Annotated in this window: 54 protein-coding genes, 1 tRNA gene and 2 pseudogenes (1 of these 57 only partly in view); 20 read left to right on the forward strand and 37 right to left on the reverse strand. The window is 55.6% G+C overall.

The genetic code is table 11. The annotated features are described in order from the left end of the window. The 3 genes and pseudogenes from ACOYQJ_RS21845 to ACOYQJ_RS21855 all read right to left on the reverse strand — a co-directional run. Positions 1-82: pseudogene (locus ACOYQJ_RS21845) on the reverse strand (IS5/IS1182 family transposase); the annotation flags it as partial. A 580-nt stretch (positions 83-662) separates the two neighbouring features. After that, positions 663-1,628 carry a tyrosine-type recombinase/integrase gene (locus ACOYQJ_RS21850; protein ID WP_422908087.1) on the reverse strand — a complete coding sequence of 322 codons (966 nt, stop codon included), beginning with the start codon at positions 1,626-1,628 and terminating at the stop codon, positions 663-665. After that, positions 1,510-1,866 carry an Arm DNA-binding domain-containing protein gene (locus ACOYQJ_RS21855; RefSeq protein ID WP_422908088.1) on the reverse strand — a complete coding sequence of 119 codons (357 nt, stop codon included), beginning with the start codon at positions 1,864-1,866 and terminating at the stop codon, positions 1,510-1,512. Before ACOYQJ_RS21855 ends, ACOYQJ_RS21850 begins: the two co-directional genes overlap by 119 nt. 376 nt (positions 1,867-2,242) lie before the next feature. Here ACOYQJ_RS21855 and ACOYQJ_RS21860 point away from each other — a divergent pair, with 376 nt between their 5' ends. The 11 genes from ACOYQJ_RS21860 (at position 2,243) to ACOYQJ_RS21910 (ending at position 11,348) form a co-directional block, all read left to right on the forward strand. Further along, positions 2,243-3,403, forward strand: a complete 1,161-nt coding sequence (locus ACOYQJ_RS21860) for a tyrosine-type recombinase/integrase (protein WP_422908089.1) — start codon at positions 2,243-2,245, stop codon at positions 3,401-3,403. A gap of 187 nt (positions 3,404-3,590) precedes the next feature. After that, positions 3,591-3,836, forward strand: a complete 246-nt coding sequence (locus tag ACOYQJ_RS21865) for a helix-turn-helix transcriptional regulator (protein ID WP_422908090.1) — start codon at positions 3,591-3,593, stop codon at positions 3,834-3,836. Between the two features lie 119 nt (positions 3,837-3,955). Beyond that, the gene (locus ACOYQJ_RS21870; RefSeq protein WP_422908091.1) at positions 3,956-6,334 is read left to right on the forward strand and encodes a DUF5906 domain-containing protein; all 2,379 of its coding nucleotides are present in this window, start codon (positions 3,956-3,958) and stop codon (positions 6,332-6,334) included. 867 nt (positions 6,335-7,201) lie between these two features. Beyond that, complete coding sequence (locus tag ACOYQJ_RS21875; protein WP_422908092.1) at positions 7,202-7,471, forward strand: hypothetical protein; 270 nt, start codon at positions 7,202-7,204, stop codon at positions 7,469-7,471. Beyond that, on the forward strand, positions 7,429-7,857 hold the full coding sequence (locus ACOYQJ_RS21880; protein WP_422908093.1) for a hypothetical protein: 429 nt from the start codon (positions 7,429-7,431) through the stop codon (positions 7,855-7,857). The genes ACOYQJ_RS21875 and ACOYQJ_RS21880 overlap by 43 nt, the downstream gene beginning before the upstream one ends. A gap of 183 nt (positions 7,858-8,040) precedes the next feature. Continuing rightward, positions 8,041-8,679, forward strand: coding sequence for a hypothetical protein (locus ACOYQJ_RS21885; protein ID WP_422908094.1), 639 nt, complete (start codon positions 8,041-8,043; stop codon positions 8,677-8,679). Then, positions 8,663-9,058 carry a hypothetical protein gene (locus ACOYQJ_RS21890; RefSeq protein ID WP_422908095.1) on the forward strand — a complete coding sequence of 132 codons (396 nt, stop codon included), beginning with the start codon at positions 8,663-8,665 and terminating at the stop codon, positions 9,056-9,058. The genes ACOYQJ_RS21885 and ACOYQJ_RS21890 overlap by 17 nt, the downstream gene beginning before the upstream one ends. Beyond that, a complete protein-coding gene (locus ACOYQJ_RS21895) occupies positions 9,058-9,633 on the forward strand; it encodes a hypothetical protein (RefSeq protein WP_422908096.1) in 576 nt (191 codons plus the stop codon). The genes ACOYQJ_RS21890 and ACOYQJ_RS21895 overlap by 1 nt, the downstream gene beginning before the upstream one ends. Further along, positions 9,630-9,872: a hypothetical protein gene (locus ACOYQJ_RS21900; RefSeq protein WP_422908097.1), complete on the forward strand. Its 243-nt coding sequence runs from the start codon at positions 9,630-9,632 to the stop codon at positions 9,870-9,872. Before ACOYQJ_RS21895 ends, ACOYQJ_RS21900 begins: the two co-directional genes overlap by 4 nt. After that, complete coding sequence (locus ACOYQJ_RS21905; RefSeq protein WP_422908098.1) at positions 9,862-10,647, forward strand: terminase large subunit domain-containing protein; 786 nt, start codon at positions 9,862-9,864, stop codon at positions 10,645-10,647. The genes ACOYQJ_RS21900 and ACOYQJ_RS21905 overlap by 11 nt, the downstream gene beginning before the upstream one ends. After that, on the forward strand, positions 10,632-11,348 hold the full coding sequence (locus ACOYQJ_RS21910; protein ID WP_422908099.1) for a hypothetical protein: 717 nt from the start codon (positions 10,632-10,634) through the stop codon (positions 11,346-11,348). Before ACOYQJ_RS21905 ends, ACOYQJ_RS21910 begins: the two co-directional genes overlap by 16 nt. On the opposite strand, the gene ACOYQJ_RS21915 is transcribed toward ACOYQJ_RS21910, so the two are convergent. The 5 genes from ACOYQJ_RS21915 to ACOYQJ_RS21935 form a co-directional block, all read right to left on the reverse strand. Then, positions 11,345-11,773, reverse strand: coding sequence for a hypothetical protein (locus tag ACOYQJ_RS21915; protein ID WP_422908100.1), 429 nt, complete (start codon positions 11,771-11,773; stop codon positions 11,345-11,347). The two genes, ACOYQJ_RS21910 and ACOYQJ_RS21915, sit on opposite strands and share 4 nt — an antisense overlap. 216 nt (positions 11,774-11,989) lie before the next feature. Next, on the reverse strand, positions 11,990-12,706 hold the full coding sequence (locus ACOYQJ_RS21920; protein ID WP_422908101.1) for a hypothetical protein: 717 nt from the start codon (positions 12,704-12,706) through the stop codon (positions 11,990-11,992). A gap of 8 nt (positions 12,707-12,714) precedes the next feature. Next, positions 12,715-14,637 (reverse strand): AAA family ATPase, encoded by a 1,923-nt coding sequence (locus ACOYQJ_RS21925; protein ID WP_422908102.1) that lies wholly within the window; start codon positions 14,635-14,637, stop codon positions 12,715-12,717. After that, a complete protein-coding gene (locus ACOYQJ_RS21930) occupies positions 14,624-15,151 on the reverse strand; it encodes an ABC-three component system middle component 5 (RefSeq protein WP_422908103.1) in 528 nt (175 codons plus the stop codon). Before ACOYQJ_RS21930 ends, ACOYQJ_RS21925 begins: the two co-directional genes overlap by 14 nt. After that, positions 15,151-15,624 carry an ABC-three component system protein gene (locus ACOYQJ_RS21935; protein WP_422908104.1) on the reverse strand — a complete coding sequence of 158 codons (474 nt, stop codon included), beginning with the start codon at positions 15,622-15,624 and terminating at the stop codon, positions 15,151-15,153. The genes ACOYQJ_RS21930 and ACOYQJ_RS21935 overlap by 1 nt, the downstream gene beginning before the upstream one ends. Before the next feature lie 482 nt (positions 15,625-16,106). Between ACOYQJ_RS21935 and ACOYQJ_RS21940 the strand changes: the two genes are divergently transcribed. Next, positions 16,107-17,237 carry a tyrosine-type recombinase/integrase gene (locus tag ACOYQJ_RS21940; protein ID WP_422908105.1) on the forward strand — a complete coding sequence of 377 codons (1,131 nt, stop codon included), beginning with the start codon at positions 16,107-16,109 and terminating at the stop codon, positions 17,235-17,237. Between the two features lie 280 nt (positions 17,238-17,517). Here ACOYQJ_RS21940 and ACOYQJ_RS21945 read toward each other — a convergent pair whose 3' ends face one another. The 8 genes from ACOYQJ_RS21945 to ACOYQJ_RS21980 all read right to left on the reverse strand — a co-directional run bounded on the left by ACOYQJ_RS21945 (position 17,518) and on the right by ACOYQJ_RS21980 (position 23,651). Beyond that, positions 17,518-18,414, reverse strand: coding sequence for a replication-relaxation family protein (locus tag ACOYQJ_RS21945; RefSeq protein ID WP_422908106.1), 897 nt, complete (start codon positions 18,412-18,414; stop codon positions 17,518-17,520). Beyond that, the gene (locus ACOYQJ_RS21950; RefSeq protein ID WP_422908107.1) at positions 18,414-20,489 is read right to left on the reverse strand and encodes a type IV secretory system conjugative DNA transfer family protein; all 2,076 of its coding nucleotides are present in this window, start codon (positions 20,487-20,489) and stop codon (positions 18,414-18,416) included. Before ACOYQJ_RS21950 ends, ACOYQJ_RS21945 begins: the two co-directional genes overlap by 1 nt. Further along, positions 20,489-20,848, reverse strand: coding sequence for a hypothetical protein (locus tag ACOYQJ_RS21955; RefSeq protein WP_422908108.1), 360 nt, complete (start codon positions 20,846-20,848; stop codon positions 20,489-20,491). The genes ACOYQJ_RS21950 and ACOYQJ_RS21955 overlap by 1 nt, the downstream gene beginning before the upstream one ends. A 165-nt stretch (positions 20,849-21,013) precedes the next feature. Next, positions 21,014-21,676, reverse strand: coding sequence for a hypothetical protein (locus tag ACOYQJ_RS21960; protein ID WP_422908109.1), 663 nt, complete (start codon positions 21,674-21,676; stop codon positions 21,014-21,016). 81 nt (positions 21,677-21,757) lie between these two features. After that, positions 21,758-22,243, reverse strand: coding sequence for a hypothetical protein (locus ACOYQJ_RS21965; protein ID WP_422908110.1), 486 nt, complete (start codon positions 22,241-22,243; stop codon positions 21,758-21,760). After that, on the reverse strand, positions 22,233-22,580 hold the full coding sequence (locus ACOYQJ_RS21970; protein ID WP_422908111.1) for a helix-turn-helix transcriptional regulator: 348 nt from the start codon (positions 22,578-22,580) through the stop codon (positions 22,233-22,235). Before ACOYQJ_RS21970 ends, ACOYQJ_RS21965 begins: the two co-directional genes overlap by 11 nt. Positions 22,581-22,881: 301 nt before the next feature. Further along, positions 22,882-23,226, reverse strand: a complete 345-nt coding sequence (locus tag ACOYQJ_RS21975) for a hypothetical protein (RefSeq protein WP_422908112.1) — start codon at positions 23,224-23,226, stop codon at positions 22,882-22,884. Further along, on the reverse strand, positions 23,226-23,651 hold the full coding sequence (locus ACOYQJ_RS21980; RefSeq protein WP_422908113.1) for a DUF3768 domain-containing protein: 426 nt from the start codon (positions 23,649-23,651) through the stop codon (positions 23,226-23,228). The genes ACOYQJ_RS21975 and ACOYQJ_RS21980 overlap by 1 nt, the downstream gene beginning before the upstream one ends. Positions 23,652-23,854: 203 nt before the next feature. Between ACOYQJ_RS21980 and ACOYQJ_RS21985 the strand changes: the two genes are divergently transcribed. Next, a complete protein-coding gene (locus tag ACOYQJ_RS21985; RefSeq protein WP_422908114.1) occupies positions 23,855-25,105 on the forward strand; it encodes a type IV secretory system conjugative DNA transfer family protein in 1,251 nt (416 codons plus the stop codon). Between the two features lie 191 nt (positions 25,106-25,296). Beyond that, the gene (locus ACOYQJ_RS21990; RefSeq protein ID WP_422908115.1) at positions 25,297-26,793 is read left to right on the forward strand and encodes a recombinase family protein; all 1,497 of its coding nucleotides are present in this window, start codon (positions 25,297-25,299) and stop codon (positions 26,791-26,793) included. Between the two features lie 291 nt (positions 26,794-27,084). On the opposite strand, the gene ACOYQJ_RS21995 is transcribed toward ACOYQJ_RS21990, so the two are convergent. The 5 genes from ACOYQJ_RS21995 to ACOYQJ_RS22015 all read right to left on the reverse strand — a co-directional run bounded on the left by ACOYQJ_RS21995 (position 27,085) and on the right by ACOYQJ_RS22015 (position 32,773). Next, positions 27,085-27,842 (reverse strand): IS5 family transposase gene (locus ACOYQJ_RS21995; RefSeq protein ID WP_422908116.1). Its coding sequence is split into 2 segments (ribosomal slippage): positions 27,085-27,506 and positions 27,506-27,842, totalling 759 coding nucleotides; the frame shifts between segments, so codons are not numbered across the junction. A 76-nt stretch (positions 27,843-27,918) separates the two neighbouring features. Next, positions 27,919-28,416 (reverse strand): hypothetical protein, encoded by a 498-nt coding sequence (locus ACOYQJ_RS22000; RefSeq protein WP_422908117.1) that lies wholly within the window; start codon positions 28,414-28,416, stop codon positions 27,919-27,921. Further along, on the reverse strand, positions 28,404-29,201 hold the full coding sequence (locus tag ACOYQJ_RS22005) for a response regulator transcription factor (RefSeq protein ID WP_422908118.1): 798 nt from the start codon (positions 29,199-29,201) through the stop codon (positions 28,404-28,406). The genes ACOYQJ_RS22000 and ACOYQJ_RS22005 overlap by 13 nt, the downstream gene beginning before the upstream one ends. Positions 29,202-29,218: 17 nt before the next feature. Then, positions 29,219-31,057, reverse strand: coding sequence for a sensor histidine kinase (locus ACOYQJ_RS22010; protein ID WP_422908119.1), 1,839 nt, complete (start codon positions 31,055-31,057; stop codon positions 29,219-29,221). 525 nt (positions 31,058-31,582) lie between these two features. Then, positions 31,583-32,773 carry a tyrosine-type recombinase/integrase gene (locus ACOYQJ_RS22015; RefSeq protein WP_422908120.1) on the reverse strand — a complete coding sequence of 397 codons (1,191 nt, stop codon included), beginning with the start codon at positions 32,771-32,773 and terminating at the stop codon, positions 31,583-31,585. Positions 32,774-32,968: 195 nt separating this feature from the next. Here ACOYQJ_RS22015 and ACOYQJ_RS22020 point away from each other — a divergent pair, with 195 nt between their 5' ends. From ACOYQJ_RS22020 to ACOYQJ_RS22030, 3 genes are all read left to right on the forward strand, one after another. Next, the gene (locus ACOYQJ_RS22020) at positions 32,969-33,154 is read left to right on the forward strand and encodes a helix-turn-helix transcriptional regulator (RefSeq protein WP_422908142.1); all 186 of its coding nucleotides are present in this window, start codon (positions 32,969-32,971) and stop codon (positions 33,152-33,154) included. 219 nt (positions 33,155-33,373) lie between these two features. Beyond that, positions 33,374-34,330, forward strand: coding sequence for a DNA cytosine methyltransferase (locus ACOYQJ_RS22025; protein ID WP_422908121.1), 957 nt, complete (start codon positions 33,374-33,376; stop codon positions 34,328-34,330). A 69-nt stretch (positions 34,331-34,399) separates the two neighbouring features. Continuing rightward, positions 34,400-35,284 carry a NaeI family type II restriction endonuclease gene (locus ACOYQJ_RS22030; protein WP_422908122.1) on the forward strand — a complete coding sequence of 295 codons (885 nt, stop codon included), beginning with the start codon at positions 34,400-34,402 and terminating at the stop codon, positions 35,282-35,284. A gap of 125 nt (positions 35,285-35,409) precedes the next feature. On the opposite strand, the gene ACOYQJ_RS22035 is transcribed toward ACOYQJ_RS22030, so the two are convergent. From ACOYQJ_RS22035 to tnpA, 6 genes and pseudogenes are all read right to left on the reverse strand, one after another. Then, on the reverse strand, positions 35,410-37,476 hold the full coding sequence (locus tag ACOYQJ_RS22035) for a UvrD-helicase domain-containing protein (protein WP_422908123.1): 2,067 nt from the start codon (positions 37,474-37,476) through the stop codon (positions 35,410-35,412). Then, a complete protein-coding gene (locus tag ACOYQJ_RS22040; RefSeq protein ID WP_422908124.1) occupies positions 37,461-39,485 on the reverse strand; it encodes an ATP-dependent nuclease in 2,025 nt (674 codons plus the stop codon). Before ACOYQJ_RS22040 ends, ACOYQJ_RS22035 begins: the two co-directional genes overlap by 16 nt. A gap of 71 nt (positions 39,486-39,556) precedes the next feature. Further along, positions 39,557-40,516, reverse strand: a complete 960-nt coding sequence (locus ACOYQJ_RS22045; RefSeq protein ID WP_422908125.1) for an IS481 family transposase — start codon at positions 40,514-40,516, stop codon at positions 39,557-39,559. 53 nt (positions 40,517-40,569) lie between these two features. After that, a pseudogene (gene tnpC / locus ACOYQJ_RS22050) lies at positions 40,570-41,622 on the reverse strand (IS66 family transposase); the annotation flags it as partial. A gap of 68 nt (positions 41,623-41,690) precedes the next feature. Beyond that, a complete protein-coding gene (gene tnpB / locus ACOYQJ_RS22055; RefSeq protein WP_168577563.1) occupies positions 41,691-42,044 on the reverse strand; it encodes an IS66 family insertion sequence element accessory protein TnpB in 354 nt (117 codons plus the stop codon). Then, a complete protein-coding gene (gene tnpA, locus ACOYQJ_RS22060) occupies positions 42,041-42,472 on the reverse strand; it encodes an IS66-like element accessory protein TnpA (protein ID WP_422908126.1) in 432 nt (143 codons plus the stop codon). Before tnpA ends, tnpB begins: the two co-directional genes overlap by 4 nt. Here tnpA and ACOYQJ_RS22065 point away from each other — a divergent pair. Next, on the forward strand, positions 42,362-42,682 hold the full coding sequence (locus tag ACOYQJ_RS22065) for a transposase (RefSeq protein ID WP_422908127.1): 321 nt from the start codon (positions 42,362-42,364) through the stop codon (positions 42,680-42,682). The two genes, tnpA and ACOYQJ_RS22065, sit on opposite strands and share 111 nt — an antisense overlap. Positions 42,683-43,108: 426 nt before the next feature. After that, positions 43,109-44,521, forward strand: a complete 1,413-nt coding sequence (locus ACOYQJ_RS22070; RefSeq protein ID WP_422908128.1) for a Hint domain-containing protein — start codon at positions 43,109-43,111, stop codon at positions 44,519-44,521. Positions 44,522-44,721: 200 nt separating this feature from the next. Here the strand turns inward: ACOYQJ_RS22070 and ACOYQJ_RS22075 are convergent. After that, a protein-coding gene (locus ACOYQJ_RS22075) for an IS5 family transposase (RefSeq protein WP_422908143.1) occupies positions 44,722-45,479 on the reverse strand; the annotation gives its coding sequence in 2 pieces (ribosomal slippage) (positions 44,722-45,143 and positions 45,143-45,479; 759 coding nt in all). A gap of 198 nt (positions 45,480-45,677) precedes the next feature. Between ACOYQJ_RS22075 and ACOYQJ_RS22080 the strand changes: the two genes are divergently transcribed. Next, the gene (locus ACOYQJ_RS22080) at positions 45,678-46,094 is read left to right on the forward strand and encodes a hypothetical protein (RefSeq protein ID WP_422908129.1); all 417 of its coding nucleotides are present in this window, start codon (positions 45,678-45,680) and stop codon (positions 46,092-46,094) included. A gap of 293 nt (positions 46,095-46,387) precedes the next feature. Here the strand turns inward: ACOYQJ_RS22080 and ACOYQJ_RS22085 are convergent. The 9 genes from ACOYQJ_RS22085 to ACOYQJ_RS22125 form a co-directional block, all read right to left on the reverse strand. Then, positions 46,388-46,463: transfer RNA gene (locus ACOYQJ_RS22085), tRNA-Thr, on the reverse strand. Positions 46,464-46,589: 126 nt separating this feature from the next. After that, positions 46,590-48,752: a DEAD/DEAH box helicase gene (locus tag ACOYQJ_RS22090; protein ID WP_422908130.1), complete on the reverse strand. Its 2,163-nt coding sequence runs from the start codon at positions 48,750-48,752 to the stop codon at positions 46,590-46,592. Positions 48,753-48,959: 207 nt separating this feature from the next. Next, positions 48,960-50,204, reverse strand: a complete 1,245-nt coding sequence (locus ACOYQJ_RS22095) for a saccharopine dehydrogenase family protein (protein WP_422908131.1) — start codon at positions 50,202-50,204, stop codon at positions 48,960-48,962. A 52-nt stretch (positions 50,205-50,256) separates the two neighbouring features. Then, on the reverse strand, positions 50,257-51,348 hold the full coding sequence (locus tag ACOYQJ_RS22100) for a carboxynorspermidine decarboxylase (protein WP_422908144.1): 1,092 nt from the start codon (positions 51,346-51,348) through the stop codon (positions 50,257-50,259). Between the two features lie 319 nt (positions 51,349-51,667). Next, complete coding sequence (locus tag ACOYQJ_RS22105; protein WP_422908132.1) at positions 51,668-52,963, reverse strand: TRAP transporter large permease; 1,296 nt, start codon at positions 52,961-52,963, stop codon at positions 51,668-51,670. Beyond that, positions 52,960-53,448, reverse strand: a complete 489-nt coding sequence (locus ACOYQJ_RS22110) for a TRAP transporter small permease subunit (RefSeq protein WP_422908133.1) — start codon at positions 53,446-53,448, stop codon at positions 52,960-52,962. The genes ACOYQJ_RS22105 and ACOYQJ_RS22110 overlap by 4 nt, the downstream gene beginning before the upstream one ends. Before the next feature lie 51 nt (positions 53,449-53,499). Beyond that, positions 53,500-54,495 (reverse strand): TRAP transporter substrate-binding protein, encoded by a 996-nt coding sequence (locus ACOYQJ_RS22115; protein ID WP_422908134.1) that lies wholly within the window; start codon positions 54,493-54,495, stop codon positions 53,500-53,502. A gap of 20 nt (positions 54,496-54,515) precedes the next feature. After that, positions 54,516-55,703, reverse strand: a complete 1,188-nt coding sequence (locus ACOYQJ_RS22120; protein ID WP_422908135.1) for a CaiB/BaiF CoA transferase family protein — start codon at positions 55,701-55,703, stop codon at positions 54,516-54,518. Further along, positions 55,700-56,640, reverse strand: the 3' portion of a protein-coding gene (locus ACOYQJ_RS22125) for a CoA transferase (protein ID WP_422908136.1). The gene runs 46 nt beyond the window's last position; only the last 941 of its 987 coding nucleotides appear in the window; its start codon lies off the right edge, out of view; its stop codon occupies positions 55,700-55,702. The genes ACOYQJ_RS22120 and ACOYQJ_RS22125 overlap by 4 nt, the downstream gene beginning before the upstream one ends.

Below are 56,640 nucleotides of genomic sequence, written 5' to 3' on the forward strand. Positions count from 1 at the left end.
AAATGGCGTGCAGCTTCGTGTTCATGCCGCCCTTGGTGCGACCGATCAGGCGACCACGCCCCCCTTTTTGGCGGCCAAGCGAAATGCTTCCGTAGCCATCCCATCCAGTCGGAAAATGACCTTGAAGCATTCTGACCCGGCGACCTAAAAAGAACATCGCGTCGTTTGTTTTTGTCGGATCGCTCAACGCCGCCGCTCTGGACTGAAGCGCCTCAGGCAAATGATGTGGTTCCATTCCCAACGATATGCTTACTGCCTCTGGAAGGCTGTATTCGCTGACAGTTACCCAATAGGAGTAGTCTGCCGCGACTGAACTGCAACCAAACCCTTGCGACAGCCAGACGGGCATTCTTCGCCTCAGTTGTGCAATTTTGGCCTCGATAGTCTTGGAAACCTCGCCCAAGTTAAAGGTTCCCTCGCGATTGGCCGCTTCGAGCTGAGCAACGCTCAAGGCTTCAAGCATTTCTCGTATAGTGTTTCTGGTCGAGACCAAATGCTTCTCGAACGGCTCGAAAACTCTTGGGCTGGTGGGGCCGATTTCATGCTTCAGGTAAGGAGCTTTCCAATCGTACAAGTCGCCCAAGAAACTGACGAGCAACTTGTCGATCATGATGTTGCGGGTGTCTGCTGTGGCCAAAGGGCGGTCTCCGAAGAATCGACACTTAGCCTGCCTTGAGTTCTTCCAGATATCCAGCCCACCAATCGGCCATCCTCACACGTTCATCCCAATGAAGGCCTCGCGCATAGGCTCGCCGCACCGCGTTGCCCTCAACATGCGCCAACTGCCGTTCAATCGCGTCCGGGTGCCAAAGGCCGCTCTCATTGGCCAGCGTCGAGAACGTTGCACGGAAACCGTGGGCGGTCATTTCCTCACCGGTGTAACCGATCCGGCGTAGCGCCGCGTTCAGGGTGTTTTCGCTCATTGGGCGTTGATACGAGCGCAGGCTTGGGAATAGAAACTCACCTGCGCCGGTGATGTCCCGTAATTCCGCAATTAGTGCCAAAGCCTGTGCGGCTAGGGGCACGTCGTGCGCACGTCGCATTTTCATCTGTTCCGCTGGTATTGACCAGATTGCCTTCAAGGTGTCGATGTCGGTCCATTTTGCGTGGCGCGACTCTCCGGGGCGCTGGGCCAACAGCGCCAAGAGTTGAAGGCCGATCCTCGTTGTTCGTTGACCGCGAAAACCGTCGATGGCGCGCAATAAGGCTCCGAAACCCTTTGGGTCGGTAATCGCCGCGCGCGCCTTCACCTTGGGTCGGATCAGCGCATCTTGCAGAGCGTATGTTGGATCACTCTCCGCCGCGCCGTTCGCGCCTGCATACCGAAAGACACCGCCGATCTTGGACCGCAAGCGTTTTGCGGTTTCATAGTTTCCCTTCGCCTCGACCTTTCGCAGCGCGACGAGGATATCGGGGGCGGTGATTTCCGCAATCGAGCGAGACCCAAACTCCGCCTTCGCCTTGTCCAAAAGCCATTCCGTCTTTGCCATAGTAGCCGGTGCGCGCCCCTCACGCCTTGCCTTGTCGATGAACCGATCTGCAAAATTGGCAAAGGTCTGCTCGGTCGTTTTCAGCGTCTCGCGTTTCTCTTCCTGTTTCGCTGCGCTTGGGTCGCGTCCCGAAGCCAAAATGGTGCGAGCGGCGTCCTTGGCCTTCCGCGCGTCCGCGCGTCCGCGCGTCCGCGAGGCCTACAGCCGGATAAGCGCCCAGCGCCAGCAATTTCTCCTTCCCGCCGAAGCGATACTTCAACCTCCAGAGCTTCGAGCCGCTTGGCCGGATGTCGAGATAAAGGCCTTCGAAGTCGGAAACCTTGTAGGGCTTCTCCTTTGACTTCAGGCCGCGAATCTGCGCGTCGCTCAGGGGCATTGTGGGGGTATCCTATCCAGCGCTTCTCACGCGATACCCCCGGAACTACCCCCAATGGGGGTAGATGATACCGGACCAAGCCGCACGGCTTTGGACCAACGGGTACCGCAATCCCCTTATAAAACTGGAAATTCAGGATGTCTTGGGATGTCTTCGGATTGAAGAGTGGTGCCCCCACACGGACTCGAACCGCGGACCTACTGATTACAAATCACAAACTGATATTTATACAGTTGGCGCACGTTGGTGCGCTTAATCAGTAAAAACATGTAGTTATCTATTTTTGCAACGATAATCAGTCGGTTGACACTGCGCCAGAATGCGTCTTAGTGAACTCGTCTGTTGCAAAAAACGTTGCAAAAACGGAGATGGATAGATGACTGCTGCAATCGACTTCACGAAGAACGCGAAATTACTGAAAGCGCCACCGGGCATGTATCGTCATGATGGCGACCGCTTTCCGGGCCTATATCTGAACGTCGGCAAACGGCGTTCGACTTGGTATCTGAAAAAGCGGGTCGGTGGCAAAGTGAAGTCGATTAAGGTCGGCGCGTTCCCCGATATGGATGCCACGCAGGCGAGCAAGCAAGGCGACACCAAGACTAAGCAGGTGCGCACCAGCCCGGACATCACAACGGTGCGTGACGGCTGGGAGAAGCACTGTGACACGTCACAGGCAATGGGGTCGATGTCCGACAAGCACCGCGCCGACATGACGGCCAAGCTGGAACGACATGCCCCCGACATTCTGAAACTGCACGTTGCCGATGTGACCTCCGCACGCGTGCAAGATGTGGTGAACGGCCTTGCGAAGGACGGCATGAAGGCAACGGCCCGACATGTGCGCACGGCGCTCGGCTCTGCCTTTAACTACGCCAACGTCCCGAACCCTGTTTCTGGCAAGAAAGTGCGTGCGCCGAGTTCCGGCGAAACAGAAACGAAGTGGACGGTCGCGTGCGCGGCACACGGTCTCGACGAGGACGACTGGTCGCCCATGTGGGATGCGATCATGAAGGTCGACAACGCGCTGCGCCGCACAGCTTGGATCGTGATGCTGTTCACGGGCATCCGTGCGGGCAACGTCCGCTCGCTTCGCTGGGATCAGGTCGACCTACAGATGCGGACGATCCACCTCCCGAAGATGAAGAACAAGCTCGCCCGCACGCTTCCCATCTGCGACACCGTTGCCCGCGCGTTGACTGCAATCCGTGGCGGTGGTTCCGACTTCGTATTCCCCGCACATTCGAAGACGGGGCATATCGACCAGCTTGACGTGCTGTCCGCGACCATCGACGATACGCGCGTTCTGATCCTAAGCCAGCACGACACCCGGCGACATTTCATGCAGGCAGGCGCTGAGGCGTTCCTGCCCGACTATGTGATCCACTACCTGCGCGGCGACGTGTCGGGCGGCAAGGGCAACGACATGCTGATGAAATACATGAAGCGCATGGGCAATCACCGCGCGCCCGAAGACATCGAAAAGATCATCTTGCAGCGAATTAAGGTAGAACCTGCTTTCGACATTGTTTCTTAACTATTCCGACACTATGTTTCGGATGCGCCAATGCAACGTCGTGAGACGTCGCGCACCATAGTGGTGGGCCGCAGCATATCGTTCAGGGGATCGGCGCCTGAATGTGAGGGTTAAGCCGAAATATCAACGGGCGCGAAGAGCGCAACATGGCCCGCCTGTTCACGTTTGGACAGAAAGAACCGTTGATATGTCTAAGGACCAAATCTGCGCGCTCGAGTCGCGCATTGAAGAACTCGAAACCCGCTTGAACCATCCCCGCGTTATGACGCCGCTGCAAGTTTGCGACTTCCTGCAAATTTGCGAGCGGTCGTTCTATGAAATGAAGAAGCGCGGCGACTCTCCGCCTGCGATGTATTTCAGCCAGCGGACTGTGCGCTATGACCTGTTGCAGGTCATGGAATGGGCGAAGCAAAAAGAAGTGGGGCAGGTTTAAGGCCCGCCCCACTGGTTCACGTTTGGACAACACTGACAAAAGCGACTTGCGCTATAACTCGTTTATGGACGGACGCCGTTCGACGATGAACCATTGATGCGGGTCCAACCTGAATTGGTATGGACAAGATTGAGAAAGAAAACGCCGAACTGTTTCTGCGCCTTTGGGACGGAAATGCGGAACGGCATATTATCACAGACGCCCGTGGTGCGAAAAAGAACGACTCGGGCAAAATTGGCGCGGCGACCCAGAAACGCGATGGGCCTCTAACGCCAGAACTTGCGCAAGCGCACCTTTCCGGCGGTGGCGTTTCCATCGGCGTTTCGCCCGTGCGCGACGATAGCACCTGCACGTTCGGCGTGCTGGACATCGACTGGTATGACATGCCGGAAGTCGAGGTTCAGAAACTGCCCGCACAGTTGCGCGCAATCTGTGCATGTTTCAGAACCAAGTCGATGGGCATCCATGTCTATGTGTTCACGACGGAGCCTGTTCGGGCGCGCGTCATGCACGACTATCTGGTATCGCTGCGCAAGCGGCTTCCCAAGAAGGTGCGCGACAAGACAGAGGTGTTCCCGAAGGAGTCGCAGACGGTCGTAAATCCGGGCGATGATCCGACTAGCGTCAATCTGCCTTTGCACGGCACGCAGCGGCACTGCGTGTTCCAGTTGGGCACTGACGGGCGGCTCGTCACTTATACCGACGACACGGTCCACAGCGAGGCGCTCACGCACATAGACGCCCATTGCCGTATCGACGCCGATACGATGGCGCAGATGTCCACGGAGACGCCCACGCTCGATCCGTCAGACATCGGCTATAAGGTGCCTGACAATCCTGCGGGACGGAATGATCTGCTGATGCGCCTCGCGGCATCCATGCAGACGCGAGGCTGGCCCGATAGCGAGTTAGAGGCTGAACTTCGACGGCTGAACGGCGATGCGAATTTTCATCACCTGTTTGCCGATGGACCGTCACCAGAATCCGAGATCAAGAACATCTTGAAACGGACGAAGAAGCTGGAAAAAGGCACGCCGACGCCGCTGCACTATCGGCGGGTCGAAAAGTTCAATCGTCGATGGTCGAAAATCACGATCAACGGCACCGTGGAGTATATCGACAAGGAAGCAGCTGAGTTCACCACGTTCGTAAAGCAGATGCTGTTCGACGAAACGTCTGACCAAGTGGTGCGGCTCGGCAAGGCTTCGTTTCCTTTGGCGCAACTATGGCTGCGCGATCCCGATCATGCGCGGTTCAAAGGGGTGGTGTGCGAGCCTGTCGACTATGACGGGCCTGCATACAACGTCTGGCGCGGCTTCGCCGTCGCACCGAAGGATGGCGACGTGTCAGTGTTCGAGTCATATGTGCGGGACGTGCTTTGCTCGGGCGACGAAGGCCTCACTCACTGGGTGACAATGTGGCTTGCGGATGCCGTGCAGAATCCAACAGACCCGTCGCCACCAACGGCACTCGCGTTGCGCGGGCGGCAGGGCGGCGGCAAGTCGTTCCTGCAAGAACGTATCCTGACGCCGATCTTTGGCGAGCGATATGTCCAGAAGGTGCAAGAGTCGGAGCGGCTGTTCTCGCGCTTTAACCGTTCAATCTTCGGCGCGACGTTCATCGCAGCCGAGGAGTCGATCTTCCACGGTTCACAGGCGACGGCGGCGAAACTCAAGTCGTTCATCTCGTCGCCATCATGGACCTATGAGGAGAAGTTCAAAGCTACCGTGCAGGCCAAGAATGTTCACCGTCTAATCGCCAGCACGAACGAGTCCCAAGCCGTGCATATCGACTTCGACGATAGGCGGTGGACAGTGGTCGAAGTCGCGCAACCCTTCGACATGACGACCCGCGACGGACAGCAGGCCGCATATGCCTTCTGGGAGCCTTATCATGCCTTCATGCGGTCAGACGACGGCCCAGGTATCGTGCTGCGCTACTTGCTCGACTACGCAGTGGACAGGCAGGCTCTGACGTTCGGTTATGGCACGGAGGCAAAGGCGCGCGATAAGGTGGCGTCGGATCCTGTCGTCGCTGTGCTGCATGAGATCGCAGAACGCGGTGTAATTCCCCATGACCGGAAAGCAGCGGGCGTAATATCGAACAAGACCTTGGCTCAACAGGTGCATCAGGTGGGTGGTCGCAACATGTCGCCAGAGGAGATCGCCAACAAACTGCTCGACTTGATCCCGCAAGCAAAGAAGTCTCGCAAGGCTATGTTCTGCGAAAGGACTCATACCTACACGGATATGAATGGCGACGCGTCGGCGACACCTATGATGGAAAAGCAGCAGCGCGGCTATGAACTTGGCGCACTCGTCGAGTTTCGGGCTGCGGTGTCGCGGATCACGATGCGCACTTACGGCGAGGACGACGAGCCAATCGACTTTGGCGACGTGGACCCTGCGGAGTTTGGTGTTGATGTTGATAGCCGGAATGGATGGCGTGTTTGGGAGCCAGCACAGACCGAGAAGTTCAACGGCGATCCGTCGTTCTGATCAAAGACGTGCTGAATAAGGATCGAGATAGGCGGCACTTCGGTGTCGCCTTTTTCGTTTTATGTCACGGGGGTCGAAAGTTATGTCGGGGGGTGACATGGTTTTTTTGTAATTATGCTAATCGGTTACGCGGTTTATGTCACCTATGTCACGGATGACGGGGGTAAATCGTTGATCTGTGACGCGTGCTTATTTGCCAACGGCTGCGCGTCAAACAGGGCGTTTTGCTGCTACTATTATTATACTGACATAACTGACATACTGACAGACGACGTTGAAAACTAAGCGTTTTCCGTATGTCACCGTCGATCTTGGGTGACATGGGGTGACATGCCTCGGGCGTCGCGTCGATCATGGGCCTGCCGATCTCCCCTCGAAATCTCCACCTTCTTGTTGCGACTGGCTCGCAGCTAACGCGGTCAATCCAGCCCTACTGATAAGTAATCAGTAGTTCTGCACTTATTCCTCAAGCGGTTAGCCAGTTTTTGCAACGCGCTTTGCAACATAGGCAAATAACCCACCGAAAAGGTCACTAGAATATCGGCACAATGACCATGCCGTCGCACATGCAATCGACGCCTTCACCCGCTGGTGTATCAGCGACGCGATCTGCTGGGGCGCACGCGGGCGTCTTGGTCGAAACCGACCATTATGCCTGCCACGCGCAACTGCCCGTCTGTGACGCGCTTAGACGCACTAACCCGCACAGCACCTCATTCTTCCGAGGCTCCACCTCGTTCTGTCCACATCCGCCCCAAAGCAAGGCGATACACATCAACTGTCGGACCCTGTGATGAAACCGCGCGCCCAAGGGAGGTTCGACATTCCTGCTCCCCTTGGGTGCGCACATCGCAGAAGGATCACACATTGACCTACCAAGCAGCCACCAGCGGCTCGACCGCGACCATCACCGTCACCACAACGGCCAACTCGACGACCCTGAAAGTCGTAAACGCAGCCTCCTTGGGTGACCAGCTCACAACCCTCGTCACTAACCCGAGCGCCGCCCCGGTCGATCAGTCGCCCGACTACATGGTCTATCCGACAGACAACGGCGTGCGCGTCACGTCTGGGCCGGGGCAGGTCGATATTCCGTGGCGCTGGATCATGCCCATCGCGAGCCAGTTGAACGCCTGACGCTGATGCTGCCCGACCAGTCACAACCGCCGGAAGCAGCCTTGGTGACGACGATCTTGATGCAGGCCTACCGAGACCTGTTCGTCACCGTCCGAAATGAAAGCAACGCGTCCTTCACGACGCAATCGGATCAGGATCGGGCAATCGAGTTTCTGACCGACCTGTCCGGCGGCAATGCACGACACCGGAACGCCCTCTGCGCCCTGATCGGTTGGGATGGCGATGTGCTGGCCGCGCGCGTGCGGGCGATGATGGAGGGCGACGACTTTGCCCCACCCACGCCCGACGCGACCCCTGCGACCCTCGAACGGAACGCGGCAGCCGTTGTGCGTTTGCGGGAACGTTGGCGGCACCTGCAAACGCCCCGGCAGCAGCGCGCCGCCTAACGGCCCAGCGAGACCTTAAATACAGCGTCAGCACCTTGTTCTGGCGGTCTACAACGCGGGCAAGCACCCATAAATTCATCTCATGAGAGCAGCGTTGCGTCGCTCCTAATCTGTCCAAACCAGATTGAGCGCGGCGTCCCGATCACGTCGCGCTCATTTTGGATAGACATATAGGAGCATCACATGCCCGACGACCAGACAGCCGCCCTGCAAGCCCTCTTGCAGCAGGTCACGAAACTCACCGAAACCGTCACCGATCAGCAGAAACGCATGGATGACCTCCATAAGCACAACAGCAGGTTGCTCGACAAGGTGATGGACACAAAGCGCGAGAATACCGCGCAAACCCCGGCCAAGAAAACCATCGTGGACATTGCGAACGAAGAAATCCACGAACGGAAGATGCGCGCGGCGAACCTCGAAAAAGGCCCGGACGGGAACTGGTATCCCCAAGGCGTGCGTCCTGCCCACAGTCTGAACCGCGAGGACGCCCGCAACCCGGCCAAGTATCGCGCGGCGAAGGAAGCAGCGCAGAAGGCAGGTGTGACACTGACCGTGATCGACGAAGGCAATGGTGATCCGACGCGTCAGCCCCGTGCGCAGGTCGCAAACACCCGCACGACGGTCATCAAGGACGACGACACGAAGCGCGCCTATATCCGAAAGGACATTTTCGGGACGCCTGAGTTCCAAGAGCAATACAAGCAACTGCGCGCAAACGGCTACACGCCCGTTTCATGGGCGCAGACCGACGACCTGCCCCCGCACATGCAGACCAAGCACCGGATGATGGAGAACGCAGCCAATGCAAGCGACTCCTGAGGACCGTGCCTGCCTCGAATGGGCGTGCCGTGTCGTCTACGGCATCGACCCCGAGACGGAGATTTACGCCCGACGTGACCTGTCGCTGGTCTGGGACGACCTGTTCAAGATAGACCCAGCCGACAATGGCAGCGATGCCTCAATCGCCGCGCTTGCGCAGATGATGAAACTCCACCTTGGAGGTGCCAGCTTTGGTGAGTTGAGCCGCGACCTGATCGGGTCGGGCGTCGGGGAACAGTTCGCAAATCGCGTTCATGATCATCTGGTGGATGTCCTTGTTTCTGAATGGGCGGCACTGCGTGGCCGCATCCGTTGGTATCGCGACGATATTGCCTGCACCGCCGCAGCCTCAACCGATGTTCAAGGAGAAACCCGATAATGGCACAGGGCGGGAACAAGCACTCCGGGCGCAAAGCCATCATCGACATGCGTGCGGACAAGAACGAGATCATCAAAGACATCGTTCTCGAACGCCGTTCAATGGCCGAGATCGCCCGCCGCCTTGGCGTCGATTACACGACGGTGCAGCGTTATCGGGACGAGAAAATCACCGAAGAAATGCGCCGTTCGATCCTCGCGGAAACGCGCGTCGCATCCATCGAAGCGGACACCGAAGTGATCAATCAGGACCGCATGGACGTTGCCATGACCTACGAGTCCTTGGCGAAGCGGGTCGCACGCCTGATCACCAAGGCAGAGCAGAGCGAGGACGATCACTTTGCATTGGCAGCGATGGAAGGACTTCGCCGCACCTTGAGGGACATTGCACAGCTTCAAGGCAAGCTGGCGACCAATCTGACGGTCAACGTGTCCCTCGCGGAATCGAAAGAGTGGGTCACGCTCCGGCGCATCCTGAATGAGGTCTGCGACGAGGTGCCGGAAGCACGCGAACCGCTGTTGCGCCGGATGCGCCACCATGTGTTGTCGGTCACGAAGGAGGACTCGGTCCTATGACCCATCGTGTTTTCGAGGGGTGGCACTCATATGGTCGCCGGGTCGCCGTCGCGACGAAAGTGGGCAATGCCGATTGGGCGCGTCTGCCGCATTGTCGGAGCGTGATGCTGGCCGAAGGTGGCAAGCTGTTTTTCACGGGCAAGGCGTGTAAACGCGGACACGTCTCGCCGCGCAATGAGCATGGCGATTGCACGCAGTGCCACCTGATGCGCCTCGCGGAGCGTCGCGATGCCTTTTGATGGTCTCCACGACTTTTGCAGCCTGATCGAACGCGACCTCGATCCCGGCGCAGAAATGTTGCACTTCCTGCGTCAGGAGGTGCCGTCCGCCACCCATGTCGATCCTTGGCAGGTTGAGGCGATCACGTCGAACGCGCAGACCGTGGCGCTGCTCGTGTGCCGTCAGGCTGGAAAGTCCTGCGTCCTCGCGACACGCGGCGTCCGCGAATTGAAGCGCGGCGGCACGATCATCTGCGTTGCTCCTGCGGAACGCCAAACGCGCGAGATCACCCGCAAGGTTCAGGCATATCTGCGCGCGACGGACCTCGTGGTCGAACGCGCGACGCAGACGGAAATTGAATGTAGCAACGGCGGGCGGTTCATTGCTGTGCCTGCCTCCGGGGCAACGATCCGGGGTTACACGGCTGACCTGCTGCTGGTGGACGAGATGGCCTATCTGCCGGGAGCAAACGGCGGCGAGGATGTCGTCGTGTCAATCCTGCCAATGCTGCGCGACAACGGCCAAACTTTCTATGCCAGCACGCCCGCTGGAAAGAACAACCTATTCGCATCGCTGTTCCTTGAACCGAAGGACAACGTTCGCAGGATCAAGGTTCCCGGCACTTCAATCCCGCGCCTTGCATCCCGCGTCGAACGCTTGCGGTCGCAACTTTCGGCAACCCGCTTTCGACAAGAGGTCACCTGCGAGTTTCTGTCGGACGGGCTGTCTTACTTCGACCTTTCCACCATTGAGAACGCCACATCACAGGAGGCCGCGATATGCCCGAGATTCTGAACCTAGTCCACATGCCCGATGGGCGCGTGATCAACGAAACCAACATGGACCCTGCTATCGAGAGAGTGACAGGATTTGTCAGATACTTCGTCGGCGCGGACCTTGGGCAAGCCAACGACTTCTCGTCTGCCGTGGTCGTCAAGGATCAGCAGTTGCCGATTGCCGATGGGAGCCGGGTCAAACTCGGCCCGCGCGAGCGCACAGTCGTCTTCGCGGACAAATTTCGCGGGGTGTCCTATGTCGATGTGGTTGACTACCTGATCCGCTTGCGGAACGCGCCGCCGTTCGGGGGTAAATCGGAACTAGTGATCGACGGCACTAGCATCGGGCGCGTCGTGTCGGACATGCTGCACGAACAGTCAGTCGATCATACGGCGATCACCATGACGGGCGGTCAGGAGTGGCGACGTGCGGGTCGGTACTGCAATGTGTCGAAAACCCTTATGATTGAGAACCTTGCCGTGCTGTTCGCATCGGGCGACCTAAAATTCGCCCACGACCTAGCGATGCGAAAGGAGATCGAAGAAGACCTGGCCTCGTTTACGACGCAGACGACGGCAGCCGGAAATCAGATCATAACGCAGTCGCGGAACGTCTCAGGTCACGGCGACACGGGCATTGCCTTGATCGTCGCGGCCTTCGCGTCGCAATACCTGACACCGCAGAACATTCGGGTAAGCAAGCTGGTCGGAATGTATTAGAAGGGAATATCCTCGTCAGGCACTATGAGGGGTTCAGCGGTATAAAGATTGTCGCTGCGTTTTCTGTTGTGCCGTGCCAAAATAATGCGCAGGTTTTTTGGAATATGGAGGCCGCAGATGTAGTGAATGTCGGCACCTCTAATGTTGTCGGTGTGGCGTCCATGGATCGGGACTATGTGATCGACCTGAAATTTTTCGCCTCGTATTTCGCCTAGCTTTTGGGCGGCGAAATACATCAAAAGCATTTCTTTCTTTTGGGCGACGGACAACCATTTAGGCATCGCGGGACCAGCGCGCTTGCAGGCCATGCGCATGGCATCGCGCGCGCGTTTGAGGTGAGCAGCGTTTGTCTTCGCAATCTGCTGATCTTCTAAGTCCACCTCGCGCAGTTCGTCCGGGTCTAAATTCTTCCGCCAATCATCCATGACAGACAGTTATGCAGACAATTACTTAAAAAGGAAGAACAGCCGCGCGTCCCGTCGATCCGATCGACAGCGAGCGTGCCATCGCCCGACGACTTCAACGAGACGCGGGCAAACACCCCCGAAAAATCGCGCGCTGATGGGCGTCTGTGCCCTTTGCTGGGCTACGTAACCACGCAACAGACGCGTTGCCTCTACAGACAAATCTTGCAGCGTGTTCTACTCTGGAAGCGACCCAAGGATGCCTACATCGTGTCCAATGGTGCAAAGAATGCGAAGCGAAAACGCGACTCCAGGAATTGAAAGCAATCCAAAGCCAACAAAGAATAGGAAGGCTACCGAGCCCACCGCCCAGCGAGCTGAATGACGATCTAGAGCGTTATAGTAGCTCCTAAGAACGTCTATCTTGATGTGATTACTTTCATCCTGCTTCAAGGCGTCGGAAGCCGTCTTCAAGCTCTTGTCCCGTGACAACCACGGGGCGCGACCAAGAAGCCCATCTACCGCTTCAGGCCTGCGTGATTTAATGGTCACAAACATTGATCGGAGATTACGTGCAGTCACGATATCGACATTCTGAACAACGTAGTCAGAGCCCGTTCGCGCACTTTTGACCTCCTCTGGGGCAAATATCCTGTAAACAATGGTCCCTATCCCCAAGATGAAAATCCCGCAGTAGAGGAGATTAAGTCTCATCGAAAACGAAATCATTTGCTGACAAGTTTGCGGCGAACCTTTCTCGTCGAGAAAACCCCCAAGCCCACCAAGCCAGTTTCCAATTTCCACGTGATACAAGATGGCGTAACCAATGAATGGCGCTGACATAGAAAGTGTCGCTGGAGCGCTCTGCCCAAAGCCGCGAACAAGACGCCAGTTAAATGTCTTCTGCAACCAACTTTCGGGCAACCACTTTCTCTCTTTTCCAGCTGAAGCCATTTCGTCTGTTACCGAGTATTCAGTTTCAATGTTCGATTTGTATGCGTGTAGTATTCCCCAACTGTAATCTCGGGAACGTCAAGTTCACTTGCTATCATCGAAGTCGCAATGATGACTTGCATTTCAGAAGCGGCGCTCAAGCATTTGCTATGCAGTTGCTTCTGAAAGTTTTGGCTTCGCTTAGGCTCCAGACCCTTATCCTCAACAGTATCCATCAAAAGAAATCTTGGGTGAAAGAAGGACTTGTCATTGGCAGCTGCAAGAGCAAAACTTGCTAGAAAACTGTTTCTTAAATAGACCATCGAACTTGCAGAGAAATAGGACTCATCATTCACACTGATGCGATCTCCACCAAATTCGAAATTCACTCGATCCGCGTTCAGAAACGTTGATTGTCGTTCAAGATCTTCATGGAGAAAATCTAGACATTCGCTTTCTACTCTTTGCCTGGCCCGTGAAACTTGCTCCCTGCTCTTGCGCTCCGAGACATCAATGAGAGTTTTGAGTTCTCCAATCTCTGAGTTCAATGCGTCTCTTAGACGCCGTGCTTCTTGGAGTTCGGAAATAATCGCCTTTTTTGAAGCTAACTCTTCTATTTCTCGCTGCAAATAGCCTGCATCTCGGTTTAACTTTCTAAGCTTAGACCTGAGTTCTGTTGTCGGACTACGTAGAGAAACGCTGTAGTGCCGACCAGCATGTTCCCAAAGCTCGTTGGTTTTGACAATTTCAGCGTTTAAACGGGTTAAGTCAGCTCTTCTAGTATCTTGAAGGTCAATTGAATTTTGCTTTTGACGGGCATACTCATTGATTAGGCGAAGTGCCCTCTCCTTAGTACGTTCGTGATCAGACGCTTGCTTGCAAAGAGAGCAGGCCCCCTCGACCTCGATCTCCGCAATGGGGGCAAAGCACGATGGGCAAAAATCAAAGGCCAAAGCATTTAGTTCATCGACTACAGCCTTTGACTGCTGTAACGCATCAAGTTTCCGCTCAATAGAAACGATAAAAGCAGCCGAGTCAGCTATTTGCAACTCCAACTGATCCCGTGCTTCGGTTAGCGCTCCTAATTTCTCCTGTAGTTCCGTAACGCGGGCATAGGTCTCGTTTTGATCATTCAGAGTTAGCCGGTCTTCGAACTGTGTGTTAAAGATACTCTCTTCAAGTCTCAATATCTCTTCGTTAATCGCCTCTAATTTGGCCACCAGATTTTTCTCTTCTTGGGCAAGCCAGTCATCGGTGAGCGGATGCCCATCACGGGCATGGGTGCGGGTGAGAAAAGTAATACGGGAGTTCACCTCCTTGATTTCCACATCTGCCGCTCGAAGTCGCAACCGAGCCTCATAGTACTTGTCGTCAAAGGCACCTAACAATAAATTGCCGACGGTTTCCCTCGTGATCGCATCGTCAAAGGGTTGCTGCCGCATTATTTTTTCAACTGAGCTTAGTTGGTCAGAATAGAGAAGTCGGAGGACTTGGTTAATAGTGATCTTCGCATTAGCTTCACCGTATTGAACTTCGGGTAGACCTAAAAGCCTGAACATAACTTGAGAAAAACTATCTGCTTTTCCTCGTCTAAAAGAATAGCTTTCCCACCCGTCCTCTGACTTCTCCAAAGCCTCTTCAATAGGGCCAAAGTAAATCTGCATCGGTCGCGAACCTTTCGGTTCAATGCTGCGGCGGAGCGTAATATCCGATCCGTTCAACTTCACGCCAGCAACGACGGTATCGCAGAGTAATGCAGTCTCACGCCACTGGTGTTCCAGCAGATCACCACCCAATGCATAAAATAGAAAATCCATGATGGTGGATTTACCTGAGCTGTTTTCACCTCGGATAATGTTAAGCCCAGAATGGAACTGTTCATCAAATACCCTTGCCCCTCGGGCGAAAACGGTGAGCTGGTCGATCTGGATATTTGGGTTAAACAACGTCATACTTATACTCCCCGAGGCCAGACCGCGAAAAAATCCCATCATCACCGAAAACACTTATTTGGGTTAGGTTTCCTGTCAGAAATCTGAGCAATTCACCATGTTCTGAAAGGAAGTCATCGGCAGCCTTCGTCATCCCTTCACTGATACGGTCCTCTTGAAGGCAGGTGTTTTCGGCTCCACCCTCGTCTCTAGTGATCAGTCTCGCGCCCAGCATTGCGCTCACTGCTGTGATTTGCATCGGCTCCATTCTCTCAAAGACGACCCTCGGGTCAGGAAGAGAATCGTATGCTGACGGTTGATACTTTTTCAAAAGAGCATTTCGGTTCTTCGCGAAGCCGATGATACTTCTCGGTGCACGAAGCTCTTTGATTACCCACGGGAAACAGACAAAGAAGTCAGCTACACGGAGTGTGCGCGCTGCCATGCATCTATCATTAGCCGCCTTCAAAATGGCAATATGACGGAATACAGCGTGATATGGATCGTATGCAGGCGTGTAGGTAAGCGAATACATCAATGCCACCTTACAAAGCAACGATCAGCTAACCAGTAGATCATACCCCGAATATGTGCATGAGTTAGCGTGAAATGCTCGAATCCGTTGCCCATATCAGCAATGGTAGGCAACACTATTTTTTCTTCAATGATCTTATCCACTTGCTGTCGATCAAGCTGATGCGCGTAAGGACAGATATGGTTCTCAAATACATCGTTAATTCTAGCCAAAAAATATGCGAACAGTTTTTGAGCAGACGGGTAGTGCTGAAGCCGAGTGAGCATTTTTTGAAATAACTCCCATTTTGCTTTAGCGTCTTGAATTTGGTCTTCTCTTTCAGCTTTTTTGAGCTTCTCTTCTAAGCCCACCACCTCTTCGTCAGTGCGGCGATCATGAAACATTTGAAGGTCATCTATGAAGCCCTCCATCGCATGATTTCCGTTCGAAATCTCTGCGCCCAAACTCTCTAACAATCCTGAAATTTGGGACATGCGTTATCATCAATCTCCATGTAACCGTTGTAATGGCTTCTTGATCTGCCACTAAATATAGTTATTTGTTCCAGTTTTCGCGTTCAGACACAAGACCAAACGCAACTACAAAGTGCGCCCGTTATAGCGCCTCGAGCGTAGAACGGGGGCAAAACCGATTTGGAGCATAGGATGGAAACGGAGCCTGACTTAGATCAGGTTGCAAAAGATGTTGCCGTTCACGCCCATGTTGCAAAAATGTTGCAAAACCCAAGCCCGCCCAAAGGCAGAACGTTCGTTTTATTGTTCATTTTCAAGAGTTTAAATGGTGCCCCCACACGGACTCGAACCGCGGACCTACTGATTACAAATCTGAAATCCTAGATTTTCATAGCTTCTCATGGCTGTATTTAATTGCTAGAAAATCAGTGCATTAAGTGCAATACTCTGAACATTGCAGCACACTGAAAACCACCCATATGGGCGCGATTTGAGAGCCTAAGATGAGCCTAACGGACCTACAGATTAAACGTCTGAAGGCCCCGGAGCGGGGGCAAAAGACATACTATGACCCCGGCTTGCCGGGGTTTGGCGTGCGTGTCTCGCAGGGCGGTGCAAAGACGTTTGTCGTCGTCTACGGCAAAGGTCGACGTCGCCAAAGTCTGGGGCGGTATCCCGACGTGTCTCTGTCAGAAGCCCGCATTCTTGCCAAACGTGCGCAGGCAGACATTGCGCTTGATGACCTGACGCCTTCGCAAGATTTGCCGGAGGTTTCTTTTGAGACAGCCCGCGACAAATTTCTTGCCGATACCGAAGCCCGGACCAAAACGCGCACGATTGACGAATACCGCCGCCTTCTCCACCGTCATTTCCATTTCTCCGGCAGCCTGCAAGAGCTAACGCGTGACCAAATTGCCCGTCCCATTGAAACGCTTCGAGCAACACCTTCTGAGCAACAACATGCGTTTGTCGCCATCCGCACGATGATGAATTGGTGCGTTCGGAGAGGGTACTTGCATGTCTCCCCTGCTCCAGCGCTAACCTTCAAGTCCAAACCAAGGGAGCGGGTGCTAAACGATATTGAATTGGCTGCCGTCTGGCATCGCGCTGAGGGGTATGGATGGCCGTATGGCCCGATCGTTCAGCTTCTCATTTTGACCGGGCAACGACGCGGTGAAATCGTTGGTTTGCGCAGCAGCTGGATCGAGGATCAAATGATCCGGTATCCAAGTGAATTCGTGAAAAACCAGCGTCCACACAGTATTCCTCTTGGAGACTGGGCGATGTCCATCATTGAAGACTTGCCAGAAGGAATTGACCTCTTGTTCCCTTCCCGGTTGGATGATGAGAAACCTTTCATTGGTTTCTCCAAGGCCAAGGTCGCATTCGACCGAGAGCTTGCTATCGCGCCGTACACGCTCCACGACTTACGCCGGACATTCAGTAGCACGATGGCAAAGCTGGGAACGCCAATTCATGTGACCGAGAAGATGCTGAACCACGTCTCGGGAACAATCAGTGGCGTCGCTGCCGTCTATAATCGCCATGCCTACATCGAGGAAATGAAGGAAGCCTACGCGTCCCACGAGGCTCATATTCGCTCCCTGATAGAGATGCATAGACCAGAGAGCTAGTACCACCTAAGCTGAGTGGACCTAGGCTAAGTCGTAACCTGGGCATCGCGATGCTCTTCGATCATGGAGACATCGTGATGAGGATACTTTCAAAGCGCCAACTCAAGGAGTTGGTCCTCTATTCGCCATATGAATGGGCGGCGCTTGAAGCGGAACGCGGCGCGGCAATGCCCAACGATAATCGCGCTAAACAATGCGGCGACGGGTTTTGGAACATGATGCGGCTGTCACAAAAAAGGTATAGTCGAAGTAGACAACTGGGCCGCCACCATTGGTGCGGTCATTCCACCACCAAGGATACGTCCTCCCCCGCCGCTCGCATCCACGCCCCAAGATTAACCAAGCTGCCTGGCGCTGCGCTCACACTCCCGCCATGAATTGTCAAAATGCTTGATTGAGCAGTCGATGATAATCCACCGCACAGGTCCAAAAAACTGTCTTGATCTCGTCTGCACGCAAACACCCACAACACCAACAGGTTCGCCTTAAGGCCATAGTGATTACGGTGCAGCCCGCGCTCAATGATCTCAGCATACTGCGCAATTGACCGCGCGTATGATTTCCGCGCCGCAGTCGACGTTTTTGGCTCGGTGCCGCGATCAACTTCAAGCGCAAAGGCTCGGAAGCTGCCGCCATAGTCGAGGGCGAATAGCTGGTCGGGGATTACCGTGCCCATCGAGGTAGGGATACCAAGCGGAGCATCTTTCTTGGCGAGGATATGGTGCCCCGGAATATACCGCACGCCGACCTTGGCGGCTGCGATGTCAATCGAACTTGTGACACAGGCCGTTGCATAGGCGTGCCACCAATGCCCGGTCGGGCGGATGGTGGGTTCGGCGAGATCATGGTCGACAAGGAAATCACGGGACCGTTTGGTGAAGTCATAGATGTACGGATTGAACTCGGCCCGTTCGGTAACGCGTTGCTGGCGCGGCAAGGTCAGAAAGCCACCGGCGCGCAGTTTTTGCATCGCCCGTAGCGCCGTGTCCTTGCAACGATGCGTATCGCGCGTCAGCTCGTAGAGGTAGACGGAAGATTGGGGGCCGTGGCGTTCGATGTGTTTCAGCCAGCGGATCTCGCGCTCAGTCGGGCGCACCCCGGTCTCGTGCGGTATGTAGTGGAAGGTGGCGCGGCCTATGCTGTCGGTCTGGGGCATGGGGGCAAGGATAATGTACATCAGAGCTCCGGCGAAGGGTCGGTTGGGTCTCTGTCGTCGAATTTTTCTTCTGGATCAGGCCCTTTCCCCTCCGGTGTGTCGGTATGTTCCGCAGCGGCTCGCAGTGGTTCGGCGTAGCGATCGCGGCTATGTTGCCGGATCGCATCAACCTCTGCTTTTGTCGCTCGCGGCAGGCCTTCAAGCACGAAGAATGGGAAGCTGATTGGTGCCGCGCGGTCTGTAAGACCACGGACAAAGGTGGCGAACGTGCCCTTGGGCTGGCGCTGGATAAGATCGGGATCACATGACATTTGCCCGGCCAGTGCCCGGGCATCTCGCGCCGAAACACCCCCCGCCAGTTTGATCGAGGTATTGGCCTCAAATGCCTCCTGCAGACCGCTTGTGAGCTGTCCCAGGTACTGATGAGCCATCACCATGCCGACGTTGTATTTGCGCGCCTGAGAGAGGATGACGCCGATATTCTGGTCAAAGTAGTCTTGCGCCTCGTCGATATAGACAAGGGCAGGCAGTCGATCGCGTGCCTGAAGCGTCGCGCGTTCCTGCGCCGCCTGGGCAATCAGCGCAATGAAGAAACGGCCAAAGATCTCTGTTCCCTGTTCCTTGAGGAGCGACTTGCTGGTGTTGATGAGGATCAGCTTGCCCGCATTCATCTCTGCAAACATGTCGAACTTCGACTGCGGGTGGGAAAACATCCGCTCAAAGGTCTGGTTCTCAAGGACGCCATAAAGGCGGCGCAGTACCTGTGTCTTTGTGTTTGCAAATTCCTTGCTGTCGAACTCGGTTTCAAAGAAGCGGCGCGGCGTGCCCTCCAGCTTGTCGATCTGGTCGCGGTATTTTTCTGTCCCGCCCGGTTCCATCAGTTCCCGAAGTGTGTGGATGGTCGCGTTCGGAATATGGAACATGAGGCGCGTCACATAACGAAAGACCACGCTTTGCTTGGCCGTCATGCCCGCCGACAAGAGCGAGCCCAAAACGAAGTCGTATAATTCGATGATGGAATTTGTCAGGCGCTCGCGTTCCAGCGGATCGTAGTCGGCCAATCGGTCCTGACCGACTGAAAACAGGTTCAGGGAAACCGGGAAGCCGATATCTTCAGGATCAATCAGCACCACCCGCTCCGGTGGCAGCGTTCGTGCTGCCAAGAGGTTTTGAATCAGGTCGCCCTGACTATCGATGACGATGACCGATTTCTGCCCTTTGGCCACATCCTTGAGATCTTCGGATATGAAATATTGCAGCGTCTGGGTTTTGCCGTGCCCGGAGCCAGCCACCATGTGCGTATGCTCGAAGCGACGGGCTTCAGGGATTTCAAATGGCGTCCGCAGGCCAAAGAGTGTCTTGAGGCGCGTGCCCTTCAGATACACGTCGACAACATCGTCGTGTTTGTAGTCGCGCGGGAATACCGGATTTGTCCGATGCGTTGCTGCAAGGTTGCCATCCAGCTGTTGTCGGAGGCGCTTGAAATGCCGGTAGTCATTCTCGGCAAAGAAGGGTGCGATCACCGCCTCAACCGCGCTGCCAATCGGGTGCAGAAATTGCGAGACCTCGACCAAGACGCCACCTTCAATTGGTGGAACTGAATTCGCCACCACCGAAAGGCTGCGAGAAATCGCATCAAGTGCCGAAAGCACCATGACCCGGTCATTGCGGGCCTGCCCGAGGCGAGCGAGCTGGTCGCGGTACCGCGCGCCCTCAACCGTATTGCAAAGTGCCGGGGGCGGCGGAATATCAGGCACCAAGCCCTCGTCGTCGAGTAGGGCCCGTCCCAATTGCAGAAGCTGGATGCGCAGTGCGTCCGGGGTGTCCGGGGGCCAGTGTTTTGACAGCGCCGCTTCGATTTCCGCGTCGGTCAACTCCGCCTGTCCTGAGCAGGCGTGGTGATACAACACGTCCGTTTCTTCGCGTGCCAGCCGTTCAAGGCGCGCCGGACTGTCGCGATAGAGGCGGAATCCGATATAGGACGGAACGGCGATCAGCATGACGGGGGTGAGGATCATCGCGAGAAGCAGCACAAGTGCCAGCGCAATAGAAAGGAACAACAGGCTGTCCGCCACCGTTTCATTCCCGCGCGCCATCAGAGCTCAACCACTGTACGCGCACCGGTCTCGGCGTTGTCGTCGAGCCAGAGTTTCATCTGCCCGAGCATGGCAAGCAGATTGTCTTCGTAGATCTTGGCTCTTGACGGCGTCGCACACAGGAAGCGATCAGTTCGTCCGGTCAGAACGTGTTCGACGCGGAGCTCGAACTTCTCGTCGCGGGCATCGTTTTTTGCGTCGGCGGGCCTGCGGTCAAGCAGCTTGGTTTTTTGAAGGTTGCGTTGCCGTATGATCTGTTTTTCTTCGTGGGTCAGGGCCACCGAAAGAGAGACCTCGTAATACGTGGTTTTGAAAAGCCAGCCCCGTTGCACCGTGTCATGGCTGATCGAAATACGCACCGGTTCACCCTGCAAAAAGACGAAGGGTGGGAGCGGTGGGTTTAGATGCGTAAGCAGATAAAGTCATGGTCCGTGTCGATTGGTTTTTGTGCCGGTATGTGACGGCAAGTTCCGCGATGTTTCCCCATACATGACCCCCATAGAGGTTGGGGGGCACTATGGGGATCAACTGCGTTTCAAGGTGTCGGCAATCACTTTCGGATCTATTGGAAGATGACCACTTGGCACCCGTAGCGTCGAGGAGATTTTGGGGCTTGTGCTTTGTTCATCGATCTTGGCTTTTGCCTCATCGAGCGTGGGATAGATGGCATCTCCAAAAACATATCCGTCTTTGGTCACTTTGATTCTCTTTGATCCGTATTCGATTGTGGTGCCGATGACATGTTCCAGCTTGAGTGCTTTTGTGGATACTGGCAGATCGTCACGGTAGCTGGGTGCATTAGTCGGGGTTTCGATTTGCTCGGCGTCAGCATTGGACTGAAGCGCGGCGAAGCTTTTTTGGATGGTTTCGCCCTGCCGCAACGCGTCCCGCGAAACCTCCAATTGGTCACGGGCGATCTTTAGCATCTGCTGCGTGTACTCGGCGGTATCGACGGCGGCCCGTCCAGTTTGCACCAATGCCAGACTGAGAAAGCCGGAAATCGCCATAGCCAGTCCCGGTATAGTTGCCATCATGACGGCCATTCCGTTCGGGGCACCTCCAAAACTGCGCATTTGGCCCATGGCCGAAGCGGCACTGATAGCCACCAAAACACCAACAACAATTGCACACCAAGCGACAAATCCGAGGAACCCAAACAAGCCTCGGGCTGCTTCATAAGATCTCATATCAAAAACTCCCAGAACAATGCAAAACACGCTGCAACCATGAGGTGCAACGTGTCAATAAAGAACTGAATGGTTTAGACTCTACAATTCGAAATCAGCAGGGCGATGTCGAAGAAGGCCAGCGTCTCGAATAAGGGCGAGAGCTTCGAAATAAATTAGGCCATAAGGCTCTTTCCCCCAGATTGGCGGCTTCATTGGCAAGAGTGGCGCAATATCTGGGAATGTCTCTGCGAAATCCGCTGCTTCGTCATAGGCGTTGTCGAACTTTCGTTCGCGGCGAATGACAAGGTTGAGGATGTCCTGCTCCTGGCCCGCGGCCTGAAACGCGCGCAAGATCCGCAGTTGCCTCCCCAGTTTGCGACCTGCGGAATCCGGGTTTTCGGTGACCAGGATGTCAGGTCGAAACTCTTCGATCCAGCCATGCAGCGTTTCGAGTGCTGATGGCACCGAGCTCGCCCCTTTGCCCGACGTGTCCCAAATGATCAGGTCGCCGTCATCGACGAGAACAGCTCCAAGCCGACCGCACCGCACGGCGACGGCAAGGGCCCTCTGGCCACTACGCGTCATGGTCCGACGAGCTATCTTTCAATCGGACTTCAAGGCGTTTGAGAAAGGCATTGCGAGCACCGATAAAGGCTCCGTCATCTTGAGGCTCGGGCAAAGTGCGCAGATTGTCAGCCAGCGTTACACGGGCTTTGCCGAGGCACTCGCCGTAGAGGCTGTCAAAGCTTCTGGCAAACAAGAGCTGCAAGGCGCAGATTTCTTCCACGGTTGGCTTGCGCTCACCGCGTTCAATCCGACCAATAATGTTATGGGTTGACCCGATCAGATGTCCGCAATCCTCCTGGCTGAGGCCTGATTTTTTGCGCATCGATTTGAGGTCAAGAATGAACTCTTCAAACATGATGTAAATGAACTAGCGAATAACGCGGTGATGATAGCCGAACCCGACAAATGCCGGTACCACCGGTCAGCTGCCGATTATGAAAACGGGTGGTGCCTGTGCGCCGGGCTCTGAAGCGCGTGGTATGGCGGAAAGCGAAAGGGTAACCCCTTTCGCGCCACCCGCTCCAATACCCGCAGAGGCACCACCCGTTTTCAATTCCAGAGTACCTCTATTCTCGCGAATTTGGCGGCATCGCGCCAGACCCCATACTGTTCACTACTCGCAGACAGAAATGGCCCGCCACAGAGGCGGGCCATGCTCAGAACAGAGACATTTGCGCTTTGTCCGGATCATCAATTCCATAGAGGTAGCGGGCCATGGCCACTGTCTGCTTGCCTTTGAACAGCGGGGCCTCGGTTACGTGATTGACGATATGCCAACCGGCCCAGATCTTGAGACCGGAGCCTTGAAACCTCACGTCAAGGCGATCAGGCCCACAACTGCCGCCCCAGATGCCTAGAACGCGTTCCAGGGCTGCTGAGAGCTCGCTGTCGGTCATGCCACGGCCAATCTCTTCACCATACCACTTGGGCAGAGCCTTGGTGGCGGTTCGGAAAGCTTCCTCCTTGTCCGTTTGCGAGAGCGGGCGTGGTTGCCGGGCCATCAGTATTCGCTGGCCAGCATGATGGTCAGGACCCGATGCGTCACGTTAGGATCGGCGGCATCATCACTGTGCCGCTCCAGTGCCGGATCGAAATAATCGATTTTGAAGAACAGCTTTTCCTGGCCGATCTCAAAGGCCCCAAAATCGTGTTCGTGATGCGGATCGTTGTCTTCTGAGAAGTCATCGAACTCCGACATCGCTTTGACGGCGGATGTCGCAAAGTCGTCGCCTGCGGCTTGCACACCGGCGGTGAGCAGAATTGTTGCCTGATCTGCCTGACCCCGGCGCAATAGGTCATTCAGCCGCCGGATACGTTGGGTTCGGTACACCTCGTCAAGCAGCCAGTCGGGTGTGTTCTCTTTCCCGCAAACATCACACACAAAGTGATCGAAAATGGACTTCAGCTGCCAGTCTTGGGTGGCCATGCTCCATTCCGCCCAAGCATCCCGGACGACTTGTTTGGATCCGCAATCGGGACAAATCGGATATGCTCCAACCATGTCCCAGATTTGCCGTTTCTTGGTTCCCATGTCGGTCTCCTTCCGTGGGGTGGCCGTCCGACACCGCGTCAGACGTACCCCTCGAAAGAAGACAAAGAACGTTCCATATTCAGTTTTGCGTGCTGGCCATGATCGCGCAACTCCCGACCGTCTGCCAAATCCGCAGATTGGCCGCTCTACTCATATCGGCTGGTATGCGGGACAATCGCGGGATGTTTCCAATCAGTCCGACGATTTCCATTCTCGGTCACGCTTATAGCCGCCACGGCGATCGGCTTTTTGGAATCCGCCAACCTGACCGGCTTTTGCACACGTATGTCGTTGGTCAGACTGGCACCGGCAAATCGACCCTTATCCAAAACCTGGCAATGCAGGATTATCGCGCCGGACGTGGATGGTGTGTCATTGATCCACACGGTGATCTGGCCGAAGCGCTCGCCGCGACGTGCCACAAGGCAATCTATTGGAATGTCGCCGATCCCGCGTCTGAGTATGGCTACAACCCATTGACCAGGACATCACCGCGCCTGCGTCCACTGGTCACTTCAGGGCTTATCGAGGCGCTCAAAAAACAATGGGCGGATGCCTGGGGCGTTCGAATGGAACATCTCCTACGGCATGCAGTGCTCGCACTGTTGGATGTCCCTGCAACTGATCTGCGCGACATTCCGCGAATGTTCCTCGATCGCGCGTTTCGCTTGGAAATCCTGTCGTATGTGACGGACCCGCAGGTGCGCCAGTTTTGGACCGAAGAATATCCAAATATGAACTACAAGAATGCCAGCGATGGGTTTGCGCCGATTGCCAATAAGCTGGGAGCCTTCCTGTCACATCCTGTCGTTCGCACCGCTTTGTGTGAGCCAGCGCAGCCATTGCGGTTTCGGCACCTGATGGACACTGGACAGGGGCTTGTCATCAACCTTGCCAAAGGTCGCCTGGGCGCGGACATCGCCAACGTGCTGGGCGGTCTGTTGGTCTCCAACATCACCCACGCGGCGTTTTCCAGACATGACATCGCAGAAGCAAGGCGCCGTCCGTTCTTCCTCTATGTTGACGAATTCCACAGTTTCACAACAGAAGCGGTGGCCGACCTGCTTTCTGAAACCCGCAAATACGGGCTGGGAATAGTCATGAGCCAACAACACACGGGTCAAAACGCAGACCCTGTTTTCGCCTCGATCCTGGGCAACGTGGGCACCATGATTTGCTTTCGCGTTGGAGCAACCGATGCTCCCATCCTGTCTGCGCAACTGGGCCATGTTGCAGGGCAAGACTTGGTGACACTACCAAACTATCAGGCCTTCGTGCGCATGATGCTCGACCAGGCCCCGAGCAGGGCCTTTTCAATGCGCACACTACCCAAGCTCTGCACAGGCTAGACATTGGCGGGACTACAAAGGCTGGGCCGAGGCGCGTATCCTGTTGAGATGAAACACGAAGATCATCTCCAGGAACATCTCGACATCTGTCTTTCGATCTTTCGGCGCTTGTCGAATGAAGGGATGTGGCCTTGGCCAGATTCGCAAAATTCTGAGGATTTGGTAGAGTCAGAAAACAACGCCAAACAACCATGAAGCCGTGTTTTGGATACATTCGAGTATCGACCCAAAAGCAAGGGCTTGGGGTCTCTCTCGACGCACAAAAAGAAGCGATCATGGATTTTGCGAGTCAACACAGCTTGCAGGTTGTCCAATGGTTTGAAGAAAAGGAAACGGCTGCCAAGCGTGGTCGTCCTGTGTTCAATCATATGTTGAAACAACTCAAGCGCCGCCGCGCCGCCGGTCTCATAATGCACAAGATTGACCGATCAGCCCGCAATTTGCGTGACTGGGCACTTGTTTCCGAGCTGCCGAATATGGGTGTGGACATCTACTTCGCCACGGAAACGTTGGATTTCCGTTCCCGCGGGGGACGTCTGGCCGCCAATCTCCAAGCGGTGATCGCCGAGGACTATATATACAACCTGCGTGAAGAAACGATCAAAGGATTGAATGGACGCCTTAAGCAGGGTCTCTACCCTTTTCGCGCGCCGATTGGATACGTCGACAATGGGCGAGGTCAGCCAAAGACGCCTTGTCCAGTAAAAGCACCAATGATCAAAAGGGCGTTCGATCTGTATGCCTCCGGTGCCCATTCCCTGCGCACACTGCTCCCCGAACTTGAGCGCATGGGTCTGCGCAACCATTCGGACAAACCGGTGACGAAACACGGACTGGAGACCATTCTGTCCAACCCGTTTTACACTGGCCTGATCGTCATCAAACGCACGGGAGCGGTCTACACCGGCCAACACCCGCCAATAATCTCAACCAGAACATTCCAGCGCGTCCAGGACGTGAAGTCGGGCAGAGCTGGCAAGAAAGTCACCCGCCACAACCATCTGTATCGAGGACTTTTTCGATGTGGCCTTTGTGATGGTCCGATGTCACCCGAGCGCCAAAAAGGGCATGTCTACTATCGTTGCCAAGAACGATCCTGCGCGACCACGACCATTCGTGAGGATCAGATTGATCAGCTTGTCCTGGAACAACTACGTTGCTGCCAGCTGTCCGAGCGTGACGCAAAGAAAGTAAAATCGGACTGGCTGGCGCACATTGGTTCCAATCCTGAACAAGATTTGGAACGGTCGCTGGACCTGCAGATCTCGCAATCGAGAGCCAAGTCAGATCGGCTGATGGACTTGCTAATCGACGGAACCGTCGACAAGGCGGCCTATGACAACAAGAAGCTGCAGATCGAACTAGAGATCGCAAATCTGCAGGAAGAGCTGGAACGAGTGCAAAAAGCGCAGGTTACCGAGGGGCTGATCGAACAATTCCTCGAACTTGTAAAAACCCTTGCAGAGCTTCATATTTTGGCAAATCACGCCGAAAAACGTCGGATCGTAAAAAACTGTTTCTCGAACCGGACAGTGGTCGGAAAAAACCTATGTCTAGAGCCATATAAATGGCTTAACAGTCGAAAAATTTCCGAACTGTCCCCTTTGGTGACCCAGCACGACCCACTTCTCGAACTTTTGCGCGGATTTGGCAGGTCGTCGGAAGATGATTTTGAGCAGGCGGCGTGATTGATATTTGTCTAGAACCGATCAAGTTCGAGATTGGCAATAGTGACCCGTGACGATACGCTTCTCGAACTTTTGCGCGAGGTGCGCGGGTCAGAGGGAGACGATTTGGATCAAGCAGCATGATGAGAAGTTTGTCTACTCCCCTTCAGATGCACCAGGTGCAGATGTGACCCGTGACGATACACTTCTCGAACTTTTGCGCGAGGTTCGAAGGTCAGGCTGAGATTTTCTGGAAAAGGCCGCGAAGAAACAGCCAGGTCAATTTAGTCGCAAAATCCTTAGGGTCAGGATTCATAACCAGAAGATGACGGTTGCTGCGAGAGCGATTGCCGAGAGGAAGACCTTCGGACACCTATCGTAGCGGGTTGCCACGCGCCTCCAGTCCTTGAGCCTTCCGAACATGATCTCGATGCGGTTGCGCCGCTTGTATCGGCGCTTGTCGTATTTGACCGGGGTCTTTCGCTGCTTTCGGCCGGGAATGCAGGCGCGTATCCCTTTGTCTTGCAACGCTTCTCGGAACCAGTCGGCGTCATAGCCGCGATCCCCGAGCAGCCATTTGACGCTTGGCAGGCTACTCAGTAGCGCCCGTGCGCCGATGTAGTCGCTGACCTGACCGGCGGTGACGAACAGGTTGAGCGGCCGCCCCTGGCTGTCGCAGACGGCATGCAGTTTGGTGTTCATGCCACCCTTGGTTCGGCCGATCAGGCGACCGCGCCCCCTTTTTTCGCGGCCATGCTGGTCGCGGTCCGGTGGGCCTTCAGATATGTCGCGTCGATCATCACGGTCTTCTTTTCGCCGTGCTCGGCGGCCAGACCCGCCATCATCCGCGCGAAGATGCCTTTCTCGCTCCAGCGCTTCCAGCGGCTGTAGAGCGTCTTGTGCGGGCCATATGCTTCCGGGGCATCGCGCCACCTTAACCCATTGCGGTTGATGAAGATAATCCCGCTCAAAACCCGCTTATCATCGACCCGAGGCCGACCATGAGACTTCGGAAAGAAGGGTTTAAGACGCGCCATCTGCGCGTCGCTCAGCCAGAAAAGATCGCTCATGTCACCGCTCCGTTTTCGGAGCCGTGAATCACGCAGTGCGGCGGAAATCAATGCATCCTGACCCTAGATATTTCACTTATGAAAAAAGGTTGCTCTCAAGGTTTTTGACCATTAGTTTAAATTGATGCATCTCCCCTTCAGATATTTCATCCTTATTTAAATGAATAACCATATTTCTAACTGTGTAAAGTTTGTCCAGCGCGAGGTATTGCTGATCAGACAATCTTCCTCTTGACTTGAGTATATCGAGTGTAGACCTGAAATTTCCAGAATCGCTTCGTCCGTCACCTTCCAACATGCCCCGAACTTTACTCTCTAAATCCCCCCACATTGCCAGAAGCTCAGAAGTGCCTTTGGGCTTTTCATCTGCGGAAATTGCTCTATTCTTTATGAGCCCAACTTGATCCAAATACTCTTCGACCGCGTCCAGCTCTTCAGAAAATGAGACTTCAACATCTTTGAACTTAATTTTTTCAATCTTTCTTGCACCCTTCCTAATTTCACGTCGGAACCCAAAGAGAGCTACCAGTAAGGTTATTGGCCACGCTAGATTTTCAACTATCACTTCAAACATATGACACTCTCATCCAAGAATTCCCCCCGCGGCTCATCAGACGAAACAATTGAGACAGATATTTTTCCAAAGTCTCGCGCCCACAGGGCGTTCGGATGCGTTTGGCTCGTGGAGGATTGCACCACGATCTCGACAGCTTCGCCAAAACTCTTCGACCAAATATAAGTTGAGAACTTCGATTTGTCACCAGAAGCTCTCATGCCAGGGTTCCGTTTGGGCAGACAAACAGGTTTTGCAGAGTTAAACGATCGAAGTAGCGCCCGGTGTATCGATGGTACATCCGCCTTCAAGGTTGCCTGGATTTGAGATACTAGAAGGTTCTCTCCCTGCGGAAAAAAAACTTCTGCAGTTACATCAAATATGCTCGCAACTGGATCGTCAAGTTCGCACTGGTTCAACTCTGTTTTAATTGCATCCAATATATGCGAGGTTCCTAGAATGCCAATGTCACGTTTCGTGACATAATCGTCTGCCCCAAGCTCTTTGGTCATCTTACGCATAGTTCTAGCATCAGTGTGCTTGGTAACAACAATAATTCTGGTACATTCATTAAGTTTTTTGATCTTCGCAATAATCTCCTGCCCTGAAAGATCATCAGGACGTTCATTACCCTCAAGTCCGAGATCTACAAGAGCGACATGGGGTGTAACGTTATTCAAAACCTCCATAGCTTCAAGCTTGTCCTTAGCGGAGTATATCTTGAAGCCTTCCTCCAACAAGTTGGCAGAAAGCGCCTCACGATGAGATTGAACGTCTTCAACCAAAAAAATGCGAGCAGTTGACATTTTGTTCCTCTTCTTCTTTAGAACACTAAAAAGCTGAGTGTAACCGAGAACCATTCATCTTCAACACTATCAAGATCGACCCATCCATCAAACTCTCGGACGTACTTTTCTACGGCAGTCAGCCCAACCCCCCGTCCATCTGCTGCTTGTCTAAAGCGGGTTCCGGGACGGAAACGCCTCAAGGACTTAAGATTTTCCGACGAAACCCCGACTCCGTTGTCTCGCACTTCGAGTGAAACAATACTTGAGGCTATAGAAGCTCTACTTGCTTCACGCTCTGAGATTTTAATTGTCACATTCGGTCTATATGCATCATTTTTTTTTGCTTTTTCCTCCATCGATTTAAGGGAATTTTCCAATATGCTGGTGATGTAGATCTTTATTGCAGGCGTGATATACACGCACGCTTCGGGATCAGCAGCCAATTGAAACACCTCCCCCCCAAGCTCGCTTATTCTGTGGCGCTCTGCACCTCGAAAAATTGATAGTGCATCTGAGACCAATTCACAAAGAAAATAGTCTGAGGACACGAGCATACTCTCGAACCCATCCGTGAAATCAGCAACCTGTCTAGTATATTTACTATGCTCCTCAATTGCTTTGGAAATTACCTCTCTAATTTCGGGGTCTTGCGTTCTGGACTTAAGCCAGTCCAGCTGAAGGCGAACTGCTGAGCCAGATGGAGCCCATTGATGCTCAAACGCCTGAGATATCAGAGAGGCATAACGCAAAGAAGTCTCCGTCTCAACTTTCGCCCAGTCGGCGTATATTGATCGCCTCTCTTCAAAAGCATATACCAGACTTGCCAGCTTTCCGGAGTAAGCCTCCAGTATCCTTTGAAAGGTACTCGATATCTGATTTGGCTTTGGGCACTCTATATTTAACACCCCAATGAAATCCTCTTTTCCAACCTCTAGTTTAATTGCGAGTTCGGATTTAGGAGGTGGAGTTCCCCTAATTTCAGAGGAGAAAAAGTCACGAAAAAGGTTTGCGTACGGCGGCTGGGTGGGATCAATCAATAACGATTTTTCATCAGATTCAAGCAAATAACCAACTACGGACTGGTTCATAGAAACCGGCGTATCTCTTCTCTCAGTGCCGTTTGTCGCTCTTATGTGTAAATACCTCTCTTCCGGAACCAATATTTGAATCAAGTGGTCTTTCGGCCTAAGCTTTGGAAAGTCTGGCACCAATTGAGGTATGAACTCAGCTAAGGCGTCAAAGCAATCTTCGGGGCTAAGGGAGCTATTGATTATTGTATCCCACATTTTCGAAAATACTTTGTTTGCGGTCTTCTCAAAATATATAGAAACCAAAATGGACAGCTGCTGGAATACACCCTGGAGAACCTCAGATATCTCACCCTTTTCAATCCCCTTAGGTATTACAGCCCAAACAACGCCAACGAACACTTTTTGGAATCTGATAGGCAGAAGTGCTACCTCGTACTCCAATTTACCGCTAGCATCGCAAAAGGCTTGACTAGCATCATAGAAAATAACCGAAATTGCCGCCTCATCAAATGTCTCCGGTTTAAGCTTTGCTTCCAAAGGCCATTCATAGCGGTTTACGTCAGCTATGGGCTGAAGTTTAGTTGAGAATATACACACCTGCATGCACGCAATTTCAGGGATTGCCCCCAAGACTCGCTTGAGTACACTCCCCAAAAATTCCTCGATCGACTTTTCAGACAAATTGTTCTCAAGAATAAAACCATCGATTGCTCTCAATATTCCGGATATAGCATCGGCCGACCTAGCGGCCATCTCAATTCGATCTATTGATGCGCGCGCAATCTTGATCTCTTCATATTTGCCTTTTATAGCGTCACTTGCGGCATCCTTCTTGGCTTGCAACTCATCCTCCATAAGAAGAGCGGCGAATATCCACTCGTCAAAAAACCGACATTTCAGTCGGTTTTATGTTAGTCACATGAACTAGAACTTGTCGAGTCAGATATTTTGATCGCTCGGAAAACTGACCTCGAGTTCATTCAAGGCCTTCTCCTGCAGCTCACTGAATGAACAGGCTTCCACATTGAAGGGATTTCTTACTTGACCGAATCTGCGAAAACTCAAACGCCGCAATCTCCGCGCAAGAGCGCGTGCTCTGCCGTTGCTTTCATCCAGTATTGATTCGATTAGAAATGATGATAAATCTATAGTCATGATACTTCTCCGTTTCAGTAGTGAGGGCTGCAGTGCCTCACCACCAATGCGGAAAAGTTCTTTTTAATTATTACATGGCGAAGATGGAAAAGCAATCCCCAATAAAATCGCAGCCCTAACGCTAAAACTCAACTTTATTTCCTTTTGGGTTTTCATAATCGACGATATTGTTCATCGCAGCCTACCGCATCGGAGTGCATATCCTCTTCTGCGCTACTCAGCAATTTCGCCGTGGCCGCTCGATAAGACTGCAGTGCTACTATTGCCGCCACAAATATATTCACTCCAAGCAATCAGTAATTCAGTTCGTTTCTGTAGGCGCTCACTCCTTTGATATGCCGCGATGACACCTTTATCGACAATGTGCCCCAAGCAAGCCTCCTTAACCTCGAAAGGAGCGTCGGCACACTCCTCTGCCCAAGACCGGAAGGTTGAGCGCAACCCATGCGGTCTAGCCTCATACCCCTCACGTTCCATAAGACGACTCATGGTGGCGTCTGACAAGGGCTTTCCTTTGCTCGAAGGAAACAGCAATTGCGACCCTTCAAACTTGTGCGCCTGCTCGATCACCTGCAGCGCCTCATCAGTCAGCGGTATCTTGTGCTCGCGCTTGGTTTTGGTCCGCTCGGGCGGCAGGACTAGCACGTTGTCGATGACTTCATCTGAGGTGGCGAACCGCACCTCCCCAGTACGAGCTGCAGTCAACATCATGAACCGCAGCACAAAGCAAGATTGATGAGGCTGTGCGCAAAGCCATTGGTAGAAGGCAGGAGCTTCTTGGTACGGGATAGACGGTACATGCTTTACCTCGTGCCGTTGCTTCCCGAGAAGAGCTCGTGCTTTCGTGGTTGCTTGTAGATCAACATCCAAGCCTAGCGCGGCTGCGTGTTTTAACGCTAGACTGAGCCGGTTCATAGCTTTGCGCGCCGTGTCGGCTTTGCCATGCCAAATTGGCTCCAGAATTTTCTTTATAACGTGCTGGTCAATATCTTCGACAGCCATCGCCCCGAACTTTGGCAACACATGAACAGACAGCGGCGACATCCAGCGCCCTGCGGCTCCATCTGCCTTCAATTCCGCCTGCCGAGCTTTGAAGCACCCATCGACCGCGTCTTTGAGTGTCATGCGTCTTGCCGAGAGCTGCTCTTTGCGGCGATTGGCGACCGGATCGATACCGTCACGCAGCGCAGCTCTAGCTTGGAGCGCCCTAGCGCGCGCATCGGCAATTGAAACCTCTGGCCAAGGCCCCAAACCCATCTCCCGGCGCTTTCCGGAAACTGAAAGGCGTAGAACCCATTTGCCCGCACCCGGGCTGCGCTTGATAAGCCACAATCCTTGACCATCGGCATACTTGCCAGCCGCCAGGCTTTTGGCCTTCATTGGGTTGAGCGTATTGTAAATCAACTCAGTCCACCTTTGGGTCCACCCTTTTCAGTCCACCTTTGGGTCCACCCTTTTGCATGCGAAGCAATGTTCCAGAACGCTCCTTCCTGACAAGGTCGTTGATTCAGTCCTGAGTTCTGACCTAACATAGAAGCCTCTCGGGAAACTTGTCGAAACCCGGGCATCGCGATGCTCTTCAATCATGGAGAGATCGTGATGAGGATCTTGTCAAAGCGCCAGCTGAAGGAGTTGGTTCTCTACTCGCCGCAACACATTGCACGCCTGGAAAAGGTCGGGAAATTCCCAAAGCGGGTCACTCTTGGCCCCAACAGGGTGGGATGGGTAGAAGGCGAAGTGTTAGACTGGCTCCAAGAAAGGCTGGATCGCCGCGAAGCGACCTGACGACACTCCCCGTGTGGGAGCAGGGTGGCCGGGTGTGCACAACCCGGTCACCATTCAACACCAAAGATCAATGAAGTAAACATCTGTGTGCAGCGACTTCAGCTACGCCAGTGCGCAGCAGCACACTGTGGAACAACTTGTGAACATAGATGCGGTGCGCTAAAGACTGTTGCACCAGAATCCGCAACCTGTTGTATTGCCGTTAGGAGGTACTGCTACATGCTGTCATCATTGGAACTTTGTGCTGGCGCTGGCGGTCAAGCTCTTGGTCTAGAGAAAGCCGGTTTCGGCCACGAAGCACTCGTGGAAATAGACAAGCATTGTTGCAATACCCTTCGGTATAATCGTCCGTCTTGGAACGTGTTCGAGGAAGACATGCGTCTCTTCAAGCAGGACGCGGAGAACTATAAGGGGATAGACCTATTGGCAGGGGGATTGCCCTGCCCGCCCTTTTCCAAGGCAGGCAAACAACTTGGACAAGCTGACGAGCGCAACTTGTTCGATGACGCAATCGACATAGTTGATGCGATGCGCCCTCGGGCAATCATGATTGAGAACGTGCGTGGTTTCTTAGATGCAGTGTTCGAAGATTACCGCACCCATCTAAAGACACAGCTCAAGAAGCTAGGCTATCACTCGGAACCGAAGCTTATGAATGCGTCAGATTTTGGTGTGCCACAACTCCGACCTCGCGTTGTCATCATAGCCATTGAGGAGAGTCGTACAGAACATTTCTCTTGGCCAGTTCCGCATGCCGATAGACCTAAGACGGTTGGGCAAACACTCCGGAAAATGATGGCAGCCAACGGCTGGGCCGGAGCTTCAGCTTGGGCACGACAGGCTAATGACATCGCTCCTACCGTTGTTGGTGGGAGTAAGAAACATGGCGGTCCCGATCTTGGTCCGACACGCGCCAGGAAAGCTTGGGCATCACTTGGCGTCGAAGGACGAACGATTGCTCCCGAAGCTCCGGGTCCTGACCATGTCGGCATACCTCGTCTTACAGTGCAGATGGTAGCGAAAATCCAGGGCTTTCCAGACAGTTGGCACTTCACAGGCGCAAAAACCAACGCATATCGTCAAGTTGGCAACGCCTTTCCGCCACCTGTGGCGGAAGCCGTCGGAGCTCAACTCCGATCAGCTTTAACAGCACGGACTCTTTACGCCGTCGCCTAGAGCGCGAAAGGCCGGCCTTTTCAGATATTTAGACTCCACAATGCGCTGAGTTTGAACCAATGATGCAACATGAAAATGTTGCCGTCAGTTGTTGATCCGAGTCACCCCGATTTCGAGGAATTGGACCGAATTCGGCTAGGTATTTTTGAAGTGGCTGGAGGCGAGGCAGCAGTCGCGTCCGCCTTCCCTCAAGCCATCCGAGACGCCATTGATTTCGTACTTGACCCCATACGGACCGGACGAACTGCCATCCACGAGTTGGACAACGTGGAAAAGACCTTTGTAGGCTTGAAGATCGAGCATTATGTCCGCGACTTCCTAGGTGCCCCCAAAGGTATCCGTGACTTGGTCATCGGAAACCGCGACGTCGATATCAAAAACACGCTCGACAACAGCTGGATGATTCCGCCGGAGACCTACCGAGATGAAGGTCCTTGTCTAGTCATCAATTCAAAAGAAAATGAGAGTCGGTGTTGGATGGGCGTGATGCTCGCACGCGAAGAATACCTCAACGCTCCAAATCGGGATGGAAAACGCGGCGTGAAATCGTCGGCTGTGGCAAATGTTCTGTGGCTTGTTGAAGGCGCTGATTACCCTCCATCGGTATGGAGAAATTTCGATATGGCTCAATTTCGAGCTCTACGCGAGGTGCAGCCTGGTACGGCAAGAGCAGCAGCATTTTTCCGCCTAAACCTGAGAAAGGTCGTGCCCCGTGAAGTGGCAGAAGCACTACTGTTCGACCAGAAAGATCCCATGAAACGCCTGCGCGGGAACCAAGGAGCGCGAGATGTGCTGCGCAAGGAAGGCATTGCATTGCTGTCAGGAGTCTATGGAAACAAGGTTCTGAAGTCTCTGGGGATGCAGCGCTTGATGGGTGATCAATTCATTGCGATTGCGCCGGAGACATCTGAAGAGCGTCAAGTGTTGCGTATTTTCAATGCCATTGACTCATGAGACCATTCGTTTGAGAGCAAGCACACTGAAAAAGTTAAAAGTTTGGTCTGACAAGGTCTTGAACACCCATCCTCAGAGAAGATATAACGGATAATCTGTTTAGCGCCCGCACTTTGTCTCAATCTCTATAGCTTGATGGATTGAGGAAAGAAAGATGCGATAAGATCGGCCTCCTCCTGACTCTTCATTAGGCGAACACACAAGAGGTTCTTTTTTGTTCGTGAGCATGCAACATAAAGAAGCTTCCTGGATGATATTTCCCGCTTTGTTTCCGGAACGCCCTTCTCAAAGCAGCTTACAAAATCGTACTCCGTCGTCCAGCCATACTCATCAATAACGAGAAGTACATTCTCGATGCCCGTTCCTTTCGTCTTATGCATCGTTGAAAATTTGCCTCCGCTGTCCTCATACTCATAGAACGCTCTTATCTCACCAAACGTGATTTCCTTGGAAAACAAGGATACAAGAAAATTTTTCTGTTTAAGGTCATTCAGTCTGTCGTCGTATTCCTGCTCCAGCAACCCAGCACTGATATGCTTCATACTCCTTGCGGCCACCTCCTTTGACATTTGAAGTTTTGTACGGTAGCCATTCAAGTATAGTTTCTCAAACTCGGCAAAGGCAGGATCACCTGAGATCTTTGCCAAAAACTCATTGCCCCGGTCAACAAATGACTTGTGGCCTTCCGAAACCCTTATCAAACCACATTCGACGGCATACTGTACAGTCTCATAAGCAGTACGATCCTTCTCCCTAAGTGAGTGAAGCATTTTATCGAGCTTGGCTTTGTCTGAGACTGACGTAATGGCATATCCACACTTCCGTAACTTCGCAATCAAACGGTTGTATGCGCGCCTGTCTCCCGGCAGACTCGCGTGTAGATCAATCAGATCAATTACTTCACCAAATTGCAGTCTATCAAACGTCTTGCGCATGCGATCACGTGGTTCTGAGTATCGATCATTGAAGATCTGATATATACCTCCAAAGCCAACATTGTCTGCAATGGACTTGTTTGTCAGTTTTAACTGAACGTAGTCCGGATATTGGAGTGCAGTTTTTTCAACCAACGCATCAAGTGCATTTCTGAACAACCCCGCATTCGTTTTTTTGTCTTCCAGCTTATCTCCCGAATCAACCGGCGAAGGAGCCAAGTCGAAAATCAGTTTCACGCTGCCCTGGCGGCTCTCAAGCGTTTCAAGAGTTCCATTATCAAACGATTTTAGTGCGACTTCCTGACTTAGACCGTCCGTCCGCAATTTGTTGCTGAATTTAATGACTTGAGGTGAGCACCGATAATTGTCCTCTTTAACGACAAGTGTGAGTTCTTTAGCATCGATATGCGACTGAGCGCTTCCTATGCCATCCGAATAGATGGCCTGTTCAGAGTCGCCGAACAGCCCGATCACAGTTTTCCCGTCTTTTGGCAAACAGCGCAGAAGGACGCGCACGACATCTGCACTTGTATCTTGATACTCATCAATAAAGATGCAGTCATACCGATCTGACACGATCTTGCCGAGCAACGGCAAGTCTTCAAGAATATGGCAAGCCAACGCTATAAGCCCATCATGGCCGTACGAAGGGTCGTTGAAGTTGTTAAAGGCAGTGTCATTGTAGTAAAACTCGTTAGGCTGTCTCATAACCGCTTTGTCGCGGATTTCTTTATTGAGATCTTCAATCCACCCATTGAGCTGCGCATTATATGTGTCGGGCTGCTTGTCGTATTCGGGTTTGGTAGCGACCTTCGTAGTTTCTTCACCGAGTACCGACCTGCGGCGATTCTCGAGCTGACCATGCGCCTTCTTGAACCTGTTGTGCTCTTCTTTCTTCCACAGCTTCTCGTCGTCATTATAGCGATCAACTCCAAGAGGAACAAACACATCTAATTCAAAAATTTTCGGAAATGCCTGCTGAATGCTCCTCTTAAACGGTGAAATAACTTGACCAAAAAACGAGTGTACCGTCGAAACGAAGATATCGCCAGGTATACGATCTGAAATTTCTTCTGCGGCTTTGTTCGTATGGGTGATGCAAGCAATGCGGAGGCCGGGGTTGACCTCCAGAAGTTTTTGAACAAGCCTTTTCAAACTCTCTGTCTTGCCGCTTCCAGCCCCACCTTGAAGAACGAAGTTCTCACCGTTGGTAACAAGTTCTGCGATTCGATCTACCGGGTTCATTTTTGGATCCATTTTAATCCATCCATGATATATTTCGGCACCTTCCAGGTTTCGCCTTCTGCGAGCGCCAGGTACAAAACGGACCCTGCAAAATCGGATTTCTTTCCGAGTATTTGATCTGTGAGTGTATAAAAATCACCGTCGATGAAATCATCCAGCTTGCTTTTTGTTTTTAAACCCGCCAACGCATCCTTTCGGGCCTTAATTTTGTCAAAGTTAATCGAAATGAACGCGTCCTCGAAACTCCTTGCGTGGTAGCCGCTCTCCATAAGTTGGTAGGCGAGCGCGATCTGCCCTTCGCCCAAATTGGCAGTTCCGTCGACTAGATGCTTGTGCCAATCTGAGAAGCTATCGTCCTTCAAATCAGGGGCTGAGAGGAAGTGCTTCAGGGTTTCATTTGAGGTGTGGCTGGATTCTGAGACAGGGCAGGCAAGATATCTGGTCTTTCCCGTCTTCTCATTGAAAACAGCTTTGGTTGTGTCAATATCAGTTATTATCAAGGTGCGAACGCCAATAAACTCAAGAAACGGCGCAAACGCACGCGCATTTGCACCCACTTCAAGGATGGATATATTCTGTGAGGACAACCCGCTCCCCATGGATTCATTGATATTTTCCCGATCATGCATCTCAAAGAATAGCGGAAGCAAAATGCGTTCCGTGGTTCCCTCGATGAAGATCGCTTTGCTTGCGAAGAATAGTTCAGCAGAGTTGATTGTCAGGTATTGCTTGAGAAACTGAAAAATCGCTGCTCCATCCGCACCAAGTTCTTCATACTTGGCGCTTAAGTCAGTATGAAAGTTTTTGATCTTGACAGGCTCTGTTTGTGACTGCCGTGAAAGATACCTGATGTCCTCAAAGTTTGACTTGGAAACTATGTGCGACGAATGTGTCGTCAACAAAGCTTGCAAGTTCGGAATTTGCGAAACTAATCCATGAATTTTGTCCGCGAAGACATATTGCATTTGCGGATGTGTGTGTGCTTCGGGCTCTTCTATAACTAAGAGGTTCAAAGGGGCGTTTCGTCTGTTGAAATCGTCGCGACACAATTCAATCTGCAAAAGGAGATAAAGGATGTTCAGGTATCCGAGACCGCTGTGGTGCTCAGGAAGAAAGTTGTCGGTATCTCCGTAAATGACCTGCGATGATGTTTCGATGAGAGATTGCGATTGGATGTTTGAGACGACCTTTAAATTTCCCAGCTCTAGAAAGTCGCGTGAGTTTTCCAAGAATCCTCCGAAGACTTTCGTATACTGCTCTCCAAGCTGATCATCAATGGTGGCTAGCATTGATCTAAGCTTGTCAACGCTTTCACTATCTACCCCGACGGTCTCGTCATCTGCGTCAGCCTCGATATCACGCTTTCGAAAGAACTTGGTAGATATTGCGGACAAAGGCTTTGCTCCACGTCCGGCGTCTTCCGAACTTGCAACATTTCTGCGGGCATGAATGACCTGAAAATTCAAAAGCGACCGCACATGGGATCGCTCTTTCTCTTCGAGCTGATCTCGGTGTGCAAGATAGTACGGCGTTTCTTCAGTATGTCCGAAGTCATCAAACGCATAAATTTTCGTTTCCAGAAATTTTCGACTGAGGTTGTTCTCTATGAACTTTTTTCGCTCTTTCGCGTCGTTCGGCAACACGCCAAGGAGTTTCTTTTTGTCTATGCAGCATTCGAACAGGATGTTGGTATGTCGTCTCGTAGGATCAAGGTCGAGCATGAACTCTGAGAGAACTTCGAGGTTATCGTTCTCGTCGTAAGCTATGCGGAGAACAAGCCTGATCGCCAACTCTTCAATATTTGTTTCTTCATCAATGCCGAGCACTTTCTCCCTTATTGGTATCGGAAAGTCAGTGTATGTGAATTGGTCTGGCTTCTCAAGAAACCTTTCCAACAGAACGGCCAAGGATGTTTTTCCGGTATTGTTTTTTCCTACAAGTAGCGTTGTCTTATCTCGCATATCTAGGTGGCAGTTTTGAAGGAGTCGAAAGTTCTCAATCTTGATCTGTTCAATATGCATGACGATAGTTTGCCTTTATGTTCGGTCCGTTTTGGGATCGATATTTATTCTTTAAATTATCACGAGAAACTCTAGGTGTTCAGTCCCGGCATCTGGTGGATCGGGTTCAAGATGAATCTGTCCGGCTCTGATGTCCATATCTTGCAGATGTATTCGTAGGGTGTGAGCCCGTTGAGGGTCTTGAGCCGACGCGCGAAGTTGTATGCTGCCATGAAGTCTGCGAGGTGCGTTCGCAGCTGATCATGGCTGTCGTAGTGGAAGCGTTTTACAGTGGCCTCCTTGATCGTGCGGTTCATCCGTTCGACCTGTCCGTTGGTCCAGGGATGGTTGGGTTTGGTCAGCCGGTGCTCAATCCCGTTTGCCTCACAGATCATGTCAAAGCGCATCGGCCGTGAATACGCGGTGTTCCGGTTCCGGGGCTGCTCGGCGAACTGAATGCCGTTGTCGGTTAGAATGGTGTGGACCTGATATGGCACGGCTTCGAGCATGTGTTGCAGAAACTCCCAAGCCGTCTTTCTGTCCGCCTTCTCGACAAGCTGTGTCACAGCAAACTTGCTCGTGCGGTCGATGCCGACGAACAGGAACAGCTTTCCTTCAGCAGTCTGCACCTCGGCGATGTCGATATGGAAGAAGCCGATAGGGTAGCGTTTGAACTTCGACCGCTTCGGCTTGTCGCCCTCGACGTCAGGCAGGCGCGAGATGCCATGTCGCTGTAGACATCGGTGCAGTGCTGAGCGTGTCAGGTGCGGGATGGACGACTGGAGGGCATAGAGGCAGTCATCAAGCGGCAGCAACGTGTGGCGCCGAAACGCGACGATGGCCGCCTCCTGAGCCTCCGTGAGGACCGTCGAACGTGGCTCCTTTGGGCCGGTCTTGAGATCATCGACCGTCTGTCGTTTGCGCCACTTCGCAACAGTTTTGGGATTGATCCCGAGCTCCCGGCTCAACGTCGCGAGCGAAGCTTGCGATCGCTGTATTGCTGCTCTGACGGCGTACGTGGTCGTGGCGCTTCCGTGACGAACTTGTCCCATAGGGCATCCTTCCATTTCTTCGAAAGGATCACACCATCAAACCGTGGGATCAAACAGTAGGTGATACCCCACGGCTGGTTTGTCTTCTTCGGATCACCCAGGGCATCGTATCCGGCATAGCCATCCACGGTTAGAGAGCCGCCCTTGAAGCCGGTGAATATCTTTTTCGCAGTCTCTGCGCTGCGACTTCTCGAGTGCTGGAACACCACGATGGGTGGGTCGCCGCCGCCCCACCCGCGCTGGTCGCGAACCACAGCCCAAAGATAGTCCTTGCGGGTTTTGCCGGTGCGCGGAGCCAGGACAGGTACCGTGGTTTCGTCCGCGAAGAGGCGGTCACTGGCTTTCAGTTCGTCAATCATGGCGTCGATGATGGGGGCCAGCTGGAAGGCGATACGGCCTGCCCAGTTTGCAAGCATGGTGCGGTCGATTTCGATGCCGTCGCGTCGCCAGATTTCGGCTTGGCGATAAAACGGAAGATGATCGCAAAACTTCGCGACCACGGAATGGACGGCGAACCGGTTCGTGCCCAGACCGCGCGGGACCAGAAACTCCGGTGCCGGTGCCTGCGCGTGGGATTTCCCATCGCATGTGCGGCACATGTACTTGGGGCGCACGGTGACAAGGACGCGGAACTGGGCGGGCACGACGTCGAGGCGTTGGGTGCGGTTTTCCCCGACCTTCACCATCTCGCCACACCCACATGGGCAGAGTGTACTGTCGGGTTCGATCACCTCTTCAACGCGTTCGAGATGGTCCGGCAAATTGCCTTTGTTCCGCTTGGCTGAAGAGCGCTTTCGTGATGCCTTACCCAGTGCCTTGTCCGCAGCATCGCCCGCCGCCGCCAACTGCCCCTCGGCAACCTCGCAGTCTTCCGTGAAGAGGTTGCGTTGATCCGGGTCGCCCTTCTCAGAACTCGGCCCGAACCGCGCGTGCCTGGCCTGAGAGAGCATACGTTCCAGACGCGCATTCGCCGCCGCAAGGTCGGCATTCGAGCTTTCCAACAAAGCGTTTTGCACTGTGACACGAGCAAATTCCGTCTCAGCGGCGGCAAGACGCCGTTCCAACTCGGCAACGTATTTGCGGTCGATCGGGGCGGTGGCAGGCATGACCAACCATACATCGGCACGTGTAATCCTGCCGCAAAAATCGCTGCCGTGAGTCACCCTGCCGCAGGCTATCCAGCCAGTCTTGGCTGCCGCCGGCGCTCAGCCCGAACCGCCTTCCAGTCCAGCCCTTCAAAGAGCGCCGAGAACTGCGCAGGGGTAAGCTTGATCACCCCATCCGCTGGCCGGGGCCACTGGAATTGGCCGCCCTCAAGGTGCTTGTAGACCAATACCAAACCAGTCTGATCCCAAAGAAGGATTTTGATCCTGTCACCCCGCTTGGACCTGAAGACAAACACCGCCCCGCTGTAGGGATCACGCCCCAGAACCGTCTGGATCACGAGCGACAGACCCGCATGCCCCTTGCGAAAGTCGACCGGCCGCGTCGCCAGGAAAACGTGATACTTGCCGCCTGGCAGGATCATGACGCCACCCTGAGCGCAGCAATGACGCGGCCAAGGTGCTCGGGATCGAAACCGGTCGGAACCAGCACCCGAACACCATCGATCTCCAGATCAATCGTCCCGGACGCGTCAGGCGGCATCTGCCCGCCATCCCCTCCGCCCGCCTCAACGACGACCGGTACCAGACCCAGCATGTCGTCATCCGGCATCGCAAGAACACCTTCTCGCGCCGCCCGCCGCCAAGAATGGAGTTGAGGCGCTGAGATCCCATGCTTGCGCGCAACATCCGCCACCGAAACACCGTCGCGGTAGCTTTCCAGAACAATCTCAGCCTTCACATGTTCCGGCCATCGACGCCGACCACTCGGCCCCGTCACAACATCGATACGCCCTGCGTATCCTTCTTCGACACTGTGAGAAGTTACGTAATTTTGCACTGTATCATCCATCGGAACCCTCCTTGTTCGGATGGGCTCTTCTCAGATGACAAACTTCAAACGTCTACGAGGGCGGTAACGCGGCGCTTACGGCGCAACCGGATCGAAGTCATGTTCGGCAGGCTCAAGGACTGGCGGCGTGTGGCAACCCGCTATGACCGCTGCCCCAAGGTCTTCCTGTCAGCCATCGCCCTCGCGGCACTCGTCATTTACTGGCTATGAGTCCTGACCCTAAGACCCTCCACCTGCGTCCGAGATGCGCCAGCCTGATGCAGCCAGAGTGGTCCGGTTTGGAGTGCGTCGGCCTAAGTGGCCCCCACCGGCAGAACGGCACCGCTTTTCACACCAGAAAGAGGCAACGCGACGACCGCGACATGCCTGACAAACCCTGTAGATTCACGTGATGCGTCGTCTTTGCGTTGAAGCAGGTCAAGGTTCTCCGATCGGTGGAACGTCGCGCCGCGCGGAATGACAGCCTGTCATGCCGCGTTCTCGAAATCATATGAATACCGCAAATCATTCATAACTATTCCATTTTTCATGTGTTTAAGAAAGTGCATGTGTCGGGGTCGCGTTGCGACTCAGGCTTCGTGCTTGGAAACACCTAGCTTGCCGCATTTTTGAAGCCCCAAAAAGAAGCGTTGCTCCATGGCCACCTACACGATCGTTTCCTCGACCAAGACGCCGCTCGGCCCGAACGAGATCAACGCCGGCACGACGATCACGGTCAATCCCGGCGATGTCTTCATCTTCGGCGCAGATGCCGACGCGGACGTGAATTTCATCGCTTCCGGCGCCGGGCCACATCCCTTCGATATCGTCTTTAACGACGCCGTCGGTACCCTCAAGGTCACAATCGGATCGGGCCTCACCCCGACTGTAAGCATTGCGGACAATGTTGATCTGAGCGACGTTGAGATCGACGCCATCGCCTCCGAAGGGCTCACGCTGACTGCGGGCAACAATTCAAGCCTCAACAAGCTCAACGGCTCCGGCACCGGCAACGACAACATCACGCTCGGCAACGATTTCACCGCCACCGGCGATTGGAGCACCACCGGCGGCGACGACACGATAACCGCTGGCGACAACGTGACCCTGGTCAACGTGAAGACCGGCAGCAACAGCGACACGATCATCTTTGGCGACGGGGCCACGTTCACCCAGATCGATACCGAGAGCGGTGGCGACTACATCTTCATGGATGACAACGCCGTCGGTGACAAACTCATCAGCGGCTCCGGGGACGATTTTGTACGCACCGGCACGAACGAGCAAATAACGACCATTGATGGCGGCAGCGGAGGCAATGACGTCTACGAGACGCAGGACCCGACATCGGCGTCCACCGGCTTTGAAACGACCAACGTCATCTGCTTCGTCGAGGGCACGCTGATCCGCACGGCGGACGGCCCGCGCCCGGTCGAAACGCTTGTGCCGGGCGACCTGCTCTGGACGCGCGACCACGGGTTGCAACCGCTGCGCTGGAGGCGGGGCTTTCCGGTCTCGGCCGAGGCGCAGGCCGATGCGCGGCTGCGGCCCGTGCGTATCGCGCCCGGCGCGCTTGGCCCCGGCGTGCCGTCCCGCGCGCTGCGCGTCTCCCAGCAGCACCGGCTGCTCTTGCGCTCGCCCATCGTGCAGCGGATCTTCGGCGCGCCCGAGATCCTCGTCGCGGCCAGGAAACTGGTGGGCTTTCCCGGCATCGACATCGCGGCACCGGGGCGGCTTTTCCACTACCATCACCTGCTGATGGACCGGCACGAGATCGTGCAGGCCGAAGACGCCGAAACCGAAACCGTGCTGCTCGGCCCGCAGGCGCTCTCGACCCTGTCCGCGCTGGGCGTTCGTGTCGGCCTGCCGGAAAGCCGCGTCACCTCTCCCGAAACGGCGAGTATTCCCGCCCGACCGCTCATCGTCGCGCGTGACGACATCGACCGGCTGATCGCGCGCAGCCGCAAGAACCGCAAGGCGCTGCAAGATCCGGTCGCAATCGACACTGCCCTCTTGCCTGAAACACGGAACGCAAGCGAAACGCGGTCTCGGGCGTCGATCTGCCGCTGAAGGGCAACAGGAGGCAAAGCTCCCACTCTTCAAAATGCGCGACACGGAACGATCCCCTGCGCGAAACAGCTTGGAAGTACGTCTGACCTTGACCGCCAGGTGACGCAACATGGCGGGATGTTGTGCGTCCCGACGGCCGTATCCGAAGGCGCGCCCAGAACCTTTACCGTTGTTCCGCATCTAGATGCTAGGGTCAGGACTCATAGCCAGTAGATGACGAGTGCTGCGATGGCGATGGCTGACAGGAAGACTTTCGGGCATCTGTCGTAGCGGGTTGCCACACGCCGCCAATCCTTCAACCTGCCGAACATGATCTCGATCCGGTTACGCCGTTTGTAGCGACGCTTGTCGTACTTGACGGCTTTCTTGCGTTGCTTTCGGCCAGGGATGCAGGCGCGTATCCCTTTGTCTTTCAACGCTTCCCGGAACCAATCGGCGTCATAGCCGCGATCCCCGAGCAGCCAATCGACATCCGGCAGGCTGCTCAACAATGCCCGTGCGCCAATGTAGTCGCTGACCTGACCGGCGGTGACGAACAGGTTCAGCGGACGTCCCCGGCTGTCGCAGATGGCATGCAACTTGGTGTTCATGCCGCCCTTGGTGCGACCGATCAGGCGTCCACGCCCCCTTTTTTGACGCCCAAGCTGGTCGCGGTACGGTGGGCCTTCAGGTAGGTGGCGTCAATCATCACAATCTTCTCTTCACCGTGTTCGGCAGCCAGACCGGCCATCATCCGTGCGAAGATGCCTTTGTCGCTCCACCGCTTCCAACGGTTATAGAGCGTTTTGTGTGGGCCATAGGCCGAAGGAGCGTCGCGCCATCTCAACCCATTGCGATTAATGAAGATAATGCCGCTCAACACACGTCGATCATCAACGCGTGGCTTGCCGTGGGACTTGGGGAAGAAGGGCTCAAGGCGCGCCATCTGCGCATCCGTCAGCCAGAAAAGATCAGACATGGCCACCGCTCAGTTTTCGAACCGTGAATCACGCCGCTGGACGGAAATCAATGGGTCCTGACCCTAAATAGATGCCTTGAGGTTTTGACATCCGGCAATGTGGAAATAGTCGCATGGAGCGACGGTCGGACATTTCCTGAGTTGCACTGGCAGGTGTCCAACTTTATTGATTCCGAGTTCGCCCAGAAGGACAAACTTTTGAGACTGATCGAACAGAGACTCGTTCATGCAATTGAAGGAGGTTTGCCTGTTGATGAAATTCTGTCGGTCGTCGAGGCGGTGGACGAATTCATGGCTGACACGGTTCCCGACGAGGTTACCGAAGCACTCGAAGGTGTCGTTGGATACGAATTCAGCGAGACCGAAGAGGCAATCAGTCACCTCAACACAGAAAGCGAACTTTCCGAGCATTTGGAACACCTTGAGCAGTTGGCAAAGGTGACAGGTATTAATCCAGATTCTGCGCTTCAGGTCGTGTCGGAGAAGCTGATTCAGTACGAAAGACCTGACTACGATGAGCATAGGGGAAGCTTCACCGGTCCACAGCAAAGCCAGCGTGCTGAGTTCAGCGATGACGCCTTGATTAGTCTATTCTCAAACTTAATGGATCAGTGAACGTATCAACCGCACGAGTTGAAGTGCGTGCGGAGTAGAGACCGGCGATGAAGTAATTTTCGGCTGTCGAATCGATCCCTATCGATTCATGTAACAAAAAAGAAAAGCTCAGGCGTTCCCGTCGTAACTTGATTTTGTTTGGAGGCCAGTACCGGAATCGAACCGGTGTACACGGACTTGCAATCCGAAGGCGTTGCTCGCAGTGTTGGTGATTTTGAGTGCATCAAAGGAGAATGTGGAGCCTAAAAAGAGCCTAGCTCGTCGCGATGACCTTGTTAAGTGATTGATTTTATTGGTGCCCCCACACGGACTCGAACCGCGGACCTACTGATTACAAATCAGTTGCTCTACCAGCTGAGCTATAGGGGCACTTGATGAAGTAAGCTGGTCGCTTCATCAAATTTGCGGAAGAACTCGACCGAGTCCTTGCCACAAACGCGGTTTACCCGAGCCGATTGCGAAGGACAATACTCGATCTCACATCAAATTCAGGCTCTAGCGGTTCCCTTTAGGGCTGCGTCGCAGAGGCGAGTCGCCGCCCCGGTTGACGGGTTTTCCCTTGGTTTTGCCGCCGCCCGGTCGGTCCATGCGCACCGATGTGTCCTTGGCGTTCGCGGGTTTGGGTTTTCCGGCGTTGCCCGCGGGCTTTCCGCCCGGCTTGCCACCCTTGCCGGCGAATGGTTTCCCGTCGCTCTTGGCAAAGGGCTTCCCGCCCGGCTTGCCCGAAGGCTTCCCATCAGATTTGGCGAAAGGTTTTCCATCGTTTTTGCCGTAGGGTTTGCCTTCTCGTTTTCCAGTGGGCTTGCCGTCAGATTTGCCAAAAGCCTTTGGACCGCGCGGTTTGTCGAAGTCCTTGCGTTCGGGGCGGTCCGGACGCGGTGCTTTGGCCGGAGCGTCGTCGGACCGGGCCTTCCAGGGAGCTTTGGCGGGTTTTTCGCCGTTGTCGGGGCGCGGAGCGCGGGGCTTGTCCCGGTCTTCGCCGCGTGGCTTTTCGCGTCGCGGTTTGTCACCGCGGTCGGAGCCCGGGCTTTTACGGTGCGGTTGCGAGGGGCGCTGTCGGTGCGCTGGCGGCTGGTTGATGCCAGCAGGTTCACCGTCAAGGCGGCGCCCGAAGACGTCATTCTCCAACAAACCATCCGGGCCCAGGCGGCCAAGAAAATCCTCGGCGACCGCTTCAGCCAGTTCAACGAAGGTTTCGGTACCCTGCACCCGGATGCGCCCAATCTGGGCTTTGTCGAGATTTCCGACCCGGAGCAAAAGCGGCAGGAGCCAGCGCGCTTCGGCGCCTTTGTCCTGGCCAATCGACAGCGAGAACCAGGCGGAAGGGCCAAAGGCGGCGCGATCTTCACGCGGGGCTCGGGCTTCGACAACGTTCAGTTCTTCGGGGGCCGAAAGGCCAGCGCGGAAAAAGCGCAGGCAGGCCGCAGCGACCTTTTCCGCGCCATACTCGGCGAGAAGTTTGGCTGCAAAGGCGCTGTCCTGATCGGTTGCGGCGGTTTCCCAGACGGGATCAGAGAGCAGGCGGGCTTCGTCGCGGGCAAGGATTTCATCGGGCCCCGGGGCATGGGTCCATTCGGCTTCGATCTTGGCCCATTTGAGCAGGCGCTCGGCCTTTTTCGACAGTTTGTCCGGCACGATCAGCGCGGAAATTCCCTTGCGTCCGGCGCGCCCCGTGCGGCCCGAGCGGTGCAACAGCGCCTCGGTGTTCTGGGGCAGATCGGCATGGATCACCAGTTCAAGGTTGGGCAGGTCGATGCCGCGCGCGGCTACGTCGGTGGCGACACACACCTTGGCACGGCCATCGCGCAGGGCCTGCAGCGCGTGGCTGCGTTCGTCCTGCGACAGCTCGCCAGACAGGCTGACCACAGAAAGACCACGGTTGGCCAGACGGGCGGTCAGGCGGGCCACCGTTGCGCGCGTGTTGGCAAAGACGATGGCGTTGGGCGCATCGTGAAAGCGTAACAGGTTGATGATCGCGTGCTCCGCGTCGCGCTGCGCGACCTGCACCGCCTGATACGCGATGTCCGCATGTTGCGTCTTGCCGGAAATCGTCGAGACGCGTACGGCCTCGCGCTGAAACTGCTGTGCCAGCTTGGCAATCAACGGCGAGACAGTGGCCGAGAACATCAGCGTGCGGCGATCCTCGGGGGCCTCGCCCAGCATGAATTCAAGATCTTCGCGAAAGCCGAGGTCGAGCATTTCGTCGGCTTCGTCCAGCACAACCGCGCGGATATCCGCGAGATCCAGCGCGCCGCGAGTGATGTGGTCACGCAGGCGCCCGGGGGTTCCGACAACCACATGGGCGCCGCGTTCCAGCGCACGGCGTTCCTGACGTGCGTCCATGCCGCCGATGCAGGACACGATGCGCCCGCCAGCCTTGCCATAGAGCCATTCCAGTTCACGCTGAACCTGCATCGCCAACTCGCGCGTCGGCGCGACAACCAGCGCCAGCGGCGCGGCGGGCGGACCAAACCGGGCGTCGTCGCCCAACAGCGTCGGTGCGATGGCAAGGCCAAATCCCACGGTCTTGCCCGATCCGGTCTGGGCCGAAACCAGCAGGTCGGCCTCGGTCAACTCTGGCGCGGTGACGGCCTCTTGGACGTCGGTCAATTGGTCATAGCCGCGCTCGGCGAGGGCGTCAGAAAGGGTCGTGATCATGGGAGGAATGTCCGAGGGGTAAGGGCGCCGGGAAACGGCAAGATTGCTGCGGATAGCCGAAAGGCGGCGCCATGTCCATGCGGTATGGCCGGTTTTGGCCGATAATCTGCGTCAGATGGCGCGTTCCTGGCCAAGTCCTGGCCGGGTCCGCGGTGAACAAGGGCGGCACGGACATGCGCCGCCCCGTTGGGTTTGACTGGCCTGAGCCTAGGCGTTCCATGCCTTGTCGGTGCCGCCAAGGCCGCCGATTTGAACGCGCGTCGGCAGGCCGATGTCATCCAGGATCGTGAAAAAGGGTTTGGGGTCCAGTTCTTCCACGTTCTTCATGGTGCCTGCGTCCCATTCGCCGCTGGCCACCAGCATGGCAGCCGCCACGGGCGGAACACCCGCAGTATACGAAATGCCCTGGCTGCCCACCTCTTCATACGCTTCCTTATGATCCGCGACGTTGTAAACGAACATCTCGAACGGCGCGCCATCCTTGGTGCCTTTGACCAGATCACCGATGCAGGTCTTGCCGGTGTAATTGGGCGCAAGGCTGGAAGGATCGGGCAGGCAGGCCTTGACCACCTTGAGCGGAATCACCTCTTGGCCTTCGGCGGTGGTGACGGGCTGTTCGGACAGAAGCCCGATGTTTTTCAGCACGGTAAAGACGTTGATGTAGTGATCGCCAAATCCCATCCAGAACCGCACATCAGCCTGCGGATAGTTGGTGGCCAGCGAATGCACCTCGTCATGGCCGGACTGATAGGCCTGGCTTGGGCCAACAACCGGCAGATCCCAGACCTTACCGCTTTCGAACATCGACAGTTCTTTCCACTGCTGGTCTTCCCAGTAGTAAACGGTGCCGGTGAATTCGCGGAAGTTGATTTCCGGATCAAAGTTGGTGGCAAAATACTTGCCGTGCGAGCCGGCGTTGATATCGACGATATCGATCGATTTGACCTCGTCCATCTGATCGATGGCATAACGGGCATAGGCATTGACCACACCGGGATCAAAGCCCGCGCCAAGGATCGCGGTGATGCCCTTTTCGGCGCAGAGATCGCGCTTTTTCCATTCGTAGTTGGCATACCACGGCGGTGTTTCGCAAATCTTGTCGGGCTCTTCGTGGATCGCGGTGTCGATATAGGCCGCGCCTGCCTCGATGCAGCCGTCCAACACGTGCATGTTCACAAAGGCGGTGCCGACGTTGATGACGATCTGGCAGCCGGTGTCGCGGATCAACTGCGCCACCGCGGCGCTGTCTGTCGCGTCCAGTTGATGCGCCTTCAGAACGCCCTCCTGTTTCATCGCGCCCTTTTCGCGGACCGACTCAAGGATCGCTTCGCATTTCGAAAGCGTCCGGCTGGCGATATGGATATCTCCCAGCACATCGTTATTTTGCGCGCATTTATGCGCCACGACCTGAGCGACGCCGCCTGCGCCGATGATAAGAACGTTCTTTTTCAACGTTTGGGACCTCCTGAGGGTTTCTCCGTTGTGATGCCCGAAGGCAAAGGTTTCACGACAATGCAGCCGAGAAATCGTCATAGGTGAAGTCGCGCACCATGCGCACTGTGCCGTCCAGTTCGCGGACCGCGATGGCAGGCATCTTCACGCCGTTAAACCAGTTCTTCTTGACCATGGTATAGCCTGCTGCGTCCTGAATGGACAGTCGGTCGCCCGGTTTCAGCGGAGCAGGAAAGCGGAACTCGCCAAAGATATCGCCCGCGAGGCAGGATTTCCCGCAGACCATCCACTCCTGATCGCCGCTTTCCTGCATCTTCGCGCTTTCGCGGTAGATCAGCAGATCCAGCATATGCGCCTCGATCGAACTATCGACGATGGCAAGGTTCTTGCCATTGAACAGCGTGTCCAGCACCGTGACTTCCAGCGTGGTGGACTTGGTGATCGCCGCTTCGCCGGGTTCGAGGTAGACCTGCACCTCGTTCGTCCCGGCAAAGCGTTTAAGCCGCTCGGCCAGCTTGTCCAGGGGATAGTCTTCGCCGGTAAAGTGAATACCGCCGCCAAGGCTGATCCAGTCCATACGGCGGATCAGGTGGCCAAAGCGTTGCTCGATCATGCCGAGCATCGCGTCAAACCGTTCGAAATCCGCGTTCTCGCAGTTGTTGTGGAACATGAACCCGCTGATCAGGTCGACAACTGGTTCTATGTCCTCGGGGGCGTGTTCGCCCAGCCGCGAAAAGGGACGTGCCGGGTCGGCCAGATCAAAGCCGCTGGTTGATACGCCCGGATTGACCCGCAGCCCGCGCGTATGGCCACGGCTGACCTCTTCAAAGCGGCGCAACTGGTTCGCGGTGTTGAAAATCACCTTGTCCGAACTGGCCAGCACTTCGTCGATCTCATCCGGCGCCCATGCAACGGAATAGGCATGGGTTTCGCCAGGAAACTTCTCGCGCCCCAGTTTGACCTCGAACAGCGAGGAAGAGGTGGTGCCGTCCATATAGTCGCTCATGAAGTCAAAGACCGACCATGTGGCGAAACATTTCAGCGCCAGAAGCGCCTTTGCGCCCGAGTGTTCGCGCAGCCAGGCGATCTTTTCCATGTTCGGCAACAACTGGGACTTGTCGATCAGGTAATAGGGCGTTTGCATCAGGTTCGGGCCTCGGAAGGGGATCACGTCGTGCAGGTCACCTAATCTGCCTGATGCCACAGGGCAATGCTTTGGTGATTTTCGGCAAAGCTCCGAAGGGCGATCCCGACCCGAAGATCGACGTGAAGACCCTGCACGCAAAGATCGGAGACAGGCAAGGTTTAGGTGAACCCAATGCACAGACGACGCTCACAGCGGGTCCCCAAGACGTAGCCGATCACCAGCATTAGATTATTGAGCTCAGGCTCGACGGGCGGCCAGCAAAGCGGGGCCTGCGACGTTGGGCTGCTCCATGTCCATGTCCCGAGCTGCGCAAAATTCAAAGGGAAGGAAGCCACAGCACGAGAATGGGAAATGTCAGAAGCAAAGCCACATGCAGGATGTCGGCCAGAACGAACGGTCCAGTGCCTCGGAAAATCGTGGTCAGGGGGATGTCCCTTGCAACACCGCTCAGGACGTAGACGTTCATCCCCACCGGTGGTGTGATCAAGGCGATTTCCGTCATCCGAACCACCAGCACCCCGAAGAGCACCGCGTCATAGCCAAGCCCGGTCACCAACGGGAAGAACAGCGGCACAGTCAAGGTCATCATTGCCGATGCATCGAGGATCATCCCGAGAAGCAGGTAGAGCATCAGGATGATCAGCAGCACCGCCAAAGGCGGCAGGTCGATGGCGCTGACCCATCCAATCAAGTTCAGCGGGATCGTGGTCACGGTGATGAAAGCGTTGAAGACGAGCGCGCCGAACAGGATGCCAAAGATCATCCCCGTGGTGCGCAGCGTATCGTAAACGGCCGTGCGCAGGGCGGTCAGACTCAGCTTGCCGCGGATGCCCGAGATGACCAATGCGCCGAACGCGCCCATGGCCCCAGCCTCGGTCGGTGTGAACCACCCCCAGAGGATGCCGCCCATCACAAAGACGAACAGCGCGATGACATCGCCCGTCTTGCGGAACCCCTGCCAGCGGTCGCCCCAGCCATAGCGCGGGCCTGCGGGGCCCGCAGCAGGGTTCATCTGGCACAGGATGGCGATCACCGCCATGTAGAACATCGCCAGCAGCACGCCGGGTATGATCCCCGCCGCGAACATGGCGCCAATGGAGGTCTCAGTCAGGATGCCGTAGATGATGAACATGCCGGACGGCGGGATCAGGCTGCCGATGGTGCCACCCGCCGCCACCGCACCGGACGCGAGCGACAGGGAATAGTTGTGCCGGCGCATTTCGGGCAGCGCCACAAGCCCCATCGTCGCCGTGGTCGCAAGGGAGGAGGCGTTGACCGAAGCGAAGCCCGCGGAGGCGCCGACAGTCGCCATGGCCAAGCCGCCGCGCCGATGGCCCAGCATCCGTGCGGCGAAATCGAAAAGGTCCTGACCGATGCCGCTGGCGAACAGCACATGGGCCATGAACAGGAACAAGGGCACGGTGCCGATGGCGTAGTTGGTGGCAAGGTCGAAGGCGATCACGCCCACCTTGATGATCGCGGCATGAAAGCTGATCAGCAGCCCGAAACCGATGACCCCAACGAGGCCCATCGCAAAACCGATCGGCATCCCGAAGGCGATGAACAGGAACATCGCGGTGATGCCGATGATACCGGCGAAGACCGGCGTCATGAGCGCGGCTCCCTGCCAGCAATAAGTTGCACCCCGCGCAGCACGCAGACCGCGATCAGCAGGCAGATGGCCGAAATCATAACCCAGCGGAACGGCGCGACAGGAATGGCGAGCAGCGGCGTGATCTCGCCCTGTCGCCCCCGCCGCAGCGCCTCTTCAACGCCGGCATAGGCGACGAAGATCCAGAAACCCGTGCCGGTCAGCAGCATCAATCCTTGTGAAACATCGGCCACGCGCGGGCGAAGGGACTGCACCAGCAACTCGACCTTCGTGTGGGCTCCATCCCACGCCGCAAAGGCCAGCGCCAGTGAAACGGTGGGGATCAGCAGCAGCTCGGCAAGCACGTAGGTGCCGGGAAAAGCGATGCCGATGGCACGGAAGGTCACCGTGACCACCGTCAACGCCATCAGAGCCAACAGAGACAGGACGCCCAGCGCCGCCGCGCCGCGCACGATCCAGCTCAGAAAAGTTTCAAGCGCCCGCATGTCTGCCTCCGTCGCAAGTAAAGGGGGCGCGGCTGCGCGCCCCGCCCCGGTTTACTGGCTATGCGCGGCGCGGATGGCGCTCAGCACTTCGCTCCCCGGCTTGCCCATGGCATCCAGGTCTTCCGCGACCGACTGGATCGCCGGTGCGAAGGCTTTGGAGTATTCTGCCACCACTTCGGGCGCCAAAGAGTTGAATTGCACGCCCTTCTCTTCGCCATAGGCGCGGCCCGCGGCTTCGGCCTCCTGCGCCAGTTCCAGCGTGCGCAGGCTGAGCCATTCTGTATTGTCGTCGAAGATCTTCTGGATGTCCTCGGGCAGGTTGGCCCAGACATCCCCGTTCACGGCGCGCGATGGATAGGCGCCGCGCGAATGCGGCAGCTCCGAATAGTAGCCGACCACTTCGGCAAAGCTGAGCGATTTCAGCGCCTCGTAAGGGGCGATCACCCCGTCGACCACACCCTTCTCAAGGGACGGGTAGGTTTCCGTCATCGGCATGGTGACACCCTCGGCACCGAAGGCCGCCAGCGGACCGATGAAATCCACTGCCGAGCGGATGCGCAGGCCCTGCAGGTCGTCCAGCGTCTCAACCGGCTTGTCGCGCAGCAGAATGTGCATCGGCGTGCCGACATTGTAGCCGACGACATGCACGCCGCTGAGCTCCTCGTCGAACACGGGATACGCCTCGACGAGGTCCATGTAGACGTCCAGAACCTTTTCAGGGTCGGTGTAGCCATAGAACATACCCGGCACGAGCCGGTTCATGTCATAGCCCGAACGCGCATAGATCGGCGCGATATAAGACATGTCGGCAACGCCCGCGGCAAGTTCGTCCACCCCTTCGCGCGACGTGATGAGCGAGCGGCCCCAGTAGGGCGTGATGTCGACACGGCCGCCCGATTGCTCTTCAATGCGGGCGATCCATTCGGCATCGGCAGCGCCGTATGGGTGCGACTCGGTATAGGGCGAGGCGTAGGTCAGGTTGAAATCCGCCGCCCATGCGGGCAGCGCGGCGAGGCAAAGCGTAACGATGGTCGTTGTTCGGATCATGGGTCTTCCTCCCTTGGGTTTTACGTGTTCGCCGGGGTTGATGGCCCGGTCTGGTGCGCCCTCAGCGCGTTTATTGCGGTGTCGTTCAGGCCGAGCTCGCGCAGGATCTCGGCGGTATGGGTGCCGGGCAGAACAGCGGCATGTGGAGCGGTGAACGCGCCAAGCCGGACCGGCGGCCCGGCCTGCGTCAGTCGGACTCCCTCGGAGGTTTCCAGCGAAATGACCATGCCACGGGCTTGGAAGTGCGGCTCCCGAAGCGCATCGGCCAGCTCGTTGACCGGGGCGAACTGTGTACCTGCCGCCGCCAGATGCGCCAACCAGTGGGCACGCGGTTGGCTGGCAAAGATGTCTTGCAGACCCTGCCGGATGTCCTGCCGTCGCGACGGGTCCAATTGCCACCCCGCATAGTCGGGCTTGCCCATTGCCGCGCAGAAGGTTGCCCAATAGCGCGGCTCCATATCTGTCGTGACCAGCCACTTGCCATCGGCACAGCGCCACAGCCCAAGGTCGGCCCGCCGCGCGCCGCGGGGCGGGATCTGCGCCGGATCTTCATAGCGGGCAATGAGGTTGGCCAGAAGCACCAGCGAACAGTCCGACATCGACACATCGACATGCTGCCCCTGCCCCGTCGCCCGCGCCTGCGTCACGGCGGCAAGCGTCGCAAAGGCCGCATGTGCCCCCGTGGCGATGTCGGCCGCCGCAAACCCGGGCAGACCGGGCGCGTCCGGATCTTCGCCCGTGCGGCTGAGCACCCCGGCAAGAGCCAGCGCCACCGGGTCGTGACCGGGCTTGTCACGCAGCGGGCCGGTTTGGCCGCAAAGCGTGAGCGACGTGTAGACAAGCGCCGGAGTCTCCGCCGCCAAGGTCTTGTACCCAAGTCCAAGACTGTCCAGAACACCGGGGCGGTAGTCCTCGACCACCACGTCGACCGTCGCGGCCAACCTGCGCAAGGCGTCCTGAGCCTCCTCTTCCCCCAGATCGAGACAGACGGACTTTTTCCCGCGTGCCAGCATGTCCCGCGCCCGTTGCCGCGCGCGCCCGGCCTCATCGAGCTTGTCCCAGCCGAAGACGCGCGCCTGTTTGGCCAGCTCGCGCGGGTGCTCGACGCGGATCACCTCTGCGCCTTGATCTGCCAGCAGCCATGTGCAGTACGGCCCCGGCAGGAGCCGCGAGAAATCCAGAACACGCAAGCCCTTCAACGCTGTCATGACGCCCGCCCCTCATGCACGGCAAAAAGCGGCCCCGGCAGGCCGTCGTCGTCAAAGACGCCGCGCGCGCGCATCTGCGGGCTGTCTGGCACCTCGGTCAGCTTGATGATCGGCGACAGGCCCCAGCCGTGCTCCAGCGACCAGTCTGCCAGTGTCTTGCGGTCATGACGGGCAAAGAATTCGGCGACGATCGCCTGCCAACGGTCGATCACATCCTGATCCGTGTCCGCCACGAGGATCGCATCCCAGTCGATCTCGGCAAGTTCCCCTGCCGCGCCCTCGGCCTGCATCACGCGCACAAGCGCACGCATCATGCCAGGGTTGTCGATCATCGACCATGTGACGAAGCCGTCCTTACAGGGCCAGATCTGCCGCACGCCCGAGGATCCGCGCACGAGCATGTTGCCCTGCCGCATACCGATCCGGCCCGTGTGTTCATACATCACCGCCTCGCGGTAATTGGCGAGCGCTGCGGATTGCAGCGCGGACAGCGTGATGCGCTGGCCCTTGCCGCTCGCGCGCCGCGCCCGTAGCCCCATCAGCGCCGCCGTCGCCGCCTGAATGCCGGTCAGCGCGTAGGCCTGTTCGCCCGGCAGGCGCAAAGGCGGGCGGTCCGGCTGGCCGGTGACGTGCATCAGCCCACTTTGCGCCATCAGGGTCAGATCCGTCACCGGGCGGTCACTGTCCGGAAAGCCGGTCACGACCACGTGGATCAGCTGCGGGTGCAGACTGGCCAGCGCATCCACCCCGCCTCGCGCATCGCTGCGGCGGTCGTCGAGCAGGATATCTGCGCTCTCCAGCAGATCAGCAAGCGGTGCGTCCGTGCGGCTCATTCCCTTGTGCCACGCGCGCTTCCGGGCATTGGTGAGCGGTGCGGCATCGGCCAGAAGCACGTCGGCCCCCAGCCGCGCCAGCATGGAGCCGCCGAAATCCACCA

This window comes from Pacificoceanicola algae (assembly GCF_049341065.1).
GTDB lineage: Bacteria > Pseudomonadota > Alphaproteobacteria > Rhodobacterales > Rhodobacteraceae > Pacificoceanicola.

Bases quoted from the DNA above. Each gene is read 5' to 3' on its own strand.
- ACOYQJ_RS22040 (WP_422908124.1), bottom strand. From the start codon at position 39,485: ATGCATATTGAACAGATCAAGATTGAGAACTTTCGACTCCTTCAAAAC.
- ACOYQJ_RS22070 (WP_422908128.1), top strand. From the start codon at position 43,109: ATGGCCACCTACACGATCGTTTCCTCGACCAAGACGCCGCTCGGCCCG.
- ACOYQJ_RS21940 (WP_422908105.1), top strand. From the start codon at position 16,107: ATGAGCCTAACGGACCTACAGATTAAACGTCTGAAGGCCCCGGAGCGG.
- ACOYQJ_RS22030 (WP_422908122.1), top strand. From the start codon at position 34,400: ATGAAAATGTTGCCGTCAGTTGTTGATCCGAGTCACCCCGATTTCGAG.
- ACOYQJ_RS21945 (WP_422908106.1), bottom strand. From the start codon at position 18,414: ATGTACATTATCCTTGCCCCCATGCCCCAGACCGACAGCATAGGCCGC.
- ACOYQJ_RS21975 (WP_422908112.1), bottom strand. From the start codon at position 23,226: ATGGCCCGGCAACCACGCCCGCTCTCGCAAACGGACAAGGAGGAAGCT.
- tnpA (WP_422908126.1), bottom strand. From the start codon at position 42,472: ATGGATGATACAGTGCAAAATTACGTAACTTCTCACAGTGTCGAAGAA.
- ACOYQJ_RS21985 (WP_422908114.1), top strand. From the start codon at position 23,855: ATGATCGCGCAACTCCCGACCGTCTGCCAAATCCGCAGATTGGCCGCT.
- ACOYQJ_RS21895 (WP_422908096.1), top strand. From the start codon at position 9,058: ATGGCACAGGGCGGGAACAAGCACTCCGGGCGCAAAGCCATCATCGAC.
- ACOYQJ_RS21930 (WP_422908103.1), bottom strand. From the start codon at position 15,151: ATGTATTCGCTTACCTACACGCCTGCATACGATCCATATCACGCTGTA.
- ACOYQJ_RS21890 (WP_422908095.1), top strand. From the start codon at position 8,663: ATGCAAGCGACTCCTGAGGACCGTGCCTGCCTCGAATGGGCGTGCCGT.
- ACOYQJ_RS21860 (WP_422908089.1), top strand. From the start codon at position 2,243: ATGACTGCTGCAATCGACTTCACGAAGAACGCGAAATTACTGAAAGCG.
- ACOYQJ_RS21870 (WP_422908091.1), top strand. From the start codon at position 3,956: ATGGACAAGATTGAGAAAGAAAACGCCGAACTGTTTCTGCGCCTTTGG.
- ACOYQJ_RS21865 (WP_422908090.1), top strand. From the start codon at position 3,591: ATGTCTAAGGACCAAATCTGCGCGCTCGAGTCGCGCATTGAAGAACTC.
- ACOYQJ_RS21935 (WP_422908104.1), bottom strand. From the start codon at position 15,624: ATGTCCCAAATTTCAGGATTGTTAGAGAGTTTGGGCGCAGAGATTTCG.
- ACOYQJ_RS22120 (WP_422908135.1), bottom strand. From the start codon at position 55,703: ATGACAGCGTTGAAGGGCTTGCGTGTTCTGGATTTCTCGCGGCTCCTG.
- ACOYQJ_RS21980 (WP_422908113.1), bottom strand. From the start codon at position 23,651: ATGGCCACCCAAGACTGGCAGCTGAAGTCCATTTTCGATCACTTTGTG.
- ACOYQJ_RS22020 (WP_422908142.1), top strand. From the start codon at position 32,969: ATGAGGATCTTGTCAAAGCGCCAGCTGAAGGAGTTGGTTCTCTACTCG.
- ACOYQJ_RS22110 (WP_422908133.1), bottom strand. From the start codon at position 53,448: ATGCGGGCGCTTGAAACTTTTCTGAGCTGGATCGTGCGCGGCGCGGCG.
- ACOYQJ_RS22065 (WP_422908127.1), top strand. From the start codon at position 42,362: ATGTTCCGGCCATCGACGCCGACCACTCGGCCCCGTCACAACATCGAT.
- ACOYQJ_RS22035 (WP_422908123.1), bottom strand. From the start codon at position 37,476: ATGGATCCAAAAATGAACCCGGTAGATCGAATCGCAGAACTTGTTACC.
- ACOYQJ_RS22025 (WP_422908121.1), top strand. From the start codon at position 33,374: ATGCTGTCATCATTGGAACTTTGTGCTGGCGCTGGCGGTCAAGCTCTT.
- ACOYQJ_RS21885 (WP_422908094.1), top strand. From the start codon at position 8,041: ATGCCCGACGACCAGACAGCCGCCCTGCAAGCCCTCTTGCAGCAGGTC.
- ACOYQJ_RS22005 (WP_422908118.1), bottom strand. From the start codon at position 29,201: ATGTCAACTGCTCGCATTTTTTTGGTTGAAGACGTTCAATCTCATCGT.
- ACOYQJ_RS21905 (WP_422908098.1), top strand. From the start codon at position 9,862: ATGCCTTTTGATGGTCTCCACGACTTTTGCAGCCTGATCGAACGCGAC.
- ACOYQJ_RS21900 (WP_422908097.1), top strand. From the start codon at position 9,630: ATGACCCATCGTGTTTTCGAGGGGTGGCACTCATATGGTCGCCGGGTC.
- ACOYQJ_RS22115 (WP_422908134.1), bottom strand. From the start codon at position 54,495: ATGATCCGAACAACGACCATCGTTACGCTTTGCCTCGCCGCGCTGCCC.
- ACOYQJ_RS22090 (WP_422908130.1), bottom strand. From the start codon at position 48,752: ATGATCACGACCCTTTCTGACGCCCTCGCCGAGCGCGGCTATGACCAA.
- ACOYQJ_RS21965 (WP_422908110.1), bottom strand. From the start codon at position 22,243: ATGACGCGTAGTGGCCAGAGGGCCCTTGCCGTCGCCGTGCGGTGCGGT.
- tnpB (WP_168577563.1), bottom strand. From the start codon at position 42,044: ATGATCCTGCCAGGCGGCAAGTATCACGTTTTCCTGGCGACGCGGCCG.
- ACOYQJ_RS22045 (WP_422908125.1), bottom strand. From the start codon at position 40,516: ATGGGACAAGTTCGTCACGGAAGCGCCACGACCACGTACGCCGTCAGA.
- ACOYQJ_RS21920 (WP_422908101.1), bottom strand. From the start codon at position 12,706: ATGGCTTCAGCTGGAAAAGAGAGAAAGTGGTTGCCCGAAAGTTGGTTG.
- ACOYQJ_RS21950 (WP_422908107.1), bottom strand. From the start codon at position 20,489: ATGGCGCGCGGGAATGAAACGGTGGCGGACAGCCTGTTGTTCCTTTCT.
- ACOYQJ_RS21855 (WP_422908088.1), bottom strand. From the start codon at position 1,866: ATGCCCCTGAGCGACGCGCAGATTCGCGGCCTGAAGTCAAAGGAGAAG.
- ACOYQJ_RS22100 (WP_422908144.1), bottom strand. From the start codon at position 51,348: ATGCAAACGCCCTATTACCTGATCGACAAGTCCCAGTTGTTGCCGAAC.
- ACOYQJ_RS21925 (WP_422908102.1), bottom strand. From the start codon at position 14,637: ATGACGTTGTTTAACCCAAATATCCAGATCGACCAGCTCACCGTTTTC.
- ACOYQJ_RS22000 (WP_422908117.1), bottom strand. From the start codon at position 28,416: ATGTTTGAAGTGATAGTTGAAAATCTAGCGTGGCCAATAACCTTACTG.
- ACOYQJ_RS21990 (WP_422908115.1), top strand. From the start codon at position 25,297: ATGAAGCCGTGTTTTGGATACATTCGAGTATCGACCCAAAAGCAAGGG.
- ACOYQJ_RS21970 (WP_422908111.1), bottom strand. From the start codon at position 22,580: ATGTTTGAAGAGTTCATTCTTGACCTCAAATCGATGCGCAAAAAATCA.
- ACOYQJ_RS21960 (WP_422908109.1), bottom strand. From the start codon at position 21,676: ATGAGATCTTATGAAGCAGCCCGAGGCTTGTTTGGGTTCCTCGGATTT.
- ACOYQJ_RS22105 (WP_422908132.1), bottom strand. From the start codon at position 52,963: ATGACGCCGGTCTTCGCCGGTATCATCGGCATCACCGCGATGTTCCTG.
- ACOYQJ_RS21910 (WP_422908099.1), top strand. From the start codon at position 10,632: ATGCCCGAGATTCTGAACCTAGTCCACATGCCCGATGGGCGCGTGATC.
- ACOYQJ_RS21915 (WP_422908100.1), bottom strand. From the start codon at position 11,773: ATGGATGATTGGCGGAAGAATTTAGACCCGGACGAACTGCGCGAGGTG.